At 64.5% G+C, this 51,995-nt stretch carries 50 protein-coding genes (1 of these 50 only partly in view); 17 read left to right on the forward strand and 33 right to left on the reverse strand.

Annotated elements, in window-relative coordinates; translation table 11 throughout:
* A protein-coding gene (locus F6X39_RS12655; RefSeq protein ID WP_187616853.1) for a TIGR03862 family flavoprotein crosses the window boundary here: on the reverse strand, nucleotides 1-840 show its 5' portion. 432 nt of this gene lie to the left of the window's left edge; 840 of the gene's 1,272 nt are visible here — the first part of the coding sequence; the start codon lies at nucleotides 838-840; its stop codon lies off the left edge, out of view.
* Between the two features lie 441 nt (nucleotides 841-1,281).
* Here F6X39_RS12655 and F6X39_RS12660 point away from each other — a divergent pair, with 441 nt between their 5' ends.
* A complete protein-coding gene (locus F6X39_RS12660) occupies nucleotides 1,282-1,491 on the forward strand; it encodes a DUF1059 domain-containing protein (protein ID WP_090805487.1) in 210 nt (69 codons plus the stop codon).
* 135 nt (nucleotides 1,492-1,626) lie between these two features.
* Here F6X39_RS12660 and F6X39_RS12665 read toward each other — a convergent pair whose 3' ends face one another.
* Entirely contained in the window at nucleotides 1,627-1,947 is a 321-nt protein-coding gene (locus tag F6X39_RS12665) for a DNA-binding protein (RefSeq protein WP_090802066.1), read from the reverse strand.
* Between the two features lie 387 nt (nucleotides 1,948-2,334).
* On the opposite strand from F6X39_RS12665, the gene F6X39_RS12670 reads away from it, so the two are divergent.
* The gene (locus tag F6X39_RS12670; protein ID WP_187616854.1) at nucleotides 2,335-3,177 is read left to right on the forward strand and encodes a class I SAM-dependent methyltransferase; all 843 of its coding nucleotides are present in this window, start codon (nucleotides 2,335-2,337) and stop codon (nucleotides 3,175-3,177) included.
* 20 nt (nucleotides 3,178-3,197) lie between these two features.
* Here F6X39_RS12670 and F6X39_RS12675 read toward each other — a convergent pair whose 3' ends face one another.
* Both F6X39_RS12675 and F6X39_RS12680 read right to left on the reverse strand, forming a co-directional pair.
* Nucleotides 3,198-3,752, reverse strand: coding sequence for a DUF1415 domain-containing protein (locus F6X39_RS12675; RefSeq protein WP_187616855.1), 555 nt, complete (start codon nucleotides 3,750-3,752; stop codon nucleotides 3,198-3,200).
* A gap of 77 nt (nucleotides 3,753-3,829) precedes the next feature.
* A complete protein-coding gene (locus F6X39_RS12680; protein WP_187616856.1) occupies nucleotides 3,830-4,477 on the reverse strand; it encodes a TetR/AcrR family transcriptional regulator in 648 nt (215 codons plus the stop codon).
* A gap of 153 nt (nucleotides 4,478-4,630) precedes the next feature.
* Here F6X39_RS12680 and F6X39_RS12685 point away from each other — a divergent pair, with 153 nt between their 5' ends.
* Nucleotides 4,631-5,914 carry an MFS transporter gene (locus F6X39_RS12685; RefSeq protein ID WP_187612896.1) on the forward strand — a complete coding sequence of 428 codons (1,284 nt, stop codon included), beginning with the start codon at nucleotides 4,631-4,633 and terminating at the stop codon, nucleotides 5,912-5,914.
* A 193-nt stretch (nucleotides 5,915-6,107) separates the two neighbouring features.
* Complete coding sequence (locus F6X39_RS12690) at nucleotides 6,108-6,701, forward strand: nitroreductase family protein (RefSeq protein ID WP_187616857.1); 594 nt, start codon at nucleotides 6,108-6,110, stop codon at nucleotides 6,699-6,701.
* 103 nt (nucleotides 6,702-6,804) lie between these two features.
* Here F6X39_RS12690 and F6X39_RS12695 read toward each other — a convergent pair whose 3' ends face one another.
* The gene (locus F6X39_RS12695) at nucleotides 6,805-8,298 is read right to left on the reverse strand and encodes an MFS transporter (protein WP_187616858.1); all 1,494 of its coding nucleotides are present in this window, start codon (nucleotides 8,296-8,298) and stop codon (nucleotides 6,805-6,807) included.
* Between the two features lie 188 nt (nucleotides 8,299-8,486).
* Between F6X39_RS12695 and F6X39_RS12700 the strand changes: the two genes are divergently transcribed.
* Complete coding sequence (locus tag F6X39_RS12700; protein ID WP_187616859.1) at nucleotides 8,487-9,737, forward strand: Hsp70 family protein; 1,251 nt, start codon at nucleotides 8,487-8,489, stop codon at nucleotides 9,735-9,737.
* 134 nt (nucleotides 9,738-9,871) lie between these two features.
* On the opposite strand, the gene F6X39_RS12705 is transcribed toward F6X39_RS12700, so the two are convergent.
* On the reverse strand, nucleotides 9,872-10,075 hold the full coding sequence (locus F6X39_RS12705; protein ID WP_007180251.1) for a cold-shock protein: 204 nt from the start codon (nucleotides 10,073-10,075) through the stop codon (nucleotides 9,872-9,874).
* A 431-nt stretch (nucleotides 10,076-10,506) separates the two neighbouring features.
* On the opposite strand from F6X39_RS12705, the gene F6X39_RS12710 reads away from it, so the two are divergent.
* Nucleotides 10,507-12,102 (forward strand): APC family permease, encoded by a 1,596-nt coding sequence (locus F6X39_RS12710; protein WP_187616860.1) that lies wholly within the window; start codon nucleotides 10,507-10,509, stop codon nucleotides 12,100-12,102.
* Nucleotides 12,103-12,218: 116 nt separating this feature from the next.
* Here F6X39_RS12710 and F6X39_RS12715 read toward each other — a convergent pair whose 3' ends face one another.
* The 7 genes from F6X39_RS12715 to F6X39_RS12745 all read right to left on the reverse strand — a co-directional run bounded on the left by F6X39_RS12715 (nucleotide 12,219) and on the right by F6X39_RS12745 (nucleotide 18,383).
* The gene (locus F6X39_RS12715; RefSeq protein ID WP_187616861.1) at nucleotides 12,219-13,004 is read right to left on the reverse strand and encodes a DODA-type extradiol aromatic ring-opening family dioxygenase; all 786 of its coding nucleotides are present in this window, start codon (nucleotides 13,002-13,004) and stop codon (nucleotides 12,219-12,221) included.
* Between the two features lie 134 nt (nucleotides 13,005-13,138).
* Entirely contained in the window at nucleotides 13,139-13,741 is a 603-nt protein-coding gene (locus F6X39_RS12720) for a UbiX family flavin prenyltransferase (protein WP_187616862.1), read from the reverse strand.
* A gap of 40 nt (nucleotides 13,742-13,781) precedes the next feature.
* Nucleotides 13,782-14,093, reverse strand: coding sequence for a Grx4 family monothiol glutaredoxin (gene grxD, locus F6X39_RS12725; RefSeq protein ID WP_018420101.1), 312 nt, complete (start codon nucleotides 14,091-14,093; stop codon nucleotides 13,782-13,784).
* A gap of 112 nt (nucleotides 14,094-14,205) precedes the next feature.
* Nucleotides 14,206-15,093 (reverse strand): peptide chain release factor N(5)-glutamine methyltransferase, encoded by an 888-nt coding sequence (gene prmC, locus F6X39_RS12730; protein WP_187616863.1) that lies wholly within the window; start codon nucleotides 15,091-15,093, stop codon nucleotides 14,206-14,208.
* A 10-nt stretch (nucleotides 15,094-15,103) separates the two neighbouring features.
* Nucleotides 15,104-16,186: a peptide chain release factor 1 gene (prfA, locus tag F6X39_RS12735; protein ID WP_187616864.1), complete on the reverse strand. Its 1,083-nt coding sequence runs from the start codon at nucleotides 16,184-16,186 to the stop codon at nucleotides 15,104-15,106.
* Between the two features lie 120 nt (nucleotides 16,187-16,306).
* Nucleotides 16,307-17,593, reverse strand: coding sequence for a glutamyl-tRNA reductase (gene hemA, locus F6X39_RS12740; protein ID WP_184035929.1), 1,287 nt, complete (start codon nucleotides 17,591-17,593; stop codon nucleotides 16,307-16,309).
* 79 nt (nucleotides 17,594-17,672) lie between these two features.
* Nucleotides 17,673-18,383: a response regulator transcription factor gene (locus F6X39_RS12745; protein ID WP_184035932.1), complete on the reverse strand. Its 711-nt coding sequence runs from the start codon at nucleotides 18,381-18,383 to the stop codon at nucleotides 17,673-17,675.
* Nucleotides 18,384-18,612: 229 nt separating this feature from the next.
* Here F6X39_RS12745 and F6X39_RS12750 point away from each other — a divergent pair, with 229 nt between their 5' ends.
* From F6X39_RS12750 to F6X39_RS12760, 3 genes are read left to right on the forward strand one after another with little or no spacing between them, the layout of a single operon-like run.
* On the forward strand, nucleotides 18,613-18,891 hold the full coding sequence (locus tag F6X39_RS12750) for a hypothetical protein (RefSeq protein WP_187616865.1): 279 nt from the start codon (nucleotides 18,613-18,615) through the stop codon (nucleotides 18,889-18,891).
* A gap of 18 nt (nucleotides 18,892-18,909) precedes the next feature.
* On the forward strand, nucleotides 18,910-20,724 hold the full coding sequence (locus tag F6X39_RS12755; RefSeq protein ID WP_187616866.1) for an aminopeptidase P family protein: 1,815 nt from the start codon (nucleotides 18,910-18,912) through the stop codon (nucleotides 20,722-20,724).
* A gap of 33 nt (nucleotides 20,725-20,757) precedes the next feature.
* Nucleotides 20,758-21,381 carry an HAD family hydrolase gene (locus F6X39_RS12760; protein ID WP_187616867.1) on the forward strand — a complete coding sequence of 208 codons (624 nt, stop codon included), beginning with the start codon at nucleotides 20,758-20,760 and terminating at the stop codon, nucleotides 21,379-21,381.
* A gap of 14 nt (nucleotides 21,382-21,395) precedes the next feature.
* On the opposite strand, the gene F6X39_RS12765 is transcribed toward F6X39_RS12760, so the two are convergent.
* The 7 genes from F6X39_RS12765 to ychF all read right to left on the reverse strand — a co-directional run bounded on the left by F6X39_RS12765 (nucleotide 21,396) and on the right by ychF (nucleotide 30,649).
* Entirely contained in the window at nucleotides 21,396-22,520 is a 1,125-nt protein-coding gene (locus F6X39_RS12765; RefSeq protein WP_187616868.1) for a DUF748 domain-containing protein, read from the reverse strand.
* A 156-nt stretch (nucleotides 22,521-22,676) separates the two neighbouring features.
* The gene (gene ettA / locus F6X39_RS12770; RefSeq protein WP_018420110.1) at nucleotides 22,677-24,341 is read right to left on the reverse strand and encodes an energy-dependent translational throttle protein EttA; all 1,665 of its coding nucleotides are present in this window, start codon (nucleotides 24,339-24,341) and stop codon (nucleotides 22,677-22,679) included.
* Nucleotides 24,342-24,573: 232 nt separating this feature from the next.
* Nucleotides 24,574-25,662 (reverse strand): sn-glycerol-3-phosphate import ATP-binding protein UgpC, encoded by a 1,089-nt coding sequence (locus F6X39_RS12775; RefSeq protein WP_187616869.1) that lies wholly within the window; start codon nucleotides 25,660-25,662, stop codon nucleotides 24,574-24,576.
* 50 nt (nucleotides 25,663-25,712) lie between these two features.
* Complete coding sequence (gene ugpE / locus F6X39_RS12780) at nucleotides 25,713-26,558, reverse strand: sn-glycerol-3-phosphate ABC transporter permease UgpE (RefSeq protein ID WP_184035951.1); 846 nt, start codon at nucleotides 26,556-26,558, stop codon at nucleotides 25,713-25,715.
* On the reverse strand, nucleotides 26,555-27,439 hold the full coding sequence (gene ugpA / locus F6X39_RS12785; protein ID WP_187616870.1) for a sn-glycerol-3-phosphate ABC transporter permease UgpA: 885 nt from the start codon (nucleotides 27,437-27,439) through the stop codon (nucleotides 26,555-26,557). The genes ugpE and ugpA overlap by 4 nt, the downstream gene beginning before the upstream one ends.
* Nucleotides 27,440-27,511: 72 nt before the next feature.
* Nucleotides 27,512-28,837 (reverse strand): sn-glycerol-3-phosphate ABC transporter substrate-binding protein UgpB, encoded by a 1,326-nt coding sequence (gene ugpB / locus F6X39_RS12790; RefSeq protein ID WP_187616871.1) that lies wholly within the window; start codon nucleotides 28,835-28,837, stop codon nucleotides 27,512-27,514.
* 717 nt (nucleotides 28,838-29,554) lie between these two features.
* Nucleotides 29,555-30,649 carry a redox-regulated ATPase YchF gene (gene ychF / locus F6X39_RS12795; protein WP_187616872.1) on the reverse strand — a complete coding sequence of 365 codons (1,095 nt, stop codon included), beginning with the start codon at nucleotides 30,647-30,649 and terminating at the stop codon, nucleotides 29,555-29,557.
* 268 nt (nucleotides 30,650-30,917) lie between these two features.
* Between ychF and F6X39_RS12800 the strand changes: the two genes are divergently transcribed.
* From F6X39_RS12800 to F6X39_RS12820, 5 genes are all read left to right on the forward strand, one after another.
* The gene (locus F6X39_RS12800) at nucleotides 30,918-31,286 is read left to right on the forward strand and encodes a hypothetical protein (RefSeq protein ID WP_262414691.1); all 369 of its coding nucleotides are present in this window, start codon (nucleotides 30,918-30,920) and stop codon (nucleotides 31,284-31,286) included.
* A 236-nt stretch (nucleotides 31,287-31,522) separates the two neighbouring features.
* Nucleotides 31,523-32,695, forward strand: coding sequence for a UbiH/UbiF family hydroxylase (locus F6X39_RS12805; RefSeq protein ID WP_187616873.1), 1,173 nt, complete (start codon nucleotides 31,523-31,525; stop codon nucleotides 32,693-32,695).
* Nucleotides 32,696-32,901: 206 nt separating this feature from the next.
* Entirely contained in the window at nucleotides 32,902-33,627 is a 726-nt protein-coding gene (locus F6X39_RS12810) for a DsbC family protein (protein ID WP_090802025.1), read from the forward strand.
* Between the two features lie 135 nt (nucleotides 33,628-33,762).
* Entirely contained in the window at nucleotides 33,763-35,553 is a 1,791-nt protein-coding gene (locus F6X39_RS12815; protein WP_187616874.1) for a M61 family metallopeptidase, read from the forward strand.
* 191 nt (nucleotides 35,554-35,744) lie between these two features.
* Nucleotides 35,745-36,341 carry an FMN-dependent NADH-azoreductase gene (locus F6X39_RS12820; RefSeq protein ID WP_018420121.1) on the forward strand — a complete coding sequence of 199 codons (597 nt, stop codon included), beginning with the start codon at nucleotides 35,745-35,747 and terminating at the stop codon, nucleotides 36,339-36,341.
* Nucleotides 36,342-36,467: 126 nt separating this feature from the next.
* Here F6X39_RS12820 and F6X39_RS12825 read toward each other — a convergent pair whose 3' ends face one another.
* The 8 genes from F6X39_RS12825 to rpe form a co-directional block, all read right to left on the reverse strand.
* On the reverse strand, nucleotides 36,468-37,289 hold the full coding sequence (locus tag F6X39_RS12825; protein WP_187616875.1) for a uracil-DNA glycosylase: 822 nt from the start codon (nucleotides 37,287-37,289) through the stop codon (nucleotides 36,468-36,470).
* Between the two features lie 85 nt (nucleotides 37,290-37,374).
* Entirely contained in the window at nucleotides 37,375-38,001 is a 627-nt protein-coding gene (locus F6X39_RS12830; protein ID WP_187616876.1) for a CYTH domain-containing protein, read from the reverse strand.
* A 62-nt stretch (nucleotides 38,002-38,063) separates the two neighbouring features.
* Nucleotides 38,064-38,849: an indole-3-glycerol phosphate synthase TrpC gene (gene trpC, locus F6X39_RS12835; RefSeq protein ID WP_090802017.1), complete on the reverse strand. Its 786-nt coding sequence runs from the start codon at nucleotides 38,847-38,849 to the stop codon at nucleotides 38,064-38,066.
* Nucleotides 38,850-38,867: 18 nt separating this feature from the next.
* The gene (gene trpD, locus F6X39_RS12840; RefSeq protein WP_090805481.1) at nucleotides 38,868-39,899 is read right to left on the reverse strand and encodes an anthranilate phosphoribosyltransferase; all 1,032 of its coding nucleotides are present in this window, start codon (nucleotides 39,897-39,899) and stop codon (nucleotides 38,868-38,870) included.
* 19 nt (nucleotides 39,900-39,918) lie between these two features.
* Nucleotides 39,919-40,536 carry an aminodeoxychorismate/anthranilate synthase component II gene (locus F6X39_RS12845; RefSeq protein WP_187616877.1) on the reverse strand — a complete coding sequence of 206 codons (618 nt, stop codon included), beginning with the start codon at nucleotides 40,534-40,536 and terminating at the stop codon, nucleotides 39,919-39,921.
* 13 nt (nucleotides 40,537-40,549) lie between these two features.
* The gene (trpE, locus tag F6X39_RS12850) at nucleotides 40,550-42,043 is read right to left on the reverse strand and encodes an anthranilate synthase component I (RefSeq protein ID WP_184065692.1); all 1,494 of its coding nucleotides are present in this window, start codon (nucleotides 42,041-42,043) and stop codon (nucleotides 40,550-40,552) included.
* A gap of 376 nt (nucleotides 42,044-42,419) precedes the next feature.
* On the reverse strand, nucleotides 42,420-43,136 hold the full coding sequence (locus F6X39_RS12855) for a phosphoglycolate phosphatase (protein ID WP_184052422.1): 717 nt from the start codon (nucleotides 43,134-43,136) through the stop codon (nucleotides 42,420-42,422).
* Between the two features lie 13 nt (nucleotides 43,137-43,149).
* Nucleotides 43,150-43,833: a ribulose-phosphate 3-epimerase gene (rpe, locus tag F6X39_RS12860; protein ID WP_262414692.1), complete on the reverse strand. Its 684-nt coding sequence runs from the start codon at nucleotides 43,831-43,833 to the stop codon at nucleotides 43,150-43,152.
* 328 nt (nucleotides 43,834-44,161) lie between these two features.
* Here rpe and apaG point away from each other — a divergent pair, with 328 nt between their 5' ends.
* The gene (gene apaG, locus F6X39_RS12865) at nucleotides 44,162-44,536 is read left to right on the forward strand and encodes a Co2+/Mg2+ efflux protein ApaG (RefSeq protein ID WP_184009102.1); all 375 of its coding nucleotides are present in this window, start codon (nucleotides 44,162-44,164) and stop codon (nucleotides 44,534-44,536) included.
* Between the two features lie 145 nt (nucleotides 44,537-44,681).
* Here the strand turns inward: apaG and F6X39_RS36365 are convergent, their stop codons facing one another.
* Nucleotides 44,682-44,855: a hypothetical protein gene (locus F6X39_RS36365; RefSeq protein ID WP_167368587.1), complete on the reverse strand. Its 174-nt coding sequence runs from the start codon at nucleotides 44,853-44,855 to the stop codon at nucleotides 44,682-44,684.
* Nucleotides 44,856-44,871: 16 nt separating this feature from the next.
* Between F6X39_RS36365 and F6X39_RS12870 the strand changes: the two genes are divergently transcribed.
* Nucleotides 44,872-45,990, forward strand: a complete 1,119-nt coding sequence (locus tag F6X39_RS12870; RefSeq protein WP_222945203.1) for a murein transglycosylase A — start codon at nucleotides 44,872-44,874, stop codon at nucleotides 45,988-45,990.
* A 186-nt stretch (nucleotides 45,991-46,176) separates the two neighbouring features.
* Here the strand turns inward: F6X39_RS12870 and paaK are convergent, their stop codons facing one another.
* From paaK to paaN, 4 genes are all read right to left on the reverse strand, one after another.
* On the reverse strand, nucleotides 46,177-47,481 hold the full coding sequence (paaK, locus tag F6X39_RS12875) for a phenylacetate--CoA ligase PaaK (RefSeq protein ID WP_187616879.1): 1,305 nt from the start codon (nucleotides 47,479-47,481) through the stop codon (nucleotides 46,177-46,179).
* Nucleotides 47,482-47,593: 112 nt separating this feature from the next.
* Nucleotides 47,594-48,055, reverse strand: coding sequence for a hydroxyphenylacetyl-CoA thioesterase PaaI (paaI, locus tag F6X39_RS12880; protein ID WP_187616880.1), 462 nt, complete (start codon nucleotides 48,053-48,055; stop codon nucleotides 47,594-47,596).
* Between the two features lies 1 nt (nucleotide 48,056).
* Entirely contained in the window at nucleotides 48,057-48,848 is a 792-nt protein-coding gene (gene paaG, locus F6X39_RS12885) for a 2-(1,2-epoxy-1,2-dihydrophenyl)acetyl-CoA isomerase PaaG (protein ID WP_187616881.1), read from the reverse strand.
* A gap of 166 nt (nucleotides 48,849-49,014) precedes the next feature.
* The gene (gene paaN, locus F6X39_RS12890; RefSeq protein ID WP_187616882.1) at nucleotides 49,015-50,715 is read right to left on the reverse strand and encodes a phenylacetic acid degradation protein PaaN; all 1,701 of its coding nucleotides are present in this window, start codon (nucleotides 50,713-50,715) and stop codon (nucleotides 49,015-49,017) included.
* A 135-nt stretch (nucleotides 50,716-50,850) separates the two neighbouring features.
* Between paaN and F6X39_RS12895 the strand changes: the two genes are divergently transcribed.
* On the forward strand, nucleotides 50,851-51,627 hold the full coding sequence (locus F6X39_RS12895; protein ID WP_184036005.1) for an enoyl-CoA hydratase: 777 nt from the start codon (nucleotides 50,851-50,853) through the stop codon (nucleotides 51,625-51,627).
* The last annotated feature ends 368 nt before the right edge of the window (nucleotides 51,628-51,995 follow it).

A 51,995-nucleotide genomic window follows, 5' to 3' on the forward strand; every position in this document is an offset into this window, starting at 1 on the left:
ATCCAGCGCAATCGTGACCTCGCCGCCGGCGAGGATTCGCTCGCGGATCGGCGCCGACAACGCGTAAATCAGGCTCCCTTCGAGGCCCGTTTCGGTCAAAAGTATTTCACCTTGTCGATTGTGGACTTTTCCGTCTACACCGGTGACGGAAATCGCGACCGTCTTGATCGGCTGACCCGCGAAACGCTCGCGCAGATACGGGCTCCAGTCCGCGTCGAAGCCGCAGTTCGCGGGACGCAGCGGCGTCACCGGCACGTCGCGCGACGTCATCAGCGGCACCCACGCGGCGTCGGAGCCGAGACGCGGCCAACTGGCGCCGCCGAGCGCGAACACGACCGCGTCGCAGTTGATCGTCTGCTCACCGTTGGGCGTGTCGAAGCGCAACGCGTGGGCGGCACCGTCTTCGGATGTTGACGCCCAGCCGCTCCACTTGTGACGCATATGAAACTGCACACCCGCTTCGCGCAGCCGATGCAGCCACGCGCGCAGCATCGGCGCGGCCTTCATGTCGGACGGAAATACGCGCCCCGAACTGCCGACGAACGTCTCGACGCCCAACTCGCGCAACCATGCGCGCAGCGCGTCGGGACCGAACGCGTCGAGTAACGGCGCGATGCGCTCGCGGCGCGAGCCGTAGCGGTCGAGAAACGGCGCGAGGGCTTCCGAATGTGTGATGTTCATGCCGCCTTTGCCCGCCATCAGGAATTTGCGGCCGACCGACGGCATCGCGTCATATACGTGGACTTGCACGCGGCGCCCGGCAAGCGTCTCGGCGGCCATCAGGCCGGCGGGGCCGCCGCCGATCACGGCGACGCGGGCGGAATCGAGCGAGAATGACATGCGGTTCAGCGGATCAACGGGGAGAAAAGGCGGTGCGCCGCGGTGACCGAACGGATATGCGGCGCGAAGGGCGCTATTGTCACACCGTGCGCGGCGCGCGGCAAACGCCGACAAACTCTGTCGAACTGTGCTCGGTACTGGCAAATAGGCGGCTATTCGCCAGGCGACCGGGCTCGATCGCCCCAGACCGGAAAATACTGGATTCAGTCTTTCTCCCGGCCGTTGCGCATCGCGTTCACCGCTTGGCTAGTGCCGCACGCGACCTATACTTTTCAAACATCTTCCATCGGACGCCGTTCGGGTCGTTCCTCGCGTCAATCCCCAATCACGTTGCTTGCGACGCAGCCGCTGCGGCGCGCTTCACTGCCGCGCGCCGGCAGCCGACGCGAAGCGCCTGTTGAATCGTTGGAAGAGTCGATCGTCTGGTTCAAGGAGATTGCCATGACCCGCAAATATATCGACTGTCGCGAGTTTCCGAGCGAAACGAACTGCACTGTCGCGCTATCCGCCGACAGCGACGGCGAACTGCTCGAAGCCGCGGTCCAGCATGCCGTCAGCGTTCACAAGCACGCGGATTCGCCGGAGCTGCGCGAGCAGCTGAAGACGCTATTTCATGAGGGAACGCCGCCCGTCGAGGCGCGGCACGCTTGAGACACCCGTGGAAGGGGAGTGTGGAAGCCCGCGTCGCGAGCGGCATCCAGCCGCCCGCGTGCGAGCGTGTTGCAGCAGTCTTGTGGTGACACGAGAAACGCGATACCAAGCCAATCTAACCAGGATGCCGACGCGCTAACCCGGATACGCCTCATCGACCTTCAGCCCGGCGAGCTTGAAGATCACCCGCAACGTCTGCGGCTTGATGTCGCGTCGCGACGCGAGCGTCGTCATCACGAAGTCGAGCACCTTGGCGTACTTGAGCATCGTCAGGCAGGTCTCGAGGTCGACGTTGCCGTCACGCATAACCTCGGCGAGCCGCAGCATTTCCGTGGAGATGTCGCGAGCCATCTCCAGTTCGAGTTGCTGTTTCTCCGACCATGCCGGCGCGGCGGTGAGCTTCGCCATCATTTCCTGAAACTTCTGTTCGACATTTCCGTTGGGTACCGTATCCATTGCCGCCTCTTCTGTGATCATCCGAGCGCGCGGCCCGTTGCAAAGCCGGCCGCTGCTGGTTACGTAACGTTCGCCCCTTGTTGCGGGACCGCTCTCCCCACATGCATCCGGTTCGCGTGTCCGGTTGCACGGCCGGACAGCTTCCTGTTTTCGGCGACGCGGCTTGCACCCGCAGGCTCAGCCGGCGCTCAAGCTGTTTTCGGCCATTCTCGAGACACTTCCGTGCAGCGCCTTTCGAGCAGGAAGTGTTCCCAGTGGACCGCCTGTCTCGCGTGATCCGGACGGCGTACTCGCTGGGATTGCCGCACTTTGGGTAAACTGGCAGCAACTTTTCTCTTTTTCCGTCATCTGTCGCACGTTCGCACTGCAATTGATGGCGGCCCATACATGTCCGGCAAAACCCACGAAATCCGTCCCAACCAGTCCGTCGAACTGCTCAAAGAGCTCCACATCCTCACGCGCGACGGCAAGATGAATCAGGACAGCCGTCGCAAGCTGAAGCAGGTCTACCATCTGTTCCAGTTCATCGAGCCGCTACTCAAGGACCTGAAGGACCGGCAGGGGGCGCTGACGCTCGTCGATCACGGCGCGGGCAAGTCATACCTCGGTTTTATCCTGTACGACCTGTTTTTCAAGGAGTTTCAGGATATCGCTGGTGGGGCTTCGCACATTTACGGCATTGAAACGCGCGAAGAGCTGGTGACAAAGTCCGAAGAGCTGGCGGCGCGGCTCGGCTTCAAGGGGATGTCGTTTCTGAATCTGTCGGTGGCGGAGTCGATCACGTCGACGCAGCTGCCCGCCGAAATCGACATCGTGACCGCGCTGCACGCGTGCAATACCGCCACCGACGACGCGATCCGTTTCGCGCTCGAAAAGCACGCGAAGTACATCGTCGTCGTGCCGTGCTGCCAGGCCGAGGTGGCCGGCGTGCTGCGGCAGAACAAGGGCAAGGATCTGAAGAACGCGCTGACGGAAATCTGGCGGCATCCGCTGCACACGCGCGAATTCGGCAGCCAGATCACGAACGTGCTGCGCTGCCTGCAGCTCGAAGCGCATGGCTATCAGGTCAGCGTGACCGAGCTGGTCGGCTGGGAACACTCGATGAAAAACGAGTTGATCATCGCGCAGTACAAGGACCTGCCGCGGCGCCGGCCCGCTGAGCGGCTCGGCGAAGTGCTCGACGCGCTCGGGCTCGATGCGCTGAAGGAGCGATTTTTCGTGCCGGCCTGAGGCGCGGCCAGGCGCTTCATTTAGCGCTTCATCAACGCATCCCAGCCCGCGAGGCCAATTCGCCGCAGCGTTTCCTGATTGCGCTCGTAGATTTCTTCCGCGTCGGGAAAGGCCTGCACGGCCCGCTCGATGCTGTCCTCGCGCAGCAGATGCAGGATCGGATAGGGCGCCCGGTTCGTGTAGTTTTCGATATCGTCGGGCTCGCTGCCTTCGAACTGGTAATGCGGATGAAAGCTCGCGATCTGGATGACGCCTTCGAGCCGTAGCTGCTGGACGAGCCGGTCGGCGAAGAACAGGCAGTCGTTGAAGCCGAGAAAGTCCTCGAACGCGCGCGGCAGGATCAGCAACGTCGTGTCGATGGCGGCGGGGTCGGCGGCGACGAGGGTCTGCAGCTCGGCTTCCAGGTCGGTCAGCACCGCTTCGAGCGTGTCCGCTTCGCTGAGCGCATAGCGAATCTGCCCCTTTACATGCACGGCCTTCGCGAACGGACACAGGTTCAGGCCGATCACGGCCTCCGTCAGCCAATGACGGGTCGCGGCGATAACGGCATCGTGGAATTCGGCGGGCAACGGCATGGCGGGACGGATGTGACGGGAAAACGCACAATTCTAAAGGACCCAGCTGACCTAAAGGACCCAGCTGACGGACTGGCTCAGCGAACCGGCTTCTCCGCGCAAGCGGCCGCTATCAACTGCGCGGCGATTTTCGGCGCGGCGAGGATCGGCCCGCAGCCCGGCCCGTAAGTCTGGCTCGCCGCGTACACGCCCTCGATCAGCAGACCGAGCCCATCGGCCAGCGCTTGCGGATCGTCGGCGCCGGCCGCCGTCGACAGTTCGACGAGGCGCGCCATCAAGCGCTGTTTGTTGCGGAACACGAACTGCCGCGCCGGATGCGCGGTATCCGCAAACTCCACCGACACGTTCACGAACGGGCAGCCGCGGTAATCGTCGACCGAGGCGCGCACCGCGAGGTCGTCGAAGTACTGCTGAAGCTGCTTCGCCGGCTCGTCCGGATGCTTCGCGAAGCTCTTCTCGACGTAGCGGAAGAACTGCTCCTCCTTCTGCTCAAGATACGCCATCACGAGCTCGTCCTTCGACGAAAACTGCCGGTACAGACTCATCTTGTTCACGCCCGCGCGCTCGACCACCGCATCGACGCCGACCGTGCGCACGCCCTCGCGATAGAACAACTCGCTGGCCGCGCGCAGCAGATGCAGCTGCGCCTGCGGCCCGGCGGTCTGTGCGCCGCGCGCGCGCCGCGCACGAGTAGGGGCGGGCTTGGGGGTTTCGCTGTCGGACATGGCAAGTCACCCGAATGAGATTGACGCCTTGACATGTTACCGACCAGTAACTAAGATCGCAACACTATTGTGACCGATCTGTCACAAGTCATTCACCGAGGCCGCAAGAATACGAACGACGCCGCCACCCGGACCGCGTCGATGGGAGAATCGATGAACTGGGCTGCGCGACTGATAGGCGGGCGTTTCCACTACGGCTGGTTGACCGTCGCCGTGGTGTTCCTGGTGTTGCTCGCGGCTGCGGGTACGCGAGCGACACCGAGCGTGATGATGGTGCCGCTCGAGCACCAGTTCGGCTGGAGCCGCGCGACGATTTCGCTCGCGATCTCGGTGAACATCGCGCTGTACGGGTTGATGGGGCCGTTCGCGGCCGCCGCGATGCAGCGCTTCGGTGTGCGCCCCACGCTGCTGAGCGCGCTCGGCACGATGGCCGCGGGTGTCGCGCTGTCGTCGCTGATGACGCATCCGTGGCAAATGGTGCTGATCTGGGGCGTGATGGTCGGCGGCTCGACCGGGGTAGCGGCGCTGTCGCTGTCGGCGACGGTCGTGACGCGCTGGTTCACGACGCGCCGCGGTCTCGTGATGGGTATCCTGACCGCCAGCTCGGCGACCGGCCAGCTGGTGTTTCTGCCGCTGCTCGCGGCCATCGCCGAGCATTACGGCTGGCGTCAGGTCGTGTGGGTCGTCGCGCTCGCGGCGGCCGTCGTGATTCCGCTCGTCGCGTTTCTGCTGCCCGAGCATCCGGCCAGCATGCAGCTGCGCCCGTACGGCGAACCGCATGACGCGCCCATCACGACGACCGTCACCAGGCAGAATCCGCTCGCGATCGCATTCGGCACGCTTGCGTCGGCGAGCAAAACGCGCGACTTCTGGCTGCTGTTCTTCAGCTTCTTCATTTGCGGCGCGAGCACCAATGGCTATGTCGGCACCCATCTGATCGCGATGTGCGGCGACTACGGGATGACCGAAGTGCAGGGCGCGTCGTTGCTCGCGGCGATGGGCGTGTTCGACCTGTTCGGCACGACGATGTCGGGCTGGCTGTCGGACCGCTTCAATAGCCGCGTGCTGCTGTTCTGGTATTACGGGCTGCGGGGGCTGTCGCTGATGTATCTGCCGCACGCGTTCGGCATCGACTTTTTCGGACTGCCGCTGTTCGCGGTGTTCTACGGTCTCGACTGGATCGCCACCGTGCCGCCGACCGTGCGTCTTGCGACCGACGTCTACGGCAAGGAATCGGCGCCGATCGTGTTCGGCTGGGTGGTCGCGGGCCACCAGCTCGGCGCGGCGTTCGCGGCGCTCGGCGCGGGCATGCTGCGCGCGAGTCTTGGCACCTACACGGTCGCATCGATGATTTCCGGCGGCTTGTGTCTGATCGCCGCGGTGATCGTGCTGCGCATCAACCGCCCGGCCAAGGTGCCGACGCCGCAGGCAATCTGAGGCGCCCTCGCGAGCCGCGCGGATTCACCGTCTGCGAAGCAACGACGCACGGCCCCATAACGGGGCCGTGCGCGTTTTCTCAGCCAGCACGCATAGCGCCGCGCCGCAACTTGGAGCGCGCACCGAAAGCCCGTTATGCTATGTGGCCTCGGGCAGCCGCCCGACGATCATGAATTTCTACCGAGAGAAGCGCATGGCCACCAAACCCGCCTCAACCGAAGTTGCCATTCACGAGCTGATTGCAGGCCGCTGGAGCCCTCGCGCGTATTCGAGCGAGCCGGTGAGCCGCGATCAGTTGCGCGCCGTGCTAGAAGCGGCGCGCTGGGCGCCGTCTTCATATAACGCGCAGCCCTGGCGTTTTGTCGTATTCGATCGCAGCGTCGACGAAGTCGCATTCAAGAAGGCTTTCGCCACGCTAGTGCCGTTCAACCAGGGCTGGAATGCGCCCGCGCCGGTGCTGATCGCGGTGACCGCGCACACACTGACCAACAAGGGCGACGTAAACCGCTGCGCGTTCTACGACGCCGGCGCGGCGGCGATGGCGCTGGTGCTGCAGGCGCACGCGCTCGGCCTCGCCGCGCACCAGATGAGCGGCTTCGACGTGAACGCGTTCCGTACCGCCTTCGAACTACCAAAGGACGTCGAGCCGATCGCGATGATCTCGCTCGGCCATTACGGCGACGTCGACAAACTGGACCCGGTCCTGCGCGAACGCGAGAAGGCGCCGCGTCAACGCGCGGCGCTCGCGGAGATCGTGTACGCCGGCGCCTGGAAGAAGGCGTTCTGAGGGACGGATTCGCCGCGCTTGCGGCGCGATTTCGGGTAAAGCGAAGAAAGCAGTCGATGAGCAACTAAGCGGTCAGGCACGCGCGGCACGGTCCGCGCGTTTTTCATGCAGCGCCGTCCATGCCGTTCTCACCATCCGTCACGCTCGACAGCGGTGCGGCCACATGTTCGAGCGACTTGCGCTCCGCGTCGACACCCCAGATCGCCGCGACGAGCGCCGCCGCGAGCATCAACGCCGAGCCGACCAGATAGCCCGAAAACACCTCGCTGCGCTGATGTGTATCGATCAGCCGACCGAAAAACGCCGGCCCGATGATGCCGCCGAGCGCGGTGCCGAACGCATAGAAAACCGCGATCGCGAGCGCGCGGATTTCGAGCGGAAACGATTCGCTCACGGTCAGATACGCGGAACTCGCGGCCGCCGACGCAAAGAAGAAAATGACCATCCAGGCGACCGTCTGCGTGACGACGCTCAGCAGTTGCTGCTCGAACAGATAGCCGGACAGCGTCAGCAGGATCGCCGACATCGCGTAGGTCGCGGCGATCATCTTGCGTCGGCCGATCACGTCGAACAGCCGCCCGAGCACGAGCGGCCCCAGGAAATTGCCGAGCGCGAAAGGCAGCAGATACCAGCCGATGTCGTCGCCCGGCACGTGATAGAAGTCGGTGAGGACGAGCGCGTAGGTGAAAAAGATCGCGTTGTAGAAGAATGCCTGCGCGGTCATCAACGTGAGACCGACCAGCGCGCGGCGCCGGTGCACGTTGAACAGCGTGTGGAACACCTCGCGCAACGGTGTATGGTCGCGCGCGCGCAGGCGCAGCCGCGTGAGGGTGTCGTCGGCAAGCGTGTGGCCGTCGTTGCGAAAACGCGCCTCGATGCCCTCGACGATCGTGCGGGCGTCGCGCTCGTCGCCGTGCGTGAGTAGCCAGCGCGGGCTTTCGGGTATCCAGATGCGCATCGGCAGGATCGCCAGCGCGAGCACCGCGCCGATGAAAAAACACGCGCGCCAGCCCCAGTCGGAAGGCAGTAAATGCGGATCGAGCAGCACCAGCGAGCCCGCTGCGCCGAGCCCCGCGCCAACCCAGAACGTGCCGTTGATGCCGAGGTCGGTCCAGCCGCGCACGCGTGCCGGCGTGAATTCCTGGATCGTCGAGTTGATCGCCGTGTATTCGCCGCCGATACCCGCCCCGGTCAGGAAGCGGAACAGCATGAAGCTCATCAGATTCCACGACAGCGCGGTCGCCGCGGTCGCGGCCAGATACAGCGTCAGCGTGATGAAAAACAGCTTGCGGCGGCCGAGACGGTCGGTCAGCCAGCCGAAGCCGAGCGCGCCGAGCACCGCGCCGGCAATGTACGCGCTGCCTGCGAGGCCGACGTCGGCATTCGAAAAGCGCAGCGCCGGGCTCGTTTTCAGCGCGCTCGCGACGGCGCCGGCAAGCGTCACCTCGAGCCCGTCGAGCAGCCACGTCACGCCGAGCGCGACTACGATTAGCGTATGAAAGCGGCCCCAGGGCAGGCGGTCCAGTCGCGACGGCAGATCGGTTTCGATCAGCGTGGCGTGACGTTCATCGACAGCGGCGGTGGGCGGCACGCTCATGACGCGAAGTCTCCTCGGTGGCGAAATGGGGCGGCATATCCGGTCGGACGCAGCAAGATCCATTCCGCGCCATGATTTCAAACGATCTTGCGGCCGTCCCGGCAGCTTCAGTTGATGCTGCCGGAGTTTTCGTGATACAAAGCCGCTCCCCTTTCTTTGCGCGCCAGCCGTGAGCGGCCATTCCTGCCATGAACTATTGCGCGATTGACTTCGGTACTTCCAATTCGGCCGTCGCGGTTCCGATCGGCCCGCAGCTGAAGCTGGCGCCGGTCGAAGGCGCGTACACGACGCTGCCCACCGCGGTCTTCTTCAATACCGACGAACACACCAGCGAATTCGGGCGCGCGGCGCTCGCTGCTTACATCGATGGTTTCGACGGCCGGCTGATGCGCTCGATGAAAAGCATTCTCGGCTCGCCGCTCGCCGAGAATACGACCGATCTCGGCGACGGCAGTGCGATCAAGTACACCGACGTGATCGCGACGTTCCTGACTCACCTGAAGCGCGCGGCCGAGGCGAGCGCCGGCGGCGCGATCGACCGCGCGGTGCTGGGCCGCCCGGTGTTCTTCGTCGACGACGACCCGCGCGCCGACCAGATGGCGCAGCAACAGCTCGAGGCCGCTGCGCGCACGGCCGGCTTGCGCGACATCCACTTTCAGTATGAACCGATCGCGGCTGCGTTCGATTACGAATCGCACCTGAGCGCCGAGGGGCTCGTGCTTGTGGCGGACCTCGGCGGCGGTACGTCGGACTTTTCGCTCGTGCGAGTGGGGCCGGAACGGATGAAGCGCGTCGAGCGCAAGGACGACGTGCTCGCGCACCACGGCGTGCACGTCGCGGGTACGGACTTCGACCGCCGCGTCGAACTCGCCACGATACTGCGCGAACTCGGCTACCAGTCGCTCGATCCGCAAGGGCGCGAAATCCCCAACCGGATTTATTTCGATCTCGCGACCTGGCACCTGATCAACACCGTCTACACGCCGAAGCGCGTCAGCGAACTCGCGCTGATGCGGCACCTTTTCACGGAGACGAAGCACCACGACCGGCTGATGCGCGTGGTCGAGCAGCGTTTCGGGCACGCGCTCGCCGCCCACGCGGAAGAGGCGAAGATCGGCGTGGCGGCGGGCGGCGAGACCGTGATCGATCTCGAACAGGTGGAAGAGGATCTGCGTCTCGCGTTCGACGAAGCGCAGCTCGTCAAGGCAGGCGAGGAAGAAACGCGACGCATCGTGCAGGCCGCGCGCGATACGGTGCAGGCGGCGGGCGTCGCGCCGCGCGATGTCGACGCGATCTATTTCACCGGCGGGTCGACCGGCCTCGCGTTTCTGTCGGGCGCGCTGGCCGCGGCGTTTCCAGACGCGCAAGCGGTGTTCGGGGATCGTCTCGCGAGCGTGGCGACTGGCCTCGGTATTCATGCGCGGCGTGTATTCGGATAATCCCGGATAATCAGCAAATAATCCGCCGCGAATTGCGAAGTCATGCGAAGTTAATCGGCGCATTCAGATTGGCCGCCATAATAAAAAACCCCGCCGAGGCGGGGTTTTTTTGCGTCCGGAAGGAAGCGCGGAGCTTACACCGGCTTGATGTTAGCCGCTTGCTTGCCCTTCGGGCCCGTCTTCACTTCAAACGTGACCTTCTGGTTTTCTTGCAGCGTCTTGAAGCCTTCAGTGCGAATTTCCGAGAAATGCGCGAACAGATCTTCACCGCCGCCGTCCGGAGTGATGAAGCCAAAGCCCTTAGCGTCGTTGAACCACTTGACGGTACCGGTTTCCATATTACTTTTTCCTAAAGATGGTGAATAAGGCCGAAGCCCGGGGTGCATGAAAATCAAGGAAGGGGGTAATGGGACCAACCGGAGTACCGTTGATGGGCGAACTACGAAAGAACCACTTCACTCGCCACTTGAAATCCTGCCCGAACGTTATACGGCGAATTCGGACGAAGGTCAACAGTCTAGACGAAACTTTGCCGGACTGATCCGAAATTTTCTTACAAAGCTTGCGCAGGGGGACAACTTTTTGCTAGGGAGAACCCTTGGTTCGGCTGCGGTTTCGCTGCAGTAACACGGTGCAACCGTTAAACTACGCGCCGCGCGTCGGTTGCACCTATTCCGCATCTGGACGCGCTTACATGCGCGTCACCCCGTCCCCACCCGCCACAAGCGATGTCACGCGGTGCCGACATGGTTCTGATTTAGGAGAAGACTTGAAAAGTTCTATACAACGGAACATCGGGCCATTTGCGCTGATGCTGACCGGTCTGGGCTCGATCATCGGTTCGGGTTGGCTGTTCGGCGCGTGGAAGGCTGCAAAAATTGCCGGTCCGGCTGCGATTTGCGCATGGATCATCGGTGCGGTCGTGATTCTCGCGATTGCGCTGACCTACGCGGAACTCGGCGCGATGTTTCCGGAATCTGGCGGGATGGTGCGCTATGCGCGCTACTCGCACGGCGCGCTGGTCGGTTTCATCAGCGCGTGGGCCAACTGGATCGCGATCGTGTCGGTGATCCCGATCGAGGCCGAAGCATCGATCCAATATATGAGTACGTGGCCCTATCCCTGGGCGCATGCGCTGTTCGTCGACGGGTCGTTGACGACCAACGGCCTGCTGTTGTCCGCCGGGCTCGTCATCATCTATTTCCTGCTCAACTACTGGGGCGTCAAGCTGTTCGCGCGCGCCAACTCGGCGATCACGATCTTCAAGTTCCTGATTCCGGGCGCAACGATCGTCGGCCTGATGATGACGGGCGTCCACACCGAGAACTTTGGTCAGACGACCACGTTCGCGCCGTACGGCTGGTCGGCGGTGCTGACCGCGGTCGCGACGAGCGGCATCGTGTTCGCATTCAACGGTTTCCAGAGCCCGATCAACCTGGCCGGTGAAGCGCGAAATCCGGCCAGAAGCGTGCCGTTCGCGGTGATCGGCTCGATCCTGCTCGCGCTCGTGATCTACGTGTTGCTGCAGATCGCATACATCGGCGCCGTGAATCCGGCCGACGTGATGAAGGGCTGGAGCCACTTCAGCTTTGCTTCGCCGTTCGCGGAACTGGCGATTGCGCTGAACCTGAACTGGCTGGCGATCCTGCTGTACGTCGACGCGTTCGTGAGCCCGAGCGGCACCGGTACGACCTACATGGCAACCACCTCGCGCATGATCTACGCGATGGAGCGCAACAACACGATGCCGAAGATGTTCGGTAACGTGCACCCGTTCTATGGCGTTCCGCGCAACGCGATGTGGTTCAATCTGCTCGTCTCGTTCATCTTCCTGTTCTTCTTCCGCGGCTGGAGTTCGCTCGCGGCGGTGATTTCGGTCGCGACCGTGATCTCGTACCTGACCGGCCCGATCAGCCTGATGGCACTGCGCCGCGCGGCAACCGATCTCGAGCGCCCGCTGCACATCGCCGGCATGAAGGTGATCGCGCCGTTCGCGTTTGTCTGCGCGTCGCTGATCCTGTACTGGGCGAGGTGGCCGCTGACCGGCGAAATCATTCTACTGATGGTCGTCGCGCTGCCGGTGTATTTCTACTTCCAGGCGAAGTCGGGCTTCGAGGGCTGGGGCCGTGACCTGAAGGCTGCCTGGTGGCTGGTCGCGTATCTGCCGATCATGGCGACCCTGTCGCTGATCGGCAGCAAGGAGTTTGGCGGCTTCGGCATTCTGCCGTACGGCTGGGACATGCTCGTCGTGATCGCCTTCTCGTTGGTGTTCTACTTCTGGGGCGTGAACAGCGGCTATCGTTCGGAGTATCTGGACGAGAGGCTCGTGCACGACGAAGTGCTCGAAGTTATCGGCGCGCATTGAGCGCCGTTCGAAACCGAAGATCCGCTCGACGCGGGTCTTTCGGGGCGATAAAAAGCCCGCCCGATCGATGATCAGGCGGGCTTTTTGTTGACCTTTGTGCGCGACCCCGAGCCGGATCAGGCGGTCCCGAACACGTAGTTCGTCATCGCGAGCGAGCGTTGGTAGGTGCCGAGCGACTGGATCGCGAGCGAATAGTCGTCGTCGGCGGCACCGAGCGCGGCGAATACCGGCAACAGATGCTCGTCGGTCGGATGCATCAACACCGCGTGCGGCGCCTGGCGGCGATAGTCGAGCAGCGCGTCGATATCGCGCGCGACGAGCTTGTCCTCGAACCAGTCGGTGAATTCGGCCACACGCGGATCGGCGTCTTCCGGGCGCGCGGAGAAATCGGCGGCGCGCAGGTTATGGGTGATCTGGCCGGAGCCGATCACCATCACGCCTTCGTCTTTTAGCGCACGCAGCGCGCGGCCGACGCGGAAATGATGCGCGGCGTCCTTGTGCGGTTGGATCGACAGTTGCGCGATTGGCACGTCCGCTCGCGGAAACATCAGCAGCATCGGCACCCATGCGCCGTGGTCTAGTCCGCGCGGCTGCACGTCCGCGACGATGCCGCTCGCGCCGAGCAGCGCGGCGGCGCTACGTGCGATGTCGGGCGCGCCCGGCGCCGGATATTGGATTTCATAGAGCTGGCGCGGAAAACCATAAAAATCGTGGATGGTTTCAGGCGCCGTCGCGATGCTCGCGAGTGGCTGCGCGGTGCCCCAGTGCGCCGACAACATCAGGATTGCCTCGGGACGCGGCAATTGCGTGCCGAGCGCGCCGAACTCGGCGGACGGCATCGACGGATCGATCGGCAACGTGGGTGCGCCGTGAGACAGGAAAAGCGAAGGTAAGCGGTTCATGACAGCAACGCGGCCGTGTAAGCACGGCACGGAGAAATTGGGTTGCTACCAATATAGATCCGCACGCCGGCTTGATAAATGGGTTCGGCGGGAATTGATTGCGTCGCAACCGTTGTTAATCCGCGTTGTCGCGGTTAATCCTGTGCGCCCCGCAATCCTTCCCACGCCGGCGACAACGCCCGCCCCAGCGCAAACAGATCGAGCACGCGCGCGACAGTGTGGTCGACCATCTCGTCGATCGAAGCAGGCCGGTTATAGAACGCGGGCAGCGGCGGGAAGATCACTCCGCCCATTTCGGTGACGGCCGTCATATTGCGCAGATGCGCGAGATTGAACGGCGTTTCGCGCACCAGCAGCACGAGACGGCGACGCTCCTTCAGTGTGACGTCGGCGGCGCGGGTGATCAGGTTGTCGGCGAAACCGTGCGCGATGCTCGCGAGTGTTTTCATCGAGCAGGGCGCGACGATCATGCCGTCGGTCGCGAACGAGCCGGACGCGATGCTCGCGCCGACATCGCGCACCGAATGGACGACATCCGCGAGCGGATGCACGTCTTCCTTGCCCAACTCGAGTTCATGCTGGATGTTGAGCCAACCCGCGCTCGAAATCAGCAGGTGGCTCTCGACGCCGCCGAGCTGCCGCAGCGTCTCGAGCAGCCGGATGCCGTAGATGGCGCCGGTGGCGCCGGTGATCGCGACGATCAGCCGGCGAGGCACCGCGGTGCGTGCTTGCTGCATGGCTTGCGGCGCCTGATGAAGCGAACGAAGCGTAGAACGCTCAGGCCGCGGCGAACAGCTGCTGCAGTTCGCCCGATTCGTACATCTCCATCATGATGTCCGAGCCGCCGATGAACTCGCCCTTCACGTACAGCTGCGGAATGGTCGGCCAGTTCGAGAACACCTTGATGCCCTGACGGATTTCGTCGTCTTCGAGCACGTTGACGGTCTTGATTTCACCGGCACCGCACGCCTTCAGGATCTGGATGGCGCGGCCGGAAAAACCGCACATCGGGAACTGGGCCGTGCCCTTCATGAAGAGAACGACGTTGTTGCCGTCGACGATTTGCTTGATGCGTTGTTGCGTATCCATGACTGACCTTGCGGTTCCGATAAAGGATGGGAATAGGCTGAAATGATAGCGGATTTCGCTACGGGCGGCCGCAGCCACGTCGCGCCTGGGGTTTTAGCCTCGGCGACCGCGCTCAGGCCGCAGCGGCGCGCAGCACGCCGCCGCTGATCCGCTCGATGCCGGCGAGATCGCGCGCCGAGCGGACCTCGGCGAAACCGCGTTCGCTCAACAATGCGCGCACGGCTTCGGCCTGGTCGTAGCCATGTTCGATCCAAAGCGTGCCGTCGGCGGCGAGACGCTCGGGGGCGCCGGCAACGATCGCGCGGATCGCGCTGAGGCCGTCGGCCTCGTCGGTGAGCGCGCCGCGCGGCTCGAAGCGCAGATCGCCCTCACGCAGATGCGGGTCGCCGCTCGCGATATACGGTGGATTGCTGACGATCGCATCGAAGCGCAACGCGGCGTCGAGCGAGCCGTACCAGTCGCTGGGCAGGAAAACGACGGCGCCCCCCGGGCGATTCACGTCGAGCAGGCGCGCGCCGTTGCGCGCGGCGACGGCGAGCGCGTCGGCCGAGCGGTCGAGCGCCCAGACCTGCGCGTCGGGCCGCATCGACGCGATCGCCACCGCGATTGCGCCGGTCCCGGTGCCGAGATCGAGCACATGTGGGCGCGGCCGAGGTTCGATCGCCGCGAGCGCGGTCTCCACCAGCAGCTCGGTCTCAGGACGCGGAATCAGCACGTGCGGCGTCACTTCGAATTCGAGCCCGAAGAACTCGCGCGCACCGACGAGCTGCGCGACCGGCTCGCCGGCCATGCGCCGCGCCTCGAGCGTGCGATAACGCTCGACGCTTGCGCGTTCGAGCGGCTCCTCGCCGCGCGTGATCAGCTGCGTGCGCCGCCAACCGAGCACATGCGTGAGCAGAATCCGCGCTTCGAGCGGCGGCAGCGGCGATGCGCGCAATAGCGCCTCGGCCGTGGGGGGCAGAGCGGTGGGGTCGAGCGGAGCCGGGGAGGCGTCGGTCATTGTCGGGGCGTTAGTCCGCGTCGCCGAGCGAAGCCAGCAGTTCGGCCTGATGCTCGCTGACGAGCGCCGCGATCAGTTCTTCGAGATCGCCGTCCATGATCGCGTCGAGGCGATACAGCGTCAGGTTGATGCGGTGATCGGTGAGGCGCCCCTGCGGGAAGTTGTACGTGCGGATACGCTCCGAACGGTCGCCCGAGCCGATCAGGTTCTTGCGCGTCGCCGCTTCCTTCGCCTGCTGCTCGTGCGCCTGCTTGTCCTTGATGCGCGCGGCGAGCACCTTCAGCGCGCGATCCTTGTTCTTGTGCTGCGAGCGGTCGTCCTGACATTCGACGACGATGCCCGTCGGCAAGTGCGTGACGCGCACCGCCGAGTCGGTCTTGTTGATGTGCTGGCCGCCCGCGCCCGACGCGCGGAACGTGTCGATACGCAGATCGGCCGGATTGATCTCGACTTCGCCGATCTCGTCCGCTTCCGGCATCACCGCGACCGTGCACGCCGAGGTATGGATGCGGCCCTGCGTTTCGGTGGCCGGCACGCGCTGCACGCGATGCCCGCCCGACTCGAACTTCAGCCTCGAATACGCGGCATCGCCGGCAATTCGCACGATCACTTCGCGATAGCCCCCGAGGTCCGATTCACTCGCCGACATCATCTCGACCTGCCAGCGGTTGCGCTCGGCATAGCGCAGATACATGCGCAGCAGATCGCCCGCGAACAGTGCGGATTCGTCGCCGCCGGTGCCCGCGCGGATTTCGAGGAAAATGTTGCGCTCGTCGTTCGGGTCTCTCGGCAGCAGCATTTTCTGCAGTTCGACGCCGAGCGTCTCCATACGATCGCGTGCTGCGCGGATTTCCTCTTCGGCGAAATCGCGCATCGACGCGTCGGCGAGCAGTTCCTGCGCGGTGGCGGCGTCGTTCTGCGCCTGGCGCCACAGCCCGTAATGCTCGACGACCGGGTCGAGCTCCGCGTGTTCGCGCGTCAGCTTGCGGTACTGGTCGAGGTTGGCGGTGATGTCCTCGCGGCTCAACAGGTCGTTCAGTTCGGCCAGCCGGGTGGTCAGCTGGTCGAGCTTGCGTTGCATGCTCGTTTTCATCGGGCGGGTAGCGGAGCGGACTCCGGAATGGATGCGGCCAGGGGAATGGGCGAATGCCCGGGGCGGAAGCACTTTGCGAGCCACGGCGGTGGCGCGCGGGGTGCGGCGAGCACGGCGCCGCTAACGCTCGGTAGAGCCGGGGTGTTTGTAGAAGCCGCTCATCAGCTCGATCAGCTTGTCGCGGTTGTCGCTGCTCGCGCGATTCAGCGCGTGCGTAGGACCATGGATCAGCTTGTTGGTGAGCGATTGCGACAGTGCCTCGAGGACTGCGGCCGGATCGTCGCCGCGCGCGAGCATTTTCTGCGCGCGTTCGACCTCTGCGCGGCGCAGCGTGTCGGCCTGCGTGTGCATGTGGCGGATCACCGGCACGATGCTGCGCGCATCAAGCCACTGCATGAAGGTCTGTACGCGCGTTTCGATGATCGCTTCGGCCTGCGCGACCGCGGCCTGGCGCGACGCATTGCCTTCGCGGACGATCGCACCGAGGTCGTCGACGGTGTACAGGAACACGTCTTCGAGCTGGCCGGCTTCGGGTTCGATGTCACGCGGCACCGCGAGGTCGACCATGAAAATCGGCCGGTGACGACGCGCCTTGACCGCGCGCTCGACCGCGCCAAGACCGATGATCGGCAACGTGGACGCCGTGCACGACACGATGATGTCGAATTCGTGCATCCGCGCGGGGAGCTCGGAGAGCGGAATGGCGCGGCCGTTGAAGCGCTCGGCGAGCCGCATGCCGCGCTCGGCGGTCCGGTTCGCGACGACGAGTTCCCGCGGATGCTGCGCCGCGAAGTGCGTCGCGCAAAGCTCGATCATTTCGCCAGCACCGATGAACAGCACGCGCTGGTTCGCGATCTTGTCGAAAATGCGTTGGGCGAGGCGTACCGCGGCGGCGGCCATCGACACCGACTGCGCGCCGATCTCGGTGGTGCTGCGCACTTCCTTCGCGACGGCGAAGGTGCGCTGGAATAGCTGATTCAGGTAGGTGCCGAGGGCGCCGGCTTCGGAGGCGGTGCGCACCGCGTCCTTCATTTGTCCGACGATCTGCGTTTCGCCGAGCACCATCGAATCGAGCCCCGACGCGACGCGGAACGCATGGCGCACGGCTTCGGACTGCGGCAGCGCATAGACGTGCGGCGCGAGTTCGTCGATGGGGAGGTTGTGGTACTTCGACAGCCACTGCACCGAGGCTTCGCGCGCGGCGAGGTCGTCGGTCGCGCAGTAGAGTTCGGTGCGGTTGCAGGTGGACAGAATTGCCGCCTCGGGCGCGTTGGGGGCCATGTGGCCCAGCCAGATGCCTTTGAACGTATCCAGAGCGGGCTTTATCTGTTCGAGCGGAAACGCCACGCGTTCGCGCAAGGCGACAGGCGCAGTGTGATGGTTGATTCCGATCGTTAGAAGCTGCATGTGGGAGAGCTATCGTTCAGCCCTATATTATAGCGTTTCCACGATACTCACATTCTGCCCGCCATATATCCCGCATGCGTCAGTTCGCGCCTGTCAGGCTCTCCGGCGGGATCGCGTCGAGCTGGTAACCGTAACCATAGACCGGCGTCAGCGTGTAGCCAAGCTCCGGGCGCAGTTGCAACTTGCTGCGCACGCGCGACGCGTGCGTGTCGATGGTGCGCGACTTTACGTCACGGCGGCGGGCCCACACGGTTTCGAGAATATGCGCGCGCGACACCGGCCGCGCGAGATTGTTGAACAGCACCAGCGCGAGGCGGAATTCCTTCGGCGTCAGGATCACGGTCAGGTCGCGGAATGTCACGGCCAAATTCGCCGCGTCGAACGTATAGCCGCCGATCACGTCGCGTCGACGGTTGGGCGGCCGCCGTAGGCCCGCACGGCGCTGCAGCGCCTCGACACGCGCGAGCATTTCGGGGCCGCGCACTGGCTTGCTGAGACAGTCGTCGGCGCCGGCATGCAGCGCGGCGACGATCTGGCATTCGCGCGGTGCGCTCAGCAGCATCATGACGGGCAGGCCCGGCAGAATGGAGCGCGCGCGCGGGATCACGTCTTCGGCGCAATGGTCGCCGGCCCAACTTTCGGTGATCAACAGGTCGAAAAATTCGTCGGTAGCGCGCTGCAGGAACGTGGCGCTAGTGGTGAAGTGCTGGCACGCGTGGCCGCCGGCGAAAATGAGCCGGTCAACCAGTTTGGCGTGTTGCACGTCGGGTTCGATAAGGGCGATGCGCATGGCGCTGCGTCAGCCTGGCAACGGGCGAAGCATGAGGCGTTTTCGTCAGACTTACAACTTGCCTAAGCACACCCCGATCCCTAAACTCAACCGCTATGCGGAAAGCGCCGTGCTGAACTTGTATAGTTGAGGAGGCAAAAATGCTAGCGTTGGCGGCTCCTTTCGCCTATGAGACGAATCCGAAATTGATCTTGCCGTGTTTGAGCGCCCAGTCTGGAGTCGACGCCTGATGGGTTGGCCAGGCATTCTCGTACTCGGCGCGGTGATCGGCCTCGCGGGCTGGTGGTTGCATCCGCAGCGCCGCGCGAGCCGCGCCCGCTGGTGGGCCGCGCTGTTGGCCGGTGTGCTCGGCACGAGCGTCGCGCGGATGGCCGGCAATGTGACAAGTCTCTTCCATGACGGCGACATGCTCGAATGGCCGGTATGCACCGCCGTCGCGCTCATCGCCGTCGCCGTAACGGTCGGCTTTTTGTCGCGTCAATCAACGCGCCGGTCAATCCGTCGATGAATCCTTGCAGGTAACTCCATGAACGCCCGACTTCCCGAAACCTCCTCCATTCCCGAGCGCCTCGCGAGCCTGCGCGCCGCGATGGCGCGCGAGGGCATTGCCGCTTACCTCGTGCCGTCGGCGGATCCGCATCTGTCCGAGTATCTGCCAGGGCGCTGGCAAGGCCGCCAGTGGCTGTCGGGCTTCACCGGCTCGGCCGGCACGCTGATCGTCACCGCCGATTTTGCCGGCGTCTGGACCGACAGCCGCTACTGGGAGCAGGCGAGTGCGCAGCTCGCCGGCAGCGGTGTCGAGCTGATGAAGATGACCGGCGGCCAGCTCACGACGCCGCATTTCGAATGGCTCGCGCAGAACGTCGCGAGCGGCGGCACGGTCGGTGTGGACGGCGCGGTGCTGGGCGTCGCGGCCGCGCGCGCGTTGAGCGCCGCACTGAACGCGCGCGGCGTGCAATTGCGCACCGACCTCGACCTGTTCGACGCGATCTGGGCGCAGCGCCCGGCGCTGCCCGCCGACGCCGTCTTCGAGCACGCCGCGCCGCAAGCGGGCGTCACACGTGCGGACAAGCTTGCGCAGGTGCGTCGCGCGATGGTCGAGAAAGGCGCGCAGTGGCACTTCATCTCGACGCTCGACGACCTCGCCTGGCTGCTGAATCTGCGCGGCGCCGACGTCAGCTACAACCCGGTGTTCGTCGCGCACGCGCTGATCGGCGTGGATCGGGCGTCGCTATTTATCGCCGACGGCAAGGTGTCGCCGGCGCTCGCCGAAGTGCTCGCGCGCGACGGCATCGGCGTCGAGCCGTACGCGAACACCGCCGACGCGCTTGCTGCGCTGCCAGCCGGCAGCACGCTGCTGATCGATCCGCGCCGCATCACGTACGGCTCGCTGCAGGCGGTGCCGTCGTCGGTCAAGGTGGTCGAGGCGGTCAATCCGTCCACTTTCCTGAAGTCGTGCAAGACCGCCGCCGATGCCGCGCACGTGCGTGAGACGATGGAGCAGGACGGCGCCGCGCTCGCCGAATTCTTCGCGTGGTTCGAAAGCGCGCTCGGCCGCGAGCGCATCACCGAGCTGACGATCGACGAGCGTCTGACGGCAGCTCGCGCGCGCCGTCCCGGCTTCGTGTCGCTGAGCTTCGCGACGATCGCGGGCTTCAATGCGAACGGCGCGATGCCGCACTATCGCGCGACCGAGGAGTCGCATGCGGTGATCGAAGGCAATGGCCTGCTGCTGATCGATTCGGGCGGCCAGTATCTGAGCGGCACGACCGACATCACACGCGTCGTCCCGGTCGGCACGCCGAGCAGCGAACAGCGCCGCGATTTCACCGTCGTGCTGAAGGGCATGATCGCGCTGTCACGCGCGCAATTCCCGCGCGGCATCCGCTCGCCGATGCTCGACGCGATCGCGCGCGCACCGATCTGGCAGGCCGGCGCCGACTATGGCCATGGCACCGGTCACGGGGTCGGCTACTTCCTGAACGTGCACGAAGGCCCGCAGGTGATCTCGCACTACGCGCCGGCCGAACCGTGGACCGCGATGGAGGAGGGCATGATCACGTCGAACGAGCCGGGTCTGTATCGGTCGGGCAAGTGGGGCGTGCGAATCGAAAACCTCGTGCTGAACGTGGCCGCCGAAAAAACCGAATTCGGCGATTTCCTGAGGTTCGAAACGCTGACGCTGTGCCCGATCGACGCGCGCTGCATCGAGCTGTCGCTGCTGCGCGACGACGAGCGCGCGTGGCTCAACGCGTATCACGAGACGGTGCGCGCGCGCCTCGCGCCGCATGTATCGGGCGACGCGAAAGCGTGGCTGGAACTGCGCACGCAACCCATCTGAGCATGGCGACGACCTTCCAAAGGAGCGTGGTGCATGGCGATCAAGGCAGTGGTGTTCGATTTCGGCGGTGTGCTGATCGACTGGAGTCCCGAGTACCTGTACCGCGAGCTGATTCCCGACGAAGTCGAGCGCCGCTGGTTCCTCACGCACGTCTGCTCGATGGACTGGGTGATCCGCCAGGATGGCGGTCAGCTGATCGTCGAAGCCACCGACGAGCTGATCGCGCGGTTTCCCGATCACGAACCGCTGATCCGCGCGTTCTATGAGCGCTGGCACCAGATGGTGGCGGGTGTGCTCGACGACGGCATCGCGCTGATGGAAAAGCTCGAAGCGGCCGAGGTGCCGCTCTTCGGGCTGACCAACTGGTCGGCCGAGACGTTTCCGTACGCGTGGGAGCACTATCCGGTGCTGCGGCGGTTTCGCGACGTCGTCGTGTCGGGGCGCGTGAAACTCGTGAAGCCCGACCCGGCGATCTTCGCGGAGATGCGCCGGCGCATCGAACTGCAAATGCCCGGTGTCGAGCCGGCCGAACTCGTCTTCATCGACGACAACGCGAAGAACGCCGAAGCCGCGACGGCGCTCGGCTGGCACGGCGTGCATCACACGAGCGCCGGGCAAACGGAAGCCAAGCTGCGCGAGTTGGGCTTGCCGGTTTGAGCTGACCGCCGCCGCTACTGCCCCAGCAGATTCTTCAGCGCATTACCGAGACCCTTGACGGTCTCGCCCGCACCCTTCGCAACGCCTTCGACGCTGACCCCGAGCGCCTGCGCAAACCCCGCGCCGATGCGCGTGAGGATCCCTTCGCGCACCGAGAACTTCGGATCGCGCAGATCGCCGTCGAGCACGAAATGCAGCGTGATATTGCCGTTATGCGTCTTCAGCGCCGCGACGGCGGCGTGGGTCGGAATCGACATGAACGTCTCGAGCGGATTGTCGGATTCGGCGAGCTGCAGATTGTGGACCGTCACCGTGCCGGGCGCATGGAGATGATAGTTCCGCACCGTCGATTCGATCGTCAGATCGACGGTGCCGCCCGTCACCTGCGCGCGCGTGCCGGCCTTCTTCAGCAGATACTGATCGAGCATCGCAATATCGACGCCGTGCAGCGTGCTCGTCGTCTGCGAATCGCGGCTGGCGATTTTGATCCAGCCGCCGAACGTCACGGTGCCCGTATGCGCCGGCCCCTTCATCGAGCCGCGAACGCTGACATGGGTCGGTTCGGTCAGCGCCGGCAGATGCAGATGGTCGACGCTCGCGTTGGCGTTGCTGACCGTGACCTTGAACGGCGGCGGCCCGACAGTCATGTCGTAGAAATGGAAGTTGCCGTGTTCGAAGCGGATATGGTCGACCAGCTTTTCGCGCGGGATCGGCGGCGCCGTGCCGGCGTTGCCCGGCTGATCGCCGCGGTTCAGCGATTCGCGCAGGTTCGGCAGCAGATTCAGCGAGCCGTCCTTCGTGCGTAAGACGGCCATGTCGAAGCCGCGCACGACGACCTCGCGGATATGCATGCGCCGCGCGATCAGATCGCGCACGTCGGGGGTGATCGTGATTTCGTCGGCGCGTAGCGGTTCACCCGCTGGCCAGCCAGGCGGCGCTTTTAGCACGACGTGGGTGAGGCGTACCGAGGTGAGGCCGACGTCGATACTGTCGGCGCTGCCGAGTGGCCCGAGCGCCGCGCTGACGCGATTCTTGACTTCCTGTTGCGCGAATTGCATCGCGCCGATCGCGATCAGAACCAACGCCAAAAGCGTTCCGCCCACGATGACGATCCAGCGCCTGCCCTTCGACATCGCCATGCCTGTCTCCTCGTCGCCGCGTCGCGCGGCGCTGTGTTGACCGTCTGTCGCGTGCGCGAGACTTTCACGCGCGCCTCCATCTAGCGATGGTTAGCAACGCGCATGCCCCGCGGCCCGTCCGGCATCGCGCCAGACGGGCCGTCGTCCGCCCGCTTCTTAACGCGAGATCGGCTTGTAGCGCAGGCGCTTCGGCCGCGCGCCTTCCTCGCCGAGACGCGCGCGCTTGTCCGCTTCGTATTCCTGGTAGTTGCCGTCGAAGAACGTGACTTGCGAGTCGCCTTCGAACGCGAGGATATGCGTCGCGATGCGATCGAGGAACCAGCGATCGTGCGAAATCACGAGCACCGAGCCCGCGAATTCGAGCAGCGCGTCTTCGAGCGCGCGCAGCGTTTCGACGTCGAGGTCGTTCGACGGTTCGTCGAGCAGCAGTACGTTGCCGCCCGCGATCAGCGTCTTCGCCAGATGCAGACGACCGCGCTCGCCGCCGGACAGATTGCCGACGATCTTCTGCTGGTCGCCGCCCTTGAAATTGAAGCGGCCGATATACGCGCGCGATGGTGTTTCGTACTTGCCGACCGTCAGCACGTCCGCGCCGCCCGAGATTTCCTCGAACACGGTCTTGGTGCCTGCGAGCGCTTCGCGGCTCTGGTCCACGTACGCGAGCTTGACGGTCGGACCCTGCACGATTTCGCCCGAATCGGGTTGCTCGCGGCCGGTCAGCATACGGAACAGCGTCGATTTGCCGGCGCCGTTCGGACCGATGATGCCGACGATCGCGCCGGCCGGGATCTTGAAGCTGACGTTATCGAGCAGCAGCCGGTCGCCGTACGACTTGCTGACGTTCTTGAACTCGATCACTTCATTGCCGAGGCGGTCGCCGACCGGAATGAAGATTTCCTGCGTTTCGTTGCGCTTCTGGTAGTCCTGGCTGTTCAGCTCCTCGAAGCGCGCGATACGCGCCTTCGACTTCGCCTGGCGGCCCTTCGGGTTCTGGCGCACCCACTCGAGTTCCTTCTTGATCGCCTTCTGGCGCGCGGACTCCGACGCTTCTTCCTGCTTCAGACGCTCTTCCTTCTGATCGAGCCAGCTGCTGTAATTGCCCTTCCACGGAATGCCGTGGCCGCGGTCGAGTTCGAGAATCCACTCGGCGGCGTTGTCGAGGAAGTAGCGATCGTGCGTGACGGCGACCACGGTGCCCGGGAAGCGCGTCAGGAACTGCTCGAGCCATTCGACCGATTCCGCGTCGAGGTGGTTGGTCGGCTCGTCGAGCAGCAGCATGTCGGGCTTTTGCAGCAGCAGCTTGCACAGCGCGACGCGGCGCTTTTCGCCGCCCGACAGATGCTCGATCTTCGCGTCCCATGCCGGCAGGCGCAGTGCGTCGGCGGCGATTTCGATCTGCTGCTCGGCGCTGCCGTCGGTCGTTGCGAGGATCGCTTCGTACTTCGCCTGCTCGGCGGCCAGCGCGTCGAAGTCGGCGTCCGGCTCCGCGTAGGCCGCGTAGATTTCGTCGAGCTTCTTCTGCGCGTTGAACACGTCGCCGAGGCCTTCCTCGACCGCTTCACGCACGGTTTTCTGCGGATCGAGTTGCGGCTCCTGCGGCAGATAGCCGATGTTCAGGTTCGGCATCGGCGTCGCTTCGCCTTCGATCTCCGTGTCCACACCGGCCATGATGCGGATCAGGGTCGACTTGCCCGAGCCGTTCAGGCCGAGCAGGCCGATCTTCGCGCCGGGGAAGAACGATAGCGAAATGTCTTTCAGGATCTGGCGCTTGGGCGGCACGATTTTGCCGACCCGGTTCATGGTGAAAACGTATTGGGCCATTAGCTTGCAGTAGACGTTGACGACGCCGGCCGCATGCGGGCGGGCAGTCGGGGGTGAATGGGTAATCGGTGTGAGGGCCGGGCGGAACACCCGGCGCCGGCCGGCGCGGCGTCGGATTCGACGGCGCTGCCGCGCGCGGCATGTGGTTCAGGTGGCATTGTACTTCGCGGCGAGGGCCGGGCGGCAGGGGGGCTCCCGCGGCGGGCCGCCGTCGCGGCGCTCCGCGGGCGTCTCAGTTCGCGCGCCGTCCAGTCGCCGGATCGAAGAAGTGCAGATGCTGCGCGGGCAGCACGACCTGCAGCGCCTCGCCGGCCGCGGGACGATGCGCGTGAGGCAGCCGCGCGGTCACATCGTGCTTGCCCCAGCGTCCGTGCGCGAGATTGTCCGCGCCGAGAATTTCGCAAGAATCGACGCTCAGTGTCGCGAACGGTGCGTTGGCCGTGCCCGGGCTCAGATGCTCGGGGCGAATGCCGAGCGTCCACTCGCGGCCTGTCGCGACTTCGCGGCCGATCGACGGCACGCCCGCGAGCGGCAGCTTCGGGCCGTTGCCGGCGACGTCGAAGGTCGAGCCGTCGTCCGCGACACGGCCTTCGAGCAGGTTCATCCCCGGCGAGCCGATGAAGCTCGCGACGAACACCGTGGCCGGCCGCTCGTAGACTTCGGTCGGCGCGCCGATCTGCTCGGCGTGGCCCTGGTTCATCACGATCACGCGCTGCGCCAGCGTCATCGCTTCGATCTGATCGTGCGTGACGTACAGACTCGTGGTTTTGAGGCGCGCATGCAGACGCTGGATTTCGAGGCGCATTTGCACGCGCAAACGCGCGTCGAGATTCGACAGCGGCTCGTCGAACAGAAACACCGCCGGCTCGCGCACGATCGCGCGGCCCATCGCGACGCGCTGCCGCTGCCCGCCCGACAGCTCGCGCGGCTTGCGCTGCAGCAGCGCGCCGAGCTCGAGAATCTGCGCGGCGGCTTCGACGCGTTTCGCGATCTGCGCACGATCGACGCCCGCGATCTTCAGCGCGTAACCCATGTTCTCGGCCACGCTCATATGCGGATACAGCGCGTAGTTCTGGAACACCATCGCGATGTTGCGATCCTTCGGCTCAAGCTCGTTGACGACCTTGCCGGCGATCGAAATGCTGCCGTCGGAGATGCGCTCGAGCCCGGCGACCATCCGCAGCAAGGTCGATTTGCCGCAGCCGGACGGGCCGACCATGACGACGAATTCGCCGTCGGCGACGTCGACGTCGATGCCGTGCAACACGTACTGTTTGCCGTCGTAGGTTTTCTTAACGCTTTGCAGAGTCAGTGCAGCCATGCCGTTCTAGCCTTTGATTTTGAGTGCTTGTCGCAGTCCGCCATACCGGATCATTTTTCCGAATCCACGAGGCCGCGCACGAACCAGCGCTGCATCGTCAGCACGACGGCGAGCGGCGGCAGCATCGCGAGCAGCGTGGCCGTCATCACCAGATGCCATTCGGTCGCGGTATCGCCCGAGGCGATCATTCCCTTGATGCCGATCACCGCGGTGATCAGCGACTGCTGGCTGGTGATCAGGATCGGCCACAGATACTGGTTCCAGCCGTAGATGAACGTGATCACGAAGAGTGCCGCCATCGTGGTCCGCGACAGCGGCAGCACGACGTCCCAAAAGAAGCGCAGCGCGCCCGCGCCGTCGATGCGCGCGGCTTCCATCAGCTCGTCCGGCAGCGTCTTGAAGAACTGGCGGAACAGGAACGTCGCGGTCGCCGACGCGATCAGAGGCAGCGTCAAACCGGTGTACGTATTGCTCAGATGCATCGACGACACCACCTGCACGGTCGGGAAAATCCGCACTTCGACCGGCAGCATCAGCGTGACGAAGATCAGCCAGAACGCGAGCGTGCGAAACGGAAAGCGGAAGTAGACGATCGCGTACGCGGAGATCATCGACACGGCGATCTTACCGATCGCGATGACGAGCGCCATCACGAGGCTGTTGAACAGCATGCGATTGAACGGCGCCGCGGCGTTGCCGGTGCCCTGCGTCCAGATCGTGACGATGTTCTCGAACAGATGCGTGCTCGGCACGAGCGACAGCGGCACCGTAAACACCTCGTGCTCGCTCATCGTCGCCGCGCAGAACGCGACGTACACCGGAAACACCACGAGCGCGACGCCGATGATCAGCACCGCGTGACAGAACAGGTCGAAACCGCGTCGGTTCTCGATCATGAGTATTGAACCCTGCGTTCGATGAAGCGGAATTGCACGACGGTCAGTGCCACGACGATGATCATCAGCACGACCGACTGTGCGCCCGAGCTGCCAATGTCGAGCCCCTGGAAGCCTTCGGCGAAAATCTTGTAGATCAGCGTGCGGGTGGCCTGGCCTGGGCCGCCGCCGGTCGCCGCGTCGATCACGGGAAAGGTGTCGAAGAACGCGTAGGTGATGTTGATCACCAGCAGAAAGAACGTGGTCGGCGACAGCAGCGGCAGGGCGATGCCGAAGAAGCGGCGCACCGGACCGGCGCCGTCGATCGCGGCCGCTTCGATCAGCGAGCGCGGAATCGCCTGCAGGCCCGCATAGAAGAACAGGAAGTTATAGCTGATCTGCTGCCAGACTGACGCGAGCACGACGAGGAACATCGCCTGACCGGGGTTCAGCGCGTGATTCCACACGATGCCGTGTTTCGCGAGCGCATACGTGACGAGGCCGATGCTCGGGTTGAACAGGAACGACCACAGCACCGCGGCGATCGCGGGCGCGACCGCGTACGGCCAGATCAGCAGCGTTTGATAGGCCTTCGCGCCGCGCGTCACGCGGTCCGCGCAGACCGCGAGCAGCAGCGAGATCACGAGGCCCGACACGGTGACGAGCGTGCAGAACACGATCGTCGTGTTGAACGACGCCAGATACAGCGGGTCGGCGAACAGCTGTTTGAAGTTCGCGAGTCCGACGAACGCGCTCGACGTACCGAACGCGTCCTGGGTTTGCGTCGATTGCCAGAGCGCGACGCCCGCCGGCCACAGGAAGAACACGAGCGTGATGAGCAGCTGCGGCGCGACGAGCAGGTAGGGCAGCGCGCTGGCGCCGAAGTAGGAGCGCTTTTCCATCGGGATGTCCAGAGTGTGCTGCAACGACGGGTTCCCGCGCCGGAGCGCCGGAACCCTGCCTGCAGGCGATGCTTAGTTACCGGCCTTTTCGAAGCGGCGCAGCAGGTCGTCGCCGCGCGCGACGGACGAGTCGAGCGCCTGTTGCGGCGTCTTCCTGTCCGCCCACACCTGCTCGAGCTCTTCGTCGATCACGGTGCGGATCTGCGGCATGTTGCCCAGACGCAGGCCCTTCGTGAACGGCAGCGGCGGCTTGTTCAGCATCTGGCGGATCGCGGTGTCGCTGCCGGGGTTCTTGTCGTAGAAGCCCTGCTGGCGCGTCAGGTCATACGCGGCGGTCGTGATCGGCAGATAGCCGGTGTCCTGATGCCACTTCGCGGCGACTGGCGCCGTGGCCAGATAGGCGAGGAACTTCGCGACGCCCTTGTAGACGGCCGGGTCCTTGCCCGACAGCACCCACAGGCTCGCCCCGCCGATGATCGCGTTCTGCGGCGCGCCCTTCACGCTGTCGTCGTACGGCATCATGCCGGTGCCGAAGTTGAACTTCGCGTATTTCTTGATCGTCGCGAGCGAGCCTGACGAGTTCGTGATGATGCCGCAGTCGCCGCTATAGAACTTCGACACCGGTTCGTCCTTGCGGCCGACATAGGTGAACGTGCCGTCCTTCGCCATGTTCTGCAGGAACTGGATGTGCGCGACCTGCAGCGGCTTGTTGAATTCGAGCTGCGCGTCCATGCCGTCGAAGCCGTTGTTACGCGACGCGAACGGCGCCGCATGCCACGCGCTGTAGTTCTCGAGCTGAATCCAGCTTTGCCAGCCCGACGAGTAGCCGCACGACATGCCCGAGGCCTTCAGCTTCTGCGCATCGGCGTGCAACTCGGCCCAGGTCTTCGGCGGCTGGTTGGGATCGAGGCCAGCCTTCTTGAACGCATCCTTGTTGTAGTACAGCACCGGCGTCGAGCTGTTGAACGGCATCGAGATCAGTTCGCCGGTTTTCGAGTCGCTGTAATAGCTCGCGATGGTCGGCACGAAGGCTTTCTGATCGAGCGGCAGGCCCGCGTCCTTGAATACCTGCGTGACCGGGACGATGGCTTTCTTCGCCTGCATCATCGTCGCGGTGCCGACCTCGTAGACCTGCAGGATGGCCGGCGCATTGCCGCTGCGATAGGCGGCGATGCCGGCGGCGAGGGTCTGGTCGTAGGTGCCCTTGAACACGGGCACGATCTTGTAGTCGTTTTGCGATTTGTTGAAGTCGTTCGCGATGTCGTTCAGACGTTCACCCAGTGCGGCTTCCATGGCGTGCCAGAACTGGATTTCGGTCGCGGCGTGAGCCGCCTGGCTGACGCCGATGCTCAATACAGCGGCGACGGAAAGTGAACGGAACAGCGGCTTGTAATTCATCGTTTTTGTCTCCGGTTCGGAAGGGGCGCGGACGCGAATCGCGCGATTCTAGTTGTGTTCGATGACATTCCGGCGGCGGCGCGCCGGAAGCCGAAATTTAGCATTGGCTGTCAGGGAAAAGAAATAAACGGGAATCTATTCGGGAAGATCACGGGTGATGCAACTCGGGCCATGGCGCGGGCAAAAACAATCGCCTCATGCAACCCGTCCGATCGGTCGGGCCAATACCTGAAGGTTCGCACACGATGGGGTCGCCAAGGCATTCCCATCATGTCGGAGCTTTCGGCATGCCATTGACGCCTAATCCGGGAACGCACACTTTCGGCAGGGACGCCTTCTTCATGCATGGCGACAGCTAGAGTCATCCGGGTAGGCCATAGGGGCCGACGGCGCGAACGCGGAAGGTTTGGGAATCGCTCTTGCCTATGCGTTGCCGAGAAATCCCGCAGCTGTGCTGAAGGTCGTAGACCCTGTCGAAGGCGACAGTCACATTCTCGCGATATCACGTGTGTGCGGCATTCCGTTTATTGACGATGCGCTGAAAAACTACAAGGCCAAAGCGTTGCACGCTGTTTCGGCGGTCACGACTGCAAATCCGCACATCAAGGTCCGTTGTCTCGACGCGTTGCGGAAGTCGTAGCGCGCAAACAAAAAAGCCCGCAACTCCTGAGGGTTCGCGGGCCTTAAGCGCGCAGCGCAGTTTGCGCTGCTTCGCGCTTACACGTTGAACAAAAAGTTCATCACGTCGCCATCATGCACGACGTACTCCTTGCCTTCCGCGCGCATCTTGCCGGCTTCCTTCGCGCCTTGTTCACCCTTGTAGGCGATGTAGTCGTCGAAGCTGATCGTCTGCGCGCGAATGAAGCCGCGCTCGAAGTCGGTGTGGATTGCGCCTGCCGCCTTCGGCGCCGTGTCGCCGACGTGGATCGTCCACGCGCGCACTTCCTTCACGCCGGCCGTGAAGTAGGTCTGCAGGCCGAGCAGCTTGAAGCCCGCGCGGATCACGCGGTTCAAGCCCGGCTCATGCATGCCCATGTCGGCGAGGAAGACTTCCATGTCGGCTTCGTCGAGGTCGGCGATTTCCGCTTCGACCGCCGCGCACACGGCCACGACCGGCGCGCCTTCAGCAGCCGCGAACTTCGTGATCGCGTCGAGGTGCGGGTTGTTCTCGAAGCCGTTTTCCTTCACGTTGGCGACGTACATCGTCGGCTTGGCGGTGATCAGGCAGAACGGCTTGAGCGTGGCCTTTTCTTCATCGGTCAGATCGAGCGCGCGGACCGGCTTCGCCTGGTCGAGCTGCGCGCGGACCTTCTCCAGCACCGCCGCATTCTTCGCGGCTTCCTTGTCGTTACCCGACTTGGCCGCCTTGGAATAGCGCGCGAGCGCCTTCTCGACGGTGGCGAGGTCGGCAAGCGCGAGTTCGGTGTTGATCACCTCGATGTCCGACAGCGGATCGATCTTGTTCGCGACGTGAATCACGTTGTCGTCTTCGAAGCAGCGTACGACGTGCGTGATCGCGTCGGTTTCGCGGATGTTCGCGAGGAACTGGTTGCCGAGGCCTTCGCCCTTGCTCGCGCCGGCCACCAGACCGGCGATGTCGACGAACTCGACCACGGCCGGCAGGATGCGCTCCGGCTTGACGATTTCGGCGAGCGCCTTCAGCCGCGCGTCCGGCACCTCGACGATGCCGACGTTCGGCTCGATCGTGCAGAACGGATAGTTTTCGGCGGCGATTCCCGCCTTGGTCAGCGCGTTGAACAGGGTGGACTTGCCGACGTTGGGCAGGCCGACGATGCCGCATTTGAGGCTCATGGAAATCCTTCAGTGAATCAGTTGGTTGCGTGATGCGCTCGACGCTGCGCGCGGATTCGGAAAGCCTTCGCGTGAGGTGGGGCGCGGCAGGCTCAGCGGAGCGGACAAGACACCGAATCGGGGCGTTGGCTCGACGATTGAGTGCGAGTTTTCACGGAAAGCGCAATTGTAACCCGTTCGCCCGCGCGGACCCGCCGGCGCATTGGCGCGAAGCCACTGTAGAATCGTCAGTTCAGAGTCGGCAGAGCTCAATTTCCGGGGGAGCAACGTGGGACTCATCGGATGGGTTGGGATCGGCGTCGTCGCCGCGGTCGTGGTGGGCTCGGTCGCGACATGGGTCGCGCCGAATTTCGACGAAGCGCAGGCCACCACGGACCGGCAGACCATCGATTGTTTGACGACCCACCTGTCGCACGAAGATCACGCCGACATCGCGCGGTTCGCCGATAAGAACGACTACGACTCGCTATGGCGCGTGTTCGACCGTGTGTTCCCCGACTGCGCGGTACGCAGCGATCAGCGCGATCGCAAGGCGGAGCTCGAGGCGGCCGCGTGGCGCAACCTCTCGTCCAATCGCGACTTCATGCGCATGCGCGAGGCGAACGCGGCGCTCGCGGCAAGCGCCGCGACGCATTAGCACGACGCATCGAGGCCGCGCGGCCAGCGGCCCGGGACTCAAATGCGCGTGGCCGCCCACGCATGAAGTGCGGGTTACGCGAGCGGTCGGCGTCAGACTCGCACAGTCCCGCCGACAACCTCAGGCTCTCACCCCACACACCATGTCCGGCACGAGCCCGCGAGGCCCCGCGCACGGAGCCCAACGGCCGCGCCCGTCGATCCGTCCCCCGCAACCCCCGCGGCTATAATGCGCGCATGAACGCACACCACCAGACCTTTGATGCCGCCGTGATCGGCGGCGGGCTCGTCGGCAAGACCGCGGCGCTCGCGCTCACGCAAGCCGGACTGCGCGTCGCACTGCTCGCGCAGCCTTGCGCGGCGCTACCCGCCGGTGCTGTCTTCGACTCGCGCGTCTATGCGTTGTCGTCGAGTTCGCAGGCCTTGCTCGAACGGCTGCGGGTCTGGCAGGCGCTCGATCACACACGGCTCGGTCCCGTCTACGACATGCGCGTCTACGGCGACGCGCACGCCGAGCTGCATTTCTCGGCGTTTCAGGCATCGGTACCGCAGCTTGCGTGGATCGTCGAGTCGTCGGTGATCGAGCGCGCGCTCGATGCCGCGCTGCGCTTCCAGCCGAACCTCACGTGGATCGACGCGCGCGCGCAGGCGCTCGATTTCTCCGTCGACAACGCGAGCGTCGGCCTCGCGAACGGCAGCGTGCTCGAAGCGGATCTGGTAGTCGGCGCGGACGGCGCGCACTCGTGGGTGCGCGCGCAGATCGGCTCGAAGATGGTGCGCCGCGACTACAGACAGATCGGTGTGGTCGCCAATTTCAAGGCTGCGAAGCCGCACGGCGAAACCGCGTATCAGTGGTTCCGCGACGGCGAGATCATCGCGTTGCTGCCGATGCCGGACGGCCACGTGTCGCTGGTCTGGTCGGCGCGCACCGAACACGCCGAGCAGTTGCTCGCGCTCGATCCCGAGCGGCTCGCCGCCGAAGTCGAGCACGTGAGCGGTGAACAGTTCGGTGCGCTCGACTGCTTGACGCCCGCGCAGGGCTTCCCGCTCGCGTTGCAGACCGTGGACCGGCTCGTCGCCCCGCGGGTCGCGCTGGTCGGCGATGCCGCACATCTGATCCATCCGTTGGCAGGACAGGGCATGAACCTCGGCTTGCGCGACGTCGCCGCGCTCGCGAGCACGATCGGCGGCAAGGAGTCGTTCCGCGATCTCGGCGACATGGTGCTGCTGCGTCGCTACGAGCGCGCGCGCCGCGAAGACATTCGCGCGCTGATGATTGCCACCGACGGTCTGCAGAAACTGTTCTCGGTGCCCGGTCCGCTCGCGCGCGCCGTGCGCAATACCGGCATGGCGTTCGTCGGCGCGCAGCCATTCATCAAGCGCTGGCTCGTGTCGGCCGCGCTGGGGTAAACCGCAACGAGGCGACGGGCGGATAGCCGATGGCCGGTCACCGGCGCCCGGGACAGGTATCATGACCGGATCGAAGCGCTGCGATCCGCCCCTTATCCGACCCCCGATCGAACCTGATCGAGCCTGATTGAACAGATAGGCGGCCGAAACTCGCGGCCGGAACGTAAAAAAACGCGCAGGTGCGCGACTGACTCCAGGACTCCAGCATGAAAAAGACCTTCCGCATCGCCGCCGCCGCGCTCGCGATCGGTGCCGCTATGCTCGGCTGCTCGGCGCAGGCCGACCAGACCACCGACAAGCTCAAGGCCACCTTGCAAACCCGTCTTTCCGACGTGACGATCAAAAGCGTGTCGAAGACGCCGATCGCGGGCCTGTACGAAGTGAATCTCGGCACGCAGATTGTCTACAGCGATGCGAGCGGCGACTACCTGATGCTCGGCGACATGGTGGACTCGAAGACGCGCAAGAATCTGACCGAGGCACGCCTGTCGGAAACCAACCGCATCGACTTCGCGAGCCTGCCGTTCGGCAACGCGGTGAAGGTCGTGCGCGGCAATGGCGCGCGCAAGATCGCGGTGTTCTCCGATCCGAACTGCCCGTACTGCAAGCAGCTCGAAAAAACGCTGCTGTCGATCGACAACGTGACGGTCTACACGTTCCTGTACCCGGTTCTGTCGCCCGATTCGACGGCCAAGTCGAAGTCGATCTGGTGCTCGGCCGATCGCGCGAAGGCGTGGGAATCGTGGATGCAGGACCGTCAGGCGCCGACCGCCGCCGCCACCTGCGACACCGCCGCGATCGACAAGAACCTCGCGCTCGGCCGTTCGATGAACGTCGAAGGCACGCCGACGGTGTTTCTCGCCGACGGTCGCCGCCTTCCCGGCGCGGTGCCGGCAGATCGGCTCGACAAGGAACTGTCGGCCGTGCACTGAAAAGCACACAGCGCACGCCCGCCGCGGGCGCAACAGATGCAACGTTCAAACGAAAGGAGGCGCACGCAGCGCCTCCTTTCGCATCGAGCCCCGAACTTCTCCGCCTCACTCTCCTGACACTCCCAAGCGCCGCCGATGAAGCCGATCCGCTACACCATCGTTCCTGGTAACCCCGCCGCCCACCTGTTCGAAGTCACCGTGACCGTCGCCGATCCCGATCCGGCCGGCCAGCGTTTCATGCTGCCGGTGTGGATTCCGGGTAGCTACATGGTGCGCGAGTTCGCGCGCAACATCGTCACGCTGCGCGCGGTGAACGACGCGGGCCGCAAGGTGCGCGTCGAGAAGATCGACAAGCACACGTGGCAGGCCGCGCCGGTCAAGGGAGCCTTGACGCTGCGCTACGAGGTGTACGCATGGGACCTGTCGGTGCGCGCCGCGCATCTGGACGACACGATCGGCTTTTTCAACGGCACCAGCGTGTTCCTGTCGCCGCTCGGCCATGAGGACGCGCAGTGCGTGGTCGATATTCAGAAGCCGCAGGGGGCCGCGTATCGCGGCTGGCGCGTCGCGACCGCGCTGCCGGAAGCGCGCGGCACGAAGCGCTACGGCTTCGGCGAATACCGCGCGCAGAACTACGACGAATTGATCGACCATCCTGTGACGCTCGGGGAATTCGCGCTCGCGACGTTCAAGGCGCACGGCGTGCCGCACGACGTCGTGATCGGCGGTCGCGTGATCGGGCTCGAAATGGAGCGTCTGTGCAAGGATCTGAAGCGCATCTGCGAAGCGCAGATCGCGTTGTTCGAACCGAAGTCGAAGAAGGCGCCGGTCGAGCGCTACGTGTTCATGACGCAGGCTGTCACCGACGGTTACGGCGGGCTCGAGCATCGCGCGTCGACCGCGCTGATCTGCAATCGCACCGATCTGCCGGTGCAGGGCCGCGAGCCGATGAGCGAGGGCTACCGGACCTATCTCGGTCTGTGCAGCCACGAGTATTTCCACACGTGGAATGTGAAGCGGATCAAGCCGGCCGTGTTCGCGCCGTATGACCTCGGCGTCGAAAACTACACGTCGATGCTGTGGCTGTTCGAGGGCTTCACGTCGTATTACGACGACCTGATTCTCGTACGCAGCGGTGTGATCTCGCAGGACGACTATTTCGGCCTGCTCGGCAAGGTGATCGGCGGGGTGCAGCGCGGCAGCGGGCGCCTCAAGCAGAGCGTCGCCGAAAGTTCGTTCGATGCGTGGGTCAAGTACTACCGGCAGGACGAGAACGCGCCGAACGCGATCGTCAGCTATTACACGAAGGGCTCGCTGATCGCGCTCGCCTTCGACCTGACGATCCGCGCGCAGACCGGCAACCAGAAATCGCTCGACGACGTGATGCGTCTGCTGTGGAAGCGCTTTGGCCGTGACTTTTATCGAGGCAAGCCGGTCGGCGTCGACGAAAGCGAGATCGAGGCGATTTTCGCGGAAGCGAGCGGCGCGCAACTGGCCGAACTGTTCGCCGAGGGCGTGCGCGGCACGCGCGATCTGCCGCTCGACGCGCTGCTCGCGCCGTTCGGCGTGGCGCTCGCGCCGGACGTCGACAAAAACGGCAAGCCGTCGCTCGGCGTGCGGCTACGCGGCGGCGCGGATTGCGCGCTCGCGACCGTGCACGAGGGCAGCGCCGCGCAGAAGGCCGGCCTCTCCGCTGGCGACGTGCTGATCGCGATCGATGGTCTGCGCGTGACCGGCGGGAATATCGATGCTCTGCTGACGCGCTATCAGCCGGGTGCGAAAGTCGACGTGCACGCGTTCCGCCGCGACGAGCTGCGCGTCACGCAGGTGAAGCTCGACGGCCCCGAAGTGGCCCGCTACAAGCTCACGGTCAGCGATCACCGTCCCGCCGCGCGCAAAGCCCTTGAGCGCTGGCTGACGAAGTGATCGGCGTGGTGGTGGGCCGCACCGGGCGGTCCACCGATCGTCGCCTGTCCCGTCGTCAATCGGCGGAGGAGGGCGGTGGATTGTTCTACCCATGCAACAATCCTTCGCCGCCGGACGGCTTTTTCGCCGGCCGGTAAAAAAACACAATGACTTCACTCGCGCAACACTGCGCGCCCCTACTGGAGTCAACCATGACCACGATCCTGCAAATCAACTCGGCAGCCCGTTCGCAAGGCGCGAACTCGACGCTTCTCGTCAACGAGCTGACGGAAAAGCTGCAACAGTCGAATCCGGGCGCGCAAGTCGTCGTCCGTAACCTGCAAGCCGAACCGCTGCCGCACCTCGACGACGCCGTGCTCGGCGCGTTCTTCACGCCGGCCGACCAGCGCACCCCGGAACAGGCCGCGATCGCCGCACGCAGCGAAGCGCTGATCGCCGAACTGCAAGCCGCCGACGTCATCGTGATCGGTGCGCCGATGTACAACTTCGGCATCTCGTCGCAACTGAAGACGTACTTCGACTTCATCGCACGTGCGGGCATCACGTTCCGTTACACCGCGAACGGCCCGGAAGGCCTCGTGACGGGCAAGAAGGTCCACGTCGTGTCGGCGCGCGGCGGCAAGTATCTCGGCACGCCGAACGATAGCCAGACGCCGTACCTGAAGAGCTTCCTCGGCTTCCTCGGCATGACCGACGTGAACTTCATCTACGCCGAAGGCCTGAACCTGGGCCCGGACGCCGCGAACGCCGCGCTGAGCTCGGCACGCGAAGCGATCGCCGCGGTCTAAGCGGGTTTGTCCTGCCGCATTGCGCAGCTTCGATGCGGCGCGAGCGGTGAAAAGAATAACGCCACGGATGGGTTCACCCTCCGTGGCGTTTTCGTTGTGTATCGCAATCTTCTGACGACGACGCTCTCACGCAAGCATTTGCGCGTCGTCCGGTAGACGCCAGTCGATCGGCTCCCGGCCGTGCCGCAACAGATATTCGTTCGCCTTCGCGAAATGCCCGCAACCGAGAAAGCCGCGATGCGCGGACAGCGGCGACGGATGCGGCGCCTCCAGCACATAGTGCGACTTGCCGCCGAGCAGCGCGCGCTTCGCCTGCGCATGCGCGCCCCACAGCATGAAGACGAGGTTCTGATGCCGCGTCGCGAGTTCGTGGATCAGCGTGTCGGTACATTTCTCCCAGCCGCGTTTCGCGTGGCTCGCGGCGCTGTCGCGCTCGACGGTCAGCACCGTGTTCAGCAGCAGCACGCCCTGTTTGGCCCAGCTGTCGAGGCAACCGTGCTGCGGCGTCTGGTGACCGAGACTCGCGGCGATTTCCTTGAAGATGTTGCGCAGCGACGGTGGCGGCCGCACGTGCGGCGCGACCGAAAACGCGAGACCGTGCGCCTGCGGCGTGCCGCGGTCTTCGCCGTGGTACGGATCCTGGCCGAGGATTACGACTTTCACTTCGTCGGGGCTCGTCAGGCGGAGCGCGCGGAACACGTCGGCCGGATAGATCGTTTTGCCGGCGGCACGCTCACCGTCGACGAAGCGGCACAGCGGCGCGTAGGTGTCGCTGTCGATGAAGGGCTTCAGATGCGCGCGCCAGGCCGCGGGTAGCGCGGCGAATTGCGCTTCGAGCGTGGGCGGGGCGGCGCTGGGGTCGGCGGAGGCTGCGGTTGCGGCGGGCGCGACATCGTCGAACAGCGATGCCTGCGGCAAACTGGAGCGGGTGCGGGAAGCGGAGGTCATGGCGGGGAAGTGTCGCAGCAAACGCGGACTAGCTCAAGTTGCGGCAAGCGAGCGCATGAGGTGCCGCGGGTTTCGGGCAACGCGCTCACTTGGCGCGCAACCGATACCCGCGCTGCGCCTTGCTGATGTCATCCGGCGCGAGGCCGGCAATCCGTTTGCCGAGTTCGGCGGCGAGCGTGTGAAGCGCCGCTTCGTCGCCCGATTTCAGTTCGAGCTCGATCTCCGAGATCGGCGCGCGGCGCGCTTCATCGTCGACCTCGGCAAGCACGTCGCCCTGATCGATCGCCGCCTCGATCTGAGCGCCGTTGGAGTCGAGCAGCCATAGCGTGCGCGTGAAATTGGTGTGGAATAGCTCGATCAGCGCAGGCGCGGCCTGTTTCAGTGCATCCGCGGCGGCGGGTTCGTCGCAAGCGCTCAGCAACGATTCGATTTCGAGCTTCGCGCCCGCGACCGGCAATTCCCATTCGTGCCGGCTATGCAAGCCGTTCGTCGCCGTGCCGACCGTCTTGAAGGTCTGCAGCCAGCCGTCCGGGGTCTGCCGTAGACGCAGCGCGCTCTTTGACGACGCCAGCGTCAACTGCGGCGTATCGAAGTAAATGTTCACGAGCTTGATCGCGCGTCCGTTCTTGCCGGCGCGCGCGGCGAACCACTGCGTCGCCGCCTGCACCTGCGAAGCCGGCAGCGCCAGCTTGATTTCGCGTTCCATACCCATGCCGGGTGTCCTTGTTGCGTGGATTTCTCTGCGCCCGATACGCCGATACGTCGATACGACGCTCAGAAAAACATCCGCGCGAGTTCCACGCCCGGCTCGTCCGCGCGCATGAACGCTTCGCCGACGAGGAAGGTATGCACGTTCCGCGCGCGCATGCGCTCGACGTCGTCGCGCGACAGGATGCCCGATTCGGTCACGACGATGCGATCGTCGGGAATCGCGTCGAGCATGCCGAGCGTCGTGTCGAGCGAGGTTTCGAAGGTGCGCAGATTGCGGTTGTTGATGCCGATCAGTGGCGTCTTCAGCGTCAGCGCTTCCTTGAGTTCATCGCTGTCGTGCACTTCGACGAGCACCGCGAGACCCAGCGAATGCGCGAGCGCTTCGAGGTCCTGCATCTCGGCGGTTTCGAGCGCGGCGGCGATCAGCAGGATCGCGTCGGCCCCCATCGCGCGTGCTTCGACCACCTGATACGGATCGACGATGAAGTCCTTGCGTATCACCGGCAACTGGCACGCGGCGCGCGCTTGCTGCAGATAGGCGACGCTGCCCTGGAAGAACTGCACGTCGGTCAGCACGGACAGACACGCCGCGCCGTGCTTCTCATACGAACGCGCGATGTCGGCCGGCACGAAGTGCTCGCGCAGCACGCCCTTCGACGGGCTCGCCTTCTTCACTTCGGAGATCACCGCGGCGAGACCCGCCGTGTGCTTGGCGCGCAATGCGCCGACGAAGTCGCGGAGATCGCGCGACGACGCTTCGAGCCGCAGTTCTTCGAGCGGCACGCTTTGCTCGGCCGCCCGGACTTCTTCGCGTTTGACCGCGATGATGCGGTCGAGGATGTCGCTCATAAATGTCTCGCTACGTGATTACTGCTTGAATTGCTGGGTGAAGCGCACCAGTTCGTCGACCTTCGCGCGTGCCTTGCCGCTCGCGATCGCTTCGCGCGCGAGCTCGATGCCGTCCGCGATCGTGGCCGCGACGTTCGCCGAATAGAGTGCCGTGCCGGCGTTCAGCGTGACGATTTCCCGCGCGACGCCGGGCTTGTTGCTGAGCGCGTCGAGCAGCATGACCTTCGACTCGCCCGCGTCGGCGACTTTGAGCGTGCGGTTCGACACCATCTGCATGCCGAAGTCTTCCGGATGGATCTCGTACTCGCGGATCTCGCCGTCGCGCAACTCGCCGACCAGCGTGGCGCCGCCGAGCGACACTTCGTCCATGCCGTCCATCCCGTACACGACGAGCACGTGTTTGGCGCCGAGGCGCTGCATCACGCGCACCTGAATGCCGACGAGGTCGGGGTGAAACACGCCCATCAGCTGATTCGGCGCGCCGGCCGGATTGGTGAGGGGCCCGAGGATATTGAAGATCGTGCGGATGCCGAGTTCCCGGCGTACCGGCGCGACGTTTTTCATCGCCGGATGATGGTTCGGCGCGAACATGAAGCCCATGCCCGTTTCCGCAATCGATGCCGCGACCTGCTCCGGTTGCAGATCGATGTTGACGCCGAGCGCTTCGAGCACGTCCGCGCTGCCCGACTTGCTCGATACGCCGCGATTGCCGTGCTTTGCGACCTTCGCGCCCGCTGCGGCCGACACGAACATCGTCGCGGTGGAAATGTTGAAGGTGTGCGCGCCGTCGCCGCCGGTGCCGACGATATCGACGAAGTTCGAGTTGTCCTGCACGTCGACGTGCCGGGCAAATTCACGCATCACCGTGGCGGCCGCGGTGATTTCGCCGATGGTCTCTTTTTTGACGCGCAGGCCGGTGATGATCGCCGCCGACATCACGGGCGACAGCTCGCCGCGCATGATGAGGCGCATCAGGTGCAGCATTTCGTCGTGAAAAATCTCGCGGTGCTCGATGGTCCGCTGCAAGGCTTCCTGGGGCGTAATGGACATGATCTCGTCTCCCTTTGTGTCAGGCATTGCGGGGCGCCGCGTGACTCGAGGCCTTGCCGGCGACGGCGAGCTTTGACTGCTTGACGAAGTTTTCGAGCAGCGCGTGGCCGTGTTCGGACAGGATCGATTCCGGGTGGAACTGCACGCCTTCCACGGCAAGTTCCTTGTGGCGCACGCCCATGATTTCGCCGTCTTCAGTCCATGCCGATACTTCGAGGCAGTCGGGCAGCGATTCGCGTTCGATCGCGAGCGAGTGGTAGCGCGTTACCGTAAAGTGCTTCGGCAGGTCTTCGAATACGCCCTTGCAATCGGTTTCGATCGTGCTGACCTTGCCGTGCATGATGGTCTGCGCGCGCACGACGCGGCCGCCGAACGCCTCGCCGATCGCCTGATGGCCGAGACACACGCCGAGAATCGGCGTCTTGCCGGCGAATTCGCGCAGTACGTCGAGCGTGATGCCCGCGTGTTGCGGATTGCTCGGGCCCGGCGACAGGCAGATGCGCTCGGGGTTCAGCCTGGCGATTTCATCGAGCGTGATTTCGTCGTTGCGGTAGGTGCGCACGTCTTCGCCGAGTTCGCCGAAGTACTGCACCAGGTTGTAGGTGAACGAGTCGTAGTTGTCGATCATGAGCAGCATGGTGTGTCTCCGGTCAGAAGTCGCTATCGAGGCCGTCCTGGACCTGCTCGGCGGCGCGCATTACCGCGCGTGCCTTGTTCTCGGTCTCCTGCCATTCGGATTCGGGCACCGAATCGGCGACCACGCCCGCGGCCGCCTGCACATACAGATTGCCGTTGGCGATCACGCCGGTGCGGATCGTGATGGCCAGATCCATCTCGCCGGTGAACGACAGATAGCCGACCGCCCCGCCGTACAGGCCGCGCTTGACGGGCTCGAGCTCGTCGATCAGCTCCATCGCGCGGACCTTCGGCGCGCCCGACAGCGTGCCGGCCGGGAAGGTGGCGCGCAGCACGTCGAAATTGGTCATGTCGTTCTTGAGCTTGCCTTCGACCGAGCTGACGATGTGCTGCACGTGCGAGTACTTCTCGATCACCATCTTGTCGGTCACGACCACCGAGCCGATCTGCGCGATGCGGCCGACGTCGTTGCGCGCGAGGTCGATCAGCATCACATGCTCGGCGATTTCCTTCGGATCGTTCAGCAACTCGGTAGCGAGCGCGGCGTCGCGCTCGGGCGTGTTGCCGCGCGGACGGGTGCCGGCCAGCGGGCGGATCGTGACGATACGGTCCTCGCCGCGCTTTTCCTGGCGCACCAGAATCTCCGGCGACGCACCGACCACGTGGAAGTCGCCGAAGTTGTAGTAGTACATGTACGGCGACGGATTCAGCGAGCGCAGCGCGCGATACAGCGACAGCGGATTGTCGCGGTACGGCTTGATCAGGCGCTGGCCGACCTGCACCTGCATCAGTTCGCCGGCGGCGACGTATTCCTTCGCCTTGCGCACGGCCGCCAGGTAATCGTCTTTCGCGAACTCGCGGTAGATCTCGGTGCGTACGCTGGCCGACACGACGGGCGGCTCGACGGTGACGCGCAGCCGCTGGCGCAGTTCGCGCAGACGGTGCTTCGCTTTCGTGTAGGCCTCAGCCTGGGTCGGGTCGGCGTAGACCACCAGATAGAGCTTGCCGGCGAGGTTGTCGATGACGGCGACTTCCTCGGTCAGCAGCAGCTGGATGTCGGGCAGGTTCAGATCGTCTTTCGGCGCGCTGTGCGCGAGCTTCTTCTCGATATAGCGCACGGCGTCATAGCCGAAATAGCCGGCGAGACCGCCCGTGAAGCGCGGCAGCCCCGGGCGTTGCGCGACCTTGAAGCGCGCCTGGAATTGCTGGATGAACGCGAGCGGATCGCCCTCGTGCGTCTCGACGACCTTGCCGTCGCGGACCACTTCCGACACGCCGTTGCGCGTGCGCATGAGAGTCCGCGCCGGCAGGCCGATGAACGAATAACGCCCGAAGCGTTCGCCGCCGACCACCGACTCCAGCAGGAACGAGTTCGCGCCGTTGCGCTCGGTCTGCGCGAGCTTCAGGTACAGCGACAGCGGCGTCTCGAGGTCGGCGAGCGCTTCGGCGATCAGCGGAATGCGGTTGAAACCCTCGTTGGCGAGGGACTGGAATTCGAGTTCGGTCATGTTCCGATCCTGTACGGTGGTCCGGCGGCAGCAAGCGTCGGGCAAAGCGGGGCTAAGCGCCTTCGGTCAGGGCGTGGGTCGACGTTCTCGACACAATGATACCGACCGGCGCGGGTCTTCCATCGGCGCGTGCGAGCGGTGCGGGTGAGCAACGGTACCTTGCGGGTACGCGCAGGCTCAATCAGCCGATGCAGCTGCGCAAAAACAGATCGATGGAAAAAGCGCGTGAGCGCAGCGAAGTAAAAAACGGTTGCCGAAGACGAGCTTCAGCGTACCTCAGGCGAGGTTAGCGCGACCAGCGACGCCAGGGCCAGGCTCCCCGGTCGATGCTAATCAGACTCCGTTTTTTATTCAGAAACATGAGGATGAAGGACTGTTAAGTCGTGGATTGATGCGCTGCGATCGCCCTGGCGGCGTCGAGCAGCGAGGCAACTATACCATCGGATTTTATCGTTTGTATAGCTTGGCCGTGGTTGTACCCGTAGGGCACGGTCAGCGTCGCCATGCCGGCCGCGCGGCCCGCCAGCGCGTCGTTTTCCGAGTCGCCGATCGCCACCGTGGCGCTCGGCTCGACGCCGAGCTGCGCGGCGGCGGTCAGCATCGGAAGCGGGTCTGGTTTCTTTTTCGCGAGACTGTCGCCGCCGAGCACGACGCTGAAATACGGTGCAAGCCGGTACTGCTGCAGCAATTCGAGCGCGAAGCGGTGCGGCTTGTTGGTCACGCAGGCGAGCTTCAGGCCCGCGTCGCGCAGCGCGCGCAGACCGGCCTCGACGTCTGGATAAAGCCGCGTGTGCACGCCGTTGATCTTCGCGTACTCGGCCTGATAGATCGCGAGCGCTTCGTCGAAGCGCTCTTGCGCGTGCTCGGCTTCGAAGCGCGGCGCAAGCACGCTGCGGATCAGATGCTCCGAACCCTTGCCGACGTAGCCGACCACTTCCTCGCGCGTCGTTTCCTCCGCGTCGAGCTGAGCGAGCATACCGTTGAGGCCGGCGGTGAAGTCGTCGGCCGTGTCGATCATCGTGCCGTCGAGGTCGATGATCGCGGCTTCGAGGCGCGGGCCGGTAAACGTCGGGGCGGGATACGGAGTGGTCATGAGGCGCTGGTTTTTAACGCTGGACGGTCGCGAGGGCGGCGCGCATTTTGTCGATCACGACCTTGTGATCGGGCTGGCCAAAGATCGCCGAGCCGGCCACGAACGTGTCCGCGCCGGCCGCCGCGATTTCCGCGATGTTGTCGACCTTCACGCCGCCGTCCACTTCGAGGTGGATGTCGCGGCCGGTGCGCTCGGTGTACGCGTCGATGCGTTTGCGCGCTTCACGCAGCTTGTTGAGCGCCTCGGGGATGAACGACTGGCCGCCGAAGCCCGGGTTCACCGACATGATCAGCACGAGGTCGACCTTGTCCATCACATGATCGAGATAGTTCAGCGACGTCGCCGGATTGAACACGAGGCCGGCCTTGCAGCCGTGGTCGCGGATCAGCGACAGCGTGCGGTCGATGTGAACCGACGCTTCCGGGTGAAAGCTGATCAGGTTCGCGCCGGCTTTCGCGAAGTCCGGCACGATGCGGTCGACGGGACGCACCATCAGGTGCACGTCGATTGGCACGTCCACGTGCGGGCGGATCGCTTCGCATACGAGCGGGCCGATGGTCAGGTTCGGCACGTAGTGGTTGTCCATCACGTCGAAGTGGATCCAGTCGGCGCCGGCGGCGGCGACGTTGCGGACTTCTTCGCCCAGGCGGGCGAAGTCGGCGGAGAGAATGCTGGGAGCGATGCGAAATTGCGTCATGACAGGGGGCCGATGCAAGCGGGAAAGCGCCATTTTACCGGTTTTGCGCGTGCAGACCGGGGTGCTGCCCGCGGTTGGCGTGGCGGAATCGCGCGATGAAACTTCGCAAAGTGCCGGCGCAAAAACGACATGGAGACTGGGCGCGGCAAAGCAGCCGTGTCCCAACGTCTTAGACACTGCTGGCCGAAAGGCGTATCCGGTTGCGGCCATGCCGCGCATCAAGCAGAATGCCATTCCATGAGCGCCGCATCGCCACTGCACCCGCAGACCATTGGCGTTCGGGCCTTCCACGATTTTTCACAGCCCGTTTGATCAGATCGGAATCAGGATGAGCCAGTACGAATTCAGCGTCTCGGCGCAGGTGCACTACCTGCCCGAAGAATCGGACCCGGAGCGTCGCCAGTACGCCTTTGCCTACACGCTGACCATCCGTAACACCGGCCAGGTGCCCGCACAGTTGATCGCGCGTCACTGGATCATCACCGACAGCGAAAACACCGTCCAGGAAGTCAAAGGCCTGGGCGTGGTCGGTCATCAGCCGCTGCTCAAGCCGGGCGAGCATTTCGAATACACGAGTTGGGCAGTGATCGCGACGCCGGTCGGCACGATGCGCGGCGATTACTTCTGCGTGGCGGAGGATGGTGAGCGCTTCGAGGCGCCGGTGCCGGAGTTCGTGTTGCGCATGCCGCGAACGTTGCATTGAACCGGCGCGGTGTTGCGCGGTCTTTAATGAGTTCGTATCGGCGCGCGGCGCAGCGGGCAGTTGAGTGGGTGGTTGGATGAGCGCTCAGACGAGCGCTTGATGCACGAGGGGTTGCGCGGTTCCGTATGCAACCCGCCGGCCGGGGTCACTGCGGCTTTTGCTGTTGGGACCGTTCCGCCGGCTTGGCACGTCGCGCTTTTTTCTTGCCAGACGACGTCCACACAACGATAAAGACGAGCAGGAACAGCGCGAGCAGCGATTCCAGCGCGAAGATGAGCATCGGGTATTCGTCGAACAAATCAGACATGGCGGTTTCCATCAAGAACGAACATTGTATGCGTTTTGTCCGCCGAGCCGGCGCGTGGGTCGGTGCATTGTCGGTTGCGGTGTTGCTTGCCTCCTGCGGTGGCGGTGGCGCCCTCCGGCCTTCGCCGCCGAGCAGCGCGGCGATCATCCCCGGCCAGATCGCGTCGTCGCGCTTGACCGCGGTTGCGTGGCAGCAGGTGCCGGGCTGGCAGGACGACTCGCTGATCGGCGCGACGGCCGCGTTGCGGCAAAACTGCACGAGGCTCGCGCGTCAGCCGAACTGGTCGCGTGCATGCGCGGCCGCCGCGCAAATCGACGATCTCGACGTCACCGGCGCGCGCGCCTTCTTCGAAGCCTACTTCACGCCGTTCCAGCTCGCGAATAGCGACGGCACGCTCGACGGTCTGGTCACCGGTTACTACGAGCCACTGCTGCGGGGCTCGCGCACGCGGCATGGGGTATATCAGACCGCGCTGTACCGCTGGCCCGCCGGCTATCGCGCGGGGGCGCCGTTGCCGGCGCGCGCCCAACTCGAACGCTCGGGCGCGCTCAGCGGCAACGAACTCGTGTGGGTCGACGACCCGATCGAAGCATTCTTTTTGCAGGTGCAGGGCTCCGGGCGCATCGTGATGGAAGACGGCAGTGTGATGCGCGTCGGCTTTGGCGGTACCAACGATCAGCCGTACAAGTCGATCGGGCGCTGGCTGCTCGATCATGGCGAGATCACACCCGCGCAGGCGACGATGCAGGGCATCAAGGCATGGGCACGCGCGAATCCGACGCGCGTCGATGGATTGCTCGACACCAATCCGCGCTTCGTGTTTTTTCGCGAGATGCCGTCGGCCGAAAGTATGCCGAGCGGCGGCGCGGACGGCCCGATCGGCGCGCTCGGCGTGCCGCTGACGCCGGAGCGCTCGATTGCGGTCGACCCGAGCGCGATTCCGCTCGGCACGCCGGTGTTCCTGCAGACCACACGGCCGCTGACGAACTCGCCGATGAACCGCCTCGTGTTCGCGCAGGACACGGGCACCGCGATCAAAGGCGGCGTGCGCGCCGACTACTTCTGGGGCCTCGGCGACGATGCTGGTGATCTGGCTGGCAAGATGAAGCAGGGTGGCCGGATGTGGCTGCTGCTGCCGAATTCGTGAGGCGGTGGGGCGCAGGCAGAAGCGTGACTGCCGTTTGAGTTACGGCGGTTTTCGGGAGGCGGGTTGGAGGCTGCCGCGAACGTCAATAGAAGTCGTGGAAATCGGCGTCACGTTCGGATCAGGATCCGTGCGTGACGCCGTTTTTTGTTGGGCTCTTACGCTGCGCGTCGTTGCCGGTTGCCTGACTTAGAGCCCCGATCTGCGCTTGTCGACCACCCGCCGTGCCTTGCCCACCGAGCGCTCGATCCCATTCACGGCCAGCACGTTCACCACCGCGCTTACGCCAATCAGCGCCTTGATGTCGTACGCCAGCGCGTTTTTCGCGATGGATAGCGCGGAAGTATCCGGCGCGCTTTCGGGGCACGGTTCGACGTTCAGCGTCAACACGTCGAGCGGCCCTTCCTTCGTCAGTACGATCTGATAGTGCGGCGCGAGCGCGTGCTGCTTGAGCAGCAACTCTTCGATCTGCGTCGGGAACACATTGACGCCACGGACGATCATCATGTCGTCCGAGCGGCCCGTGATTTTTTCCATACGCCGCATCGTGCGGGCGCTGCCCGGCAGCAGGCGCGTGAGATCGCGCGTGCGGTAGCGGATGATCGGCAGCGCTTCTTTCGTCAGCGACGTGAACACGAGTTCGCCGAGTTCGCCATCGGGCAGCACCTCGCCCGTTTCGGGGTCGATGATCTCGGGATAGAAATGGTCTTCCCAGATCGTCGGGCCGTCTTTGGTCTCGACGCACTCCGAGGCGACGCCCGGGCCCATCACTTCGGAGAGACCGTAGATGTCGACCGCGTCGATGCCCATGCGTTTTTCGATCGCCTCGCGCATTTCGTTGGTCCACGGCTCAGCGCCGAAGATGCCGATGCGCAATGAGCAGCTAGCCGGGTCGATACCCTGGCGCTCGAGTTCGTCGGCGATCGACAGCATGTAGCTCGGTGTCACCATGATGATGTCCGGCCGGAAGTCCTGGATCAGCTGCACCTGCTTTTCGGTCTGACCACCGCCGAACGGAATCACGGTGAGCCCCGCGCGCTCGGCGCCGTAATGCGCGCCGAGGCCGCCCGTGAAGAGGCCGTAGCCGTAGCTCACGTGCACCTTGTCGCCGCGCTTCGCGCCGGCGGCGCGTATCGAACGGGCGACGAGATTCGCCCACGTGTCGATGTCGCGCGCCGTATAGCCGACGACGGTCGGTTTGCCGGTCGTCCCAGACGATGCATGGATTCGCGAAATCTGCTCCTGCGGCACCGCGAACATGCCGAACGGATAGTTGTCGCGCAAATCCTTCTTCGTCGTGAACGGAAAGCGCGCGAGGTCCGCGAGCGACTTGACATCGCCCGGATGAACACCGGCTTCGTCGAACTTGCGCCGGTACACCGGCGAATTTTCATACGCATGGGTGAGTGACCATTTGAGCCGTTCAAGTTGGAGCGCGGCGAGCTTGTCGCGGCTGGCGGTCTCGATCGGATCGAGCGGAAGAGCGGTGCTCATCGAATGTCTCCTTGCTGCCTCAGTATCTGAGTCTGATATGTAACGCGTTGGCGTCAGAGAGCCGCGCAGACAGTTGTCCGCGAGGGCGGCTCTGGCTTGCCGTCGCTCAATGTTAGTCGCCGGTGGGAATCAGGTTGCCCTTGATTTGCGCCGACTTGCCGCGAAACATCGCGACGGTCTCGCCGGCGCGATTCGTGACGCGAATATCGTAGATGCCAGTGCGCCCGCTCGATGTCTGCTCGACCGCTTCGGCGCTCAGCACGTCGCCGCCGTAGACCGGCCGGAGGTATTCGATCGAGCAGCCGGCGGCAACCGTATTGATGTTGTAGGTGTTGCAGGCGAACGCGAAGGTCGAATCGGCGAGCGTGAAGATCAGGCCGCCATGGCAGATCTGGTGGCCGTTCAGGAAATCGTCTCGCACCGCCATGCGCAGCCGCGCATAGCCGGGGCGCACTTCGAGAATCTCGAGCCCGAGCGCGCGACTGCAGGCGTCGTTTTCGTACATCGCGGCAGCTGTCGCGCAGGCGAGTTCGTCGGCAGTCATCTGGTCGGGGCGGCTGGTTTGCGTGGACATCTCAACGCCCCTCGAAGCGCGGCGCGCGCTTTTCGATAAATGCCTGCACGCCTTCCGCGTAATCGTGTGAGGCGCCTAGTTGGCGCTGCAGATCACGCTCGAGATCGAGCTGCTGGTCGAGCGTTTGCGTCGTGCCGGCACGCATCGCCTGCTTGATCGCGGCGATCGCGCGCGTCGGTTGCTGGGCAAGCTGGGCCGCGAGTTTTGCAGCGGCCGGAGCCAGTTCGGCGTCGTCGAGCGCTTGCCAGATCAAGCCCCAGCTTTCGGCTTTGTCGGCGCTGAGCTTGCCGCCGGTGATCGCGAGGCCGAGCGCGCGTGCCATGCCAACGCGTTGCGGCAGGAACCACGTCCCGCCCGAATCCGGCACGAGGCCGATCTTCACGAACGCTTGGATGAAACTCGCGGAGCGAGCTGCGAGCACCAGGTCGCAGGCCAACGCGAGATTGGCGCCCGCGCCGGCGGCCGTGCCGTTGACCGCGGCGATCACCGGAAACGGTAGCGCTTGCAGACGGCGGATCAACGGATTGAAGTATTCATCGATCACGGCGCCGAGGTCGGTCATCACGCCGGGCGTGAAATCGAGGTCGGCGAGATCCTGGCCGGCGCAGAAGCCGCGTCCCGCGCCGGTGAGCACGAGCGCACGGGCGCCGGACTTTTCGACCTGGTCGAGTGCCGCGCCGAGTTCCTGATGCATCGCGCGCGTGAAGCTGTTGAGCTTGTCCGGGCGGTTCAGCGTGATGGTGGCGACGTGGCTCGATGAGTCGATGTCCAGCCGGATCGCTTCATATGACATGGGGTGTCTCCTCAAACTCTCTTTGGCCGATGGGCACGGTCGCTCGACTAGCGTCGGCGCGTGATGCCGATCCGATGTCTGATGTTAGTCAGAGCGCACGACTCGGTCCATCCGCCGAACGGCATAGGACGAAGTCGTGCGTTGTGCTGAAGCCTTCTTATGCCGTTCAGCCAGCTACCGCGGGCGCCGCTTTCGGTTCAACATGAACGCGGCTTTGAACGACACGGAAGCGGTTGGCGACGAAAGCGGCATCGGCAAGCGCGGCATTCGCGGCTGGGTTGGCGCCGGTGCCGTGAAAGTCCGAAAAAGCCGCGGACTGGTTGACGAACACGCCACCGGTCAGGTTGATCGACAGTGCGACGCCGCCGCGAATCGACGCTTCGTGCGCGGCGTCGAGCACGGCGTCGTCCGTGCTGTAGACCGCCAGCGTTAGCGCGCCGTGCTCGGCAGCAATGTCGCCAGCGAGGTCGAGTGACTGCGCGGTCGAGTCCGTCGCGATGACGAACGAGATCGGCCCGAACCATTCTCTCGTGAACTGGGCGCGGTCGGTCGAGGCGTCGAGTTGCAATACGAGCGGTGTGCGCACGCGAGCGCCCGGAAAGGACGGATGGTCGAGCGTCTGGCTCGCGGCGAGAACGCGGCCGAGCCCGGCGGCTTCGTCGATGCGCTGCACGACGCCTTCGTTCTGGATCGCGCCGAGCAGTTCGACGGCGCGGGCCGGATCGGCGACGAGCTTTTGCACCGCGCCGGCAAGCGCCTGGGAGACATCGTCAAAGCTGAGCGTGCCTTCCGAGGTGCGAATGCCGTCTCGCGGTACGTAGATATTTTGCGGCGCGGTGCACATCTGGCCTGAGTAGAGCGCCAGCGAGAACGCGATGTTGCGCGCGGCCGCCTTGATGTCGTCGACCGAGTCGATGACGATCTGATTGACGCCAGCTTTTTCGGTGTAGACCTGCGCGTGGTGCGCGTTGCGCTCGAGCCAGGTGCCGTTCTGGGTGCTGCCCGTGAAGTCGATCAGTTTGATCTCGGGGCGCTGGGCCAGTTGCTGGACGAGGGCGCCGTCGTTCGGGGCGGTGGCCAGCAGCGTGACGACGTTCGGATCGAAGCCCGCTTCGCGCAACACGTCACGCGCGATGCGCACGGTCAGCGCGAGCGGCAGGATCGCGCCCGGATGCGGCTTGACGATCACCGTGTTGCCGGTGGCCAGATCGGCGAACAGGCCCGGATAGCCGTTCCACGTCGGGAATGTGCAGCAGCCGAGCACGAGGCCGATGCCGCGCGGCACGACGGTGTAGCGCTTGTGCATCGCGAGCGGCGGGTTTTTGCCTTGCGGCTTTTCCCAGTGCGCGTCGGCGGGAATACGGCGCAGCTGATCCCAGGCATACGCGACCGCTTCGAGCGCGCGATCCTGCGCGTGTGGGCCCCCTGCCTGGAAGGCCATCATGAACGCCTGACCGGTCGTGTGCATCACGCTATAGCCGAGCTCGAAGCTGGCGCGATTCAGGCGCGCGAGGATTTCGAGGCTCACGCCGATCCATGCCTGCGAGCCGGCGGCGCGCCAATCGCGTTGCGCCGCGGCAGATGCGGCGATGAGCGCGCTCGGGTCGGCTTTCGGGTAACGCACGCCGAGCTGGATGCCGAACGGCGAAACCTCTGCGCCGACGGTCTCTCCCGTCGACGGTTGGTCCAGGTCGAACGTTTTGTCTAGAAGCGCCTTGAACGCGGCTTCGCCGTCCGCGTTGGCTGTTTCCCCGTACACTTTCGGACTGGGCATCTCGACGAACGGGCTCCAGTAGCCGCGCGTTTCGAGCGCGGCGAGCGCTTTGTGCAGCGTATCTTCGTGCTTGGTGAATAGCGGATGTGTCATGGCAAAGAGGCTCGGCTGTACGTTGGGGAAATACCTGTCGAATAATTGACCGACCGGTTGGTTGGTGAATGGTAGCATCACCACAGACGATGCGCGAAGCGTTTTTCGCGTGCGATTAACCCTTATGGAGGCGGCATGGCTTACGAAAACATTCTGGTTGAGACGCGGGGACGGGTCGGACTGATTACGCTCAACCGTCCGAAGGCTCTGAATGCACTGAACGACGCGCTGATGGACGAACTAGGCGCAGCGTTGCGCGAGTTCGACGGCGACGAGTCGATTGGCGCAATCGTCGTGACGGGCAGCGAGAAAGCGTTCGCGGCCGGTGCGGACATCGGGATGATGGCGTCGTACTCCTATATGGATGTCTACAAGGGCGACTACATCACGCGCAATTGGGAAACGGTTCGCTCGATCCGTAAGCCGATCATTGCCGCGGTGGCGGGCTTCGCGCTCGGCGGCGGCTGCGAACTGGCGATGATGTGCGACATCATTTTCGCCGCCGACACGGCGAAGTTCGGTCAACCGGAAATCAAGCTCGGGATCATGCCGGGCGCGGGCGGCACGCAGCGCTTGCCGCGGGCGGTGTCAAAAGCGAAGGCGATGGACCTCTGTTTGACCGCCCGTTTCATGGATGCCGCCGAAGCGGAGCGCGCCGGACTGGTTTCGCGCGTGATCCCGGCGGCATCGCTGCTTGACGAAGCGGTCGGCGCGGCCGCCACCATTGCGGAATTCCCGCTGCCGGCGGTGCTGATGGTCAAGGAGTCGGTCAACCGAGCCTTTGAAACGACGCTCGCGGAGGGCGTGCATTTCGAGCGCCGCCTGTTCCATTCGCTCTTCGCCACCGAAGACCAGAAAGAGGGCATGGCCGCGTTCGTGGAGAAGCGCAAACCGGTTTTCAAGCACCGTTAATACGCTTGTCAAAATATCGCTTGCAAGTCCCGATGTCGGCGACTAGAATTCCGCTCTTTCGCGCTCCGGACGCCGGGGTGCGGAGAAGCGGGAAGCCTTTGATGGCGTGGGCTTCAGCGGCGTGGGCAGGTTAAGCGAGTGATAAAAACCTGTTGACGATCCGACGGAAGTTCTCCATAATTTCGTCTCTCTGCTGCAGACGCAGCGACGCAAACGAAGCAGTGCCGGGTAGTGGTGGTTCAGGCGCGGCGGGTTTGGCGGACCGATCTTTAAAAACTAACAGTCGATAAGTGTGGGCGCTTGATGCGGAATGCGGCGGCGGATTCTCCGGAGTCTGCTGTCAGGCAGAAGTATCAGAAGCCTCACAC

Origin of the sequence: Paraburkholderia sp. UCT2 (assembly GCF_014397665.1) — a bacterium.
In the GTDB taxonomy this organism is placed as follows: Bacteria; Pseudomonadota; Gammaproteobacteria; order Burkholderiales; family Burkholderiaceae; genus Paraburkholderia; species Paraburkholderia tuberum.

Coding starts and splice junctions, on each gene's coding strand:
- F6X39_RS12660 (WP_090805487.1), top strand. CDS start 1,282: ATGACCCGCAAATATATCGACTGTCGCGAGTTTCCGAGCGAAACGAAC.
- F6X39_RS12665 (WP_090802066.1), bottom strand. CDS start 1,947: ATGGATACGGTACCCAACGGAAATGTCGAACAGAAGTTTCAGGAAATG.
- F6X39_RS12670 (WP_187616854.1), top strand. CDS start 2,335: ATGTCCGGCAAAACCCACGAAATCCGTCCCAACCAGTCCGTCGAACTG.
- F6X39_RS12675 (WP_187616855.1), bottom strand. CDS start 3,752: ATGCCGTTGCCCGCCGAATTCCACGATGCCGTTATCGCCGCGACCCGT.
- F6X39_RS12680 (WP_187616856.1), bottom strand. CDS start 4,477: ATGTCCGACAGCGAAACCCCCAAGCCCGCCCCTACTCGTGCGCGGCGC.
- F6X39_RS12685 (WP_187612896.1), top strand. CDS start 4,631: ATGAACTGGGCTGCGCGACTGATAGGCGGGCGTTTCCACTACGGCTGG.
- F6X39_RS12690 (WP_187616857.1), top strand. CDS start 6,108: ATGGCCACCAAACCCGCCTCAACCGAAGTTGCCATTCACGAGCTGATT.
- F6X39_RS12695 (WP_187616858.1), bottom strand. CDS start 8,298: ATGAGCGTGCCGCCCACCGCCGCTGTCGATGAACGTCACGCCACGCTG.
- F6X39_RS12700 (WP_187616859.1), top strand. CDS start 8,487: ATGAACTATTGCGCGATTGACTTCGGTACTTCCAATTCGGCCGTCGCG.
- F6X39_RS12705 (WP_007180251.1), bottom strand. CDS start 10,075: ATGGAAACCGGTACCGTCAAGTGGTTCAACGACGCTAAGGGCTTTGGC.
- F6X39_RS12715 (WP_187616861.1), bottom strand. CDS start 13,004: ATGAACCGCTTACCTTCGCTTTTCCTGTCTCACGGCGCACCCACGTTG.
- F6X39_RS12720 (WP_187616862.1), bottom strand. CDS start 13,741: ATGCAGCAAGCACGCACCGCGGTGCCTCGCCGGCTGATCGTCGCGATC.
- grxD (WP_018420101.1), bottom strand. CDS start 14,093: ATGGATACGCAACAACGCATCAAGCAAATCGTCGACGGCAACAACGTC.
- prmC (WP_187616863.1), bottom strand. CDS start 15,093: ATGACCGACGCCTCCCCGGCTCCGCTCGACCCCACCGCTCTGCCCCCC.
- prfA (WP_187616864.1), bottom strand. CDS start 16,186: ATGAAAACGAGCATGCAACGCAAGCTCGACCAGCTGACCACCCGGCTG.
- hemA (WP_184035929.1), bottom strand. CDS start 17,593: ATGCAGCTTCTAACGATCGGAATCAACCATCACACTGCGCCTGTCGCC.
- F6X39_RS12745 (WP_184035932.1), bottom strand. CDS start 18,383: ATGCGCATCGCCCTTATCGAACCCGACGTGCAACACGCCAAACTGGTT.
- F6X39_RS12750 (WP_187616865.1), top strand. CDS start 18,613: ATGGGTTGGCCAGGCATTCTCGTACTCGGCGCGGTGATCGGCCTCGCG.
- F6X39_RS12755 (WP_187616866.1), top strand. CDS start 18,910: ATGAACGCCCGACTTCCCGAAACCTCCTCCATTCCCGAGCGCCTCGCG.
- F6X39_RS12760 (WP_187616867.1), top strand. CDS start 20,758: ATGGCGATCAAGGCAGTGGTGTTCGATTTCGGCGGTGTGCTGATCGAC.
- F6X39_RS12765 (WP_187616868.1), bottom strand. CDS start 22,520: ATGGCGATGTCGAAGGGCAGGCGCTGGATCGTCATCGTGGGCGGAACG.
- ettA (WP_018420110.1), bottom strand. CDS start 24,341: ATGGCCCAATACGTTTTCACCATGAACCGGGTCGGCAAAATCGTGCCG.
- F6X39_RS12775 (WP_187616869.1), bottom strand. CDS start 25,662: ATGGCTGCACTGACTCTGCAAAGCGTTAAGAAAACCTACGACGGCAAA.
- ugpE (WP_184035951.1), bottom strand. CDS start 26,558: ATGATCGAGAACCGACGCGGTTTCGACCTGTTCTGTCACGCGGTGCTG.
- ugpA (WP_187616870.1), bottom strand. CDS start 27,439: ATGGAAAAGCGCTCCTACTTCGGCGCCAGCGCGCTGCCCTACCTGCTC.
- ugpB (WP_187616871.1), bottom strand. CDS start 28,837: ATGAATTACAAGCCGCTGTTCCGTTCACTTTCCGTCGCCGCTGTATTG.
- ychF (WP_187616872.1), bottom strand. CDS start 30,649: ATGAGCCTCAAATGCGGCATCGTCGGCCTGCCCAACGTCGGCAAGTCC.
- F6X39_RS12805 (WP_187616873.1), top strand. CDS start 31,523: ATGAACGCACACCACCAGACCTTTGATGCCGCCGTGATCGGCGGCGGG.
- F6X39_RS12810 (WP_090802025.1), top strand. CDS start 32,902: ATGAAAAAGACCTTCCGCATCGCCGCCGCCGCGCTCGCGATCGGTGCC.
- F6X39_RS12815 (WP_187616874.1), top strand. CDS start 33,763: ATGAAGCCGATCCGCTACACCATCGTTCCTGGTAACCCCGCCGCCCAC.
- F6X39_RS12820 (WP_018420121.1), top strand. CDS start 35,745: ATGACCACGATCCTGCAAATCAACTCGGCAGCCCGTTCGCAAGGCGCG.
- F6X39_RS12825 (WP_187616875.1), bottom strand. CDS start 37,289: ATGACCTCCGCTTCCCGCACCCGCTCCAGTTTGCCGCAGGCATCGCTG.
- F6X39_RS12830 (WP_187616876.1), bottom strand. CDS start 38,001: ATGGGTATGGAACGCGAAATCAAGCTGGCGCTGCCGGCTTCGCAGGTG.
- trpC (WP_090802017.1), bottom strand. CDS start 38,849: ATGAGCGACATCCTCGACCGCATCATCGCGGTCAAACGCGAAGAAGTC.
- trpD (WP_090805481.1), bottom strand. CDS start 39,899: ATGTCCATTACGCCCCAGGAAGCCTTGCAGCGGACCATCGAGCACCGC.
- F6X39_RS12845 (WP_187616877.1), bottom strand. CDS start 40,536: ATGCTGCTCATGATCGACAACTACGACTCGTTCACCTACAACCTGGTG.
- trpE (WP_184065692.1), bottom strand. CDS start 42,043: ATGACCGAACTCGAATTCCAGTCCCTCGCCAACGAGGGTTTCAACCGC.
- F6X39_RS12855 (WP_184052422.1), bottom strand. CDS start 43,136: ATGACCACTCCGTATCCCGCCCCGACGTTTACCGGCCCGCGCCTCGAA.
- rpe (WP_262414692.1), bottom strand. CDS start 43,833: ATGACGCAATTTCGCATCGCTCCCAGCATTCTCTCCGCCGACTTCGCC.
- apaG (WP_184009102.1), top strand. CDS start 44,162: ATGAGCCAGTACGAATTCAGCGTCTCGGCGCAGGTGCACTACCTGCCC.
- F6X39_RS36365 (WP_167368587.1), bottom strand. CDS start 44,855: ATGGAAACCGCCATGTCTGATTTGTTCGACGAATACCCGATGCTCATC.
- F6X39_RS12870 (WP_222945203.1), top strand. CDS start 44,872: ATGCGTTTTGTCCGCCGAGCCGGCGCGTGGGTCGGTGCATTGTCGGTT.
- paaK (WP_187616879.1), bottom strand. CDS start 47,481: ATGAGCACCGCTCTTCCGCTCGATCCGATCGAGACCGCCAGCCGCGAC.
- paaI (WP_187616880.1), bottom strand. CDS start 48,055: ATGTCCACGCAAACCAGCCGCCCCGACCAGATGACTGCCGACGAACTC.
- paaG (WP_187616881.1), bottom strand. CDS start 48,848: ATGTCATATGAAGCGATCCGGCTGGACATCGACTCATCGAGCCACGTC.
- paaN (WP_187616882.1), bottom strand. CDS start 50,715: ATGACACATCCGCTATTCACCAAGCACGAAGATACGCTGCACAAAGCG.
- F6X39_RS12895 (WP_184036005.1), top strand. CDS start 50,851: ATGGCTTACGAAAACATTCTGGTTGAGACGCGGGGACGGGTCGGACTG.